This window comes from Agarivorans sp. Toyoura001 (assembly GCF_005405585.1).
Lineage (GTDB): Bacteria > Pseudomonadota > Gammaproteobacteria > Enterobacterales > Celerinatantimonadaceae > Agarivorans.
In genome coordinates, this window is sequence record NZ_BJEQ01000011.1 from 115,344 (window position 1) to 155,987 (window position 40,644).

The window sequence follows — 40,644 nt, forward strand, 5'->3', positions numbered from 1 at the left end:
TTCTCAGCAGCAACTTAACGATTTTATGAGCAAACTGGCTGAGCAGCGAGATGATGCGGATCGTCAACAAAGCCATTACGACTACCGCGTTGAGCACTTATCTAAAAGCGTTGATCGTTGGTTAGGTAGTGTAAGCTCCCAGCAAGAACAAGTTATTCAGCACGTGGCTAAGCAGTTGATTGATACCCGACCAGACTGGCATACGGTGCAAAGTAAATGGCAGCAGTACCTAGCCTTTTCTTTGGGGCAACAGCGTACAAGTGATAATTTTGAACAGCAGTTTTATGTATTAATGGTTAACTCTGAGCAGCTGTGGCCACCAGGATTAACGGAAAGACTCAAGCAAAATCAAGTATTGTGGGCGGGTAGTATGAGCGAGGTTCTTGCGTTGGCTAATAAAAAACAAAAGCGTCATATCTTGGCTAAGATAGACGCTTATATTGACGACGTGCAATCACTGCTTGAAGACAAGTCGGAGCCAGTTAAACCTGCCGTGGTAGCAGGTTTAATTGAACAGTTTGCTGTTAAGCAGCCACTTTTAGTGGCGAGCTGTTGTCTTGGCGAAACTGCACTGGGCGACCAACAGGTAAAATAGTACGGCCGTATTCTGCGTTAAGCACTTGAGCCATTGCAAAGTAGATAGCTGATAAACCACAGAAGATACCTTCGAAGCCAGCAATAGTGCCAATCAGTTCACTGCCAGTAAAATCACGTAGTGCAAGCAATGCAAACAAAATGGTTAAGCTACCAAATACAACTTGTTTAGCGGTTGGGTAACGCAATGAACCAACAAACATAAACGCAGTGAATAAGCCCCATAGTGCTAAATACCAACCCATAAATGCATGTGGGCTGGGCTCTGCTAGGCCCATCTTAGGCATGATTAACAAGCCAACTAGGGTTAGCCAAAATAAACCGTAAGAAGTAAATGCGGTAGTACCAAAAGTATCACCACGTTTGAAACACATAATGCCAACAATTACTTGTGACAAACCACCATAGAAAATGCCCATGGCCAAAATCATTGCATCAATCGGGAAAAAGCCAGCATTGTGAATGTTCAGTAAAACGGTGGTCATACCGAAACCCATTAATCCAAGTGGTGCTGGGTTAGCGGTAGTAGTATTGCTCATAGTATGTGATTCCAATAAAAAGGTGAAAAAGCGCTCGGCTTAAACGGGTGTGCATTATCTGAGCGAGCTTAATCTATCGATGTGATCTAGATCAATCTTTTCTTGGGTTTTTTGTTAAATTGTATGACTAATTAATTCCACCTTTTGTAAACCCTAAAATACAGACAAGGACTTAGCCTAAAATATGCCACATTGCATCGTTGAGTATTCCAAAGATCTTCCCACTACATTCGATATAGAGCAGGTACTTTTGAGCTTGTTCGAGGTATTAAAAGACAGTGCCGAGTTTGAAGAAGCATCAATAAAACTGCGTGCTATCGCTTACCCGGATTTACTCAGCGGTTTAGATGAACATAGTTTTGTACATGTTCGCCTGCATATTTTATCGGGGCGAAGTACTGCACAAAAGCGGGCGTTAACCGAGGCAATGGTTGAACATTTGTCACCTCAGCTAAACATGGTGAAAAGCTTAAGCGCTGAAGTGGTGGATATTCAGCGCGAAAGTTACAGTAAGCGAGTTATTTAGTTGGTTTTGTCTAATGTAAATTTGTCGAGCAAGGTGAGGCGAGTTAAGGCCAGTTGGGTAGGGCCTTGCTGTTGCTTGATAAAACGCAAACAGCCAATTTCACAAAACGCCAGGTCACTAGCCACTGGATAGAGGTTAAAGCTAAGTTCGTTGTCTTGTAAATCTTTGCATAACAAACGGAGGCCTTGTGCTTCGCAGTTTGCGATGGTGACGTAGTCTTGCTGATTGCCATAGTCTCCAGCGAGTGCGCTAAGGTCTAGTTGTTGGTTGGTGGGTAAGTGGTAATCGCTATTGTGCTGCTCAAACATCCAAGTCCAAAAACTAGGGCTGTTATAGAGGTCTTGCCAAATGTTATGTGGGTGCTGCGGATACCAAGTGGTTTGCAGCATGGCTTGGCGTGGCATGTGGGCGAGTTTTTCGGCTAATTCCAATGAAAACTCAGCCGGAATCACTTCATCTTTTAGCCCATGCGCTAACCAAATAGGTAAGTGGCTAAGGCGTTGGTAGAGCTCTTCGCATACTGGTCGCGGTGGCGTTTTTAGCGACCACGGTGCTAAATGGTTTGGATCTCCTGCGGCCAACACACTTAGCGCGGCAAAGCGCCTTGGTTGAGCCAGGGCTAGATTCATTGCGCCAAATCCCCCCATACTTAAACCACTTAAATAGATGCGGCTTTTGTCGATGTTAAATTGTTGCTCAATTTCATCGAGCAAGCTAATGAGCTCGGCAATCGCCCAGCCTTCTCGACCCTCGGGTACATGTGGGGTGATGCAAATGGCGTTTAGGTGGTGCTGCTGTAGATAGGCATTTGGCCCAAATTCTAATAAGTGCTGTATGTCTTGGCCTATTTCACCGCGACCATGCAAAAACAACACTAAAGGATAAGCGGTATTAGAGTCTAACTGGCTAGGTTGGCTTACAAGGTATTGGTAGGAAGGACGCTGCTGATGAGTATGCTGCTGAACCGAGAGAGTATGAGAATGCGCTGAGTTCACGTTAAGCTCCTTTTTGCTTAATACCTAACGTGAACCATCATAGCGAGATAAAGGGATTAAAAATAGAGACGAACCACTGATTCCACAACACAAGCTGGGCGACGACAACCCTCAATTTCAACGGTAATCTCTTTTACCAACTCTAAACCACGTTTAATTGGCGATACACGGGTTAAACGGGTGCGGGCACGAATGCGGTTGTTCACCTTTACTGGGTAAGGGAAGCGAACTTGGTTAATTCCGTAATTCACCATCATTTTAGCTGAAGGGTAAAGCGGCTTGTCTGGATCTACGCTCTCAGTTAAGGCCGGCAATAAAGACAGAGTGAGAAAGCCGTGGGCAATGGTTGATTTAAAGGGGGATTCTTCAGCCGCGCGTTGAGGATCGGTATGTAACCACTGATGATCTTTCGTCACATCGGCAAACTGATTGATTCGGTCTTGAGTGACACTTAGCCACTCACCAATATGAATCTCTTCGCCTAACTGCATCGATAACTCTTCAAGCAGTGCTTCAGCTTTTGGGTGTAACTCAATCGTTTCTTTAAAGCTAGCTTGTTGCTCGCCATTGGAGCTTAGCTGGTGCTCTTTTACCCAGTTAACTAATTGATGGTGATGGGCTTTATTAAGAAACTCTATCCAATAATCACGAATGGCTGGAGACAACCAATCTTTAAGTTCAAATGGGTTTTGAGCCAACATTTCACGTTTTTTCTTAATAAAATCAACTACTTTCATCTTTAATTCCTAATACATCTAGGCTCAACTGTGGGCATATTCTAAGATAATCGACTAATCAGTCAAATAAATCTGTCGGCTATCTGTCAGTAACTGTATTCAAATATAGGCACAGTCGATCTAGTCGGCAAGGCTGTAACTAAGCAAATTAGTCACAATAGACAATAGTTTAGCTGATTATCTCAGCCAAACTTGCAGGTCGCGAACAATTCTATTACCACTAAAAATGGGATGTGGATCTTCGATTGGGTCTAGCGCAAAGTAATCGCGTTGTTCTTCTGGCAAGGCGTGATAACTGCCCCACACTTGATAGAGCCAGGCTTCGGCATCCCAAGATAATTGCTGCTGCTGATAATACTCTAATGCAGTTTGCCCTGCAGCGCTTTCTATAACGCCGAGTAAGTAATCCTCAACGTCTTGCTTAATCCTTTGCTCCTGCAAAGAGAATTCATCAACACTGGCGAGAGAGACGGCATGCTCAGGCTCACCATCAAGTTTATGGGGTTGTCGCTGTAAGTGAATTTGACTTACTGCATACAGTAAGTCTTGCTCGTGTTCAGGGTTGTGAATATCAACGCTGGCGCTGTTAAGTAAGGCTGGTGCTTGGTTGAATAAGCTCGCAACATCTACCTGATTGGTGGGGTCTTGCGGGCTAAAATCTGGATGCTGAGCATGAAACAGCTGCAAGCCTTTTAGTAAACGAGATTTACCGCGTAGCTCACGAAAACGTCCTAATAAGGTCAGCAGTCGCGTCTGTACCACCGCCAGTTCTTGCGTACAGTCAAATACTGCTTGGCTTAAGTTAATTGCTAATACTCGGCGCAGTTCCCGAATATCACCAGCAATTTGGCTCAAGGTATCAAAGTTTAGTAGCGATAAACTGTCGAGCAATTCACCCACTTGCTGTTGAGCCAGTTCGTTCTCGCGAATCTTTGCGCTTAAGCTTGGTACATAACCAAACTCATTGTTAATACGGCTCCAAAGTACCCTTGAGCTGTGTCGCAAGCTTTCGGTAAGGCTATAGCTATGTTCGTTCAAATCACTGAGATAAACGTCTGCAGCGGCTAAATCACCAATGTGCAGGGCTTCTTTATAATGCGCAGCGAGGGTTTTAATTGTTTCTAGGCGTGAACCAACGTTGGCGTCAATTTGGCGATTTCGGGTATCGCTTAGTGCTTCTTCGAGCAATGAACGCAGGTTTGAGCTTAAAATCAAACCTTCGTCGGCAGAAGGACGCCAAATAACCCCGGCTTTAAGCAGTGACTCAACTTGTTTGCTATCGAGTTTGGCTTCATCCAACTTGCCGTTCACATAAGCATGCATCAAGCTCTCGCCATGGCGGGCCAGTAGCTTAAATAGTTTTAACCCGGCTTGTTGCAGGTGTTGGTTCACAGTAGTGGCTCCTGCTGACCAATCGCATCCATGGCTTGCTGTTCTAAACCTAAACCTTCGGCTTCATCAATAAAGCTGATCACTTCAAAAATGTAATCCACTTTTGCTGTGGCAATGTAAATTTGCTTTTCTTGGTTAGGGCGCACCAAATAGCCCTGCTCACATAGCCGTTTAAAAATCTGTTTTAACTGGCCATCAACTTGCGTGCTAGTAGAGCCAAACAACCTATATTGGGAGATTTTAGCTAACTGTTCTCGCAGTGCTGGCGTATCTTCTACTACGGTTTGCAGCTCACTTAAACGTAAAGCGACGCCTGCGCTAATGGGGGCGTCATGGCCCTGGGCTTCTTGGCTCAGTATTAGCCACTCGGTGAGCGGCAATAAGCTACCGGCAATATCACTAAATTGTTGGCTAATCACTTTGTGTTCGCTATCGCCTAACTCGCGATAGGCGCAAAAATACAATTCGCCTTCGCAAGCGCTAGCTAAACGGCGGTTAAGTACATGCAAGTGGCTATCGATACGTTCGCGGTTGGCTTCTTGTGCCAAAAAGGCATAACCAGCTTCATCGCTAATTTGGCAAATAAACTGCCCGCTTAACAAGGCTTCTAATACTCGGCCGGTTTCGCTCATGCCGGTGGCGCTTAGTTTGCTCATAGTTCGGCCTCGCTAGCAGCTTGTTGGGTGGCTTTAGCGGCTTGCGCAGCTTTAATTTTTTCTTTTAGTAAGTTGACCCGTGGCTGCACCACCTGAAGCTGACGCTTCTCGCGGTTAATAATGTAGCGGTGGGTAAATAAATCTAATACTTCAGATTCTGGGTTAGGGAAGGCACCTAGAATGCGAATTTGGTTATGATCACAAGCATCGAAGATCTTCTTCACATTGCTTTGGTGCAAGGTGCCTAGTTCATCTATCGGCCAGTGAATATAGGTATCAGCGTTGCCACGTAATAAGCGAGTAAAGGCCAATAAAAACTTACACAAAATAAGGTAGGCCATACCATGACTACTGGATTCGTTGAGTTGGCGGTCGGTTCTAATCACCAAATCGCTGTTGCCTTCACGCAAGGTGAGTTCAATCAGCAATAAGCGAGAAACGCCCTCTTTAAGCGCGCTACGGCCAATAATGTCTAAGGCAACACGCATGCTGTTGGCGTAGTCTTCGTTTGGTAATTGGTTAAAGCCTTGTTGCTGCCAGCGCTGGAAGTTATCTACAAAAGCTTTTAGCTCGTCCCAAAACTCTAGTTCGCTAATTTTAGAGCGAATAATTACTGCAGAATCAGACACTCCATCAAGGCTTAAATCTTCCCCAATTTCGCGTGTAATTCGGCGGCTTTGGCTAAGAATGCGTTGGTCGATGTCGCTCAAGTTCTGGTAGAAACTGCTAATGCTCATGCCTAGGTTGCGGCCATGGTCGATCAGCCCTTGTACTTTTTGTGGTACTAAACCATTCAGCAGTTCTGATAAATGCGGCACCAGCTCACGATAAGCGAGAGTAGGTTCTCCGTCTTCGCTGTGCCTGCGGCAAGCGGCGCGCGAGCGCTCCCAGGTTTCACTAAGGTCTGAGCCCGCTTGCTGGGCTAATAGGCTATCGAAGTGACGTACCGACTCATTTACTTGTTCTAGTTGTTGGTTACGTTGCTGAATTTGCTGCTCAGCTTGGCGAGTTCGTTCTGCGGCAGACCCACCGTTGCCCTCAGCTTTATGCTGCGGATGAGCAACTAAGGCCAACTGCTTTATTTTGCGTAATAGGTTCTGAGTGTGTGCATGTTGCTGCTGTACTTGCTCAAGCTGTTGTTTGAGCTGGCTTAGGCTAACTTGCTGAGTATCTCGCTGTTGCTTGTAGGTGGCGAGCTGCTCATTAAGGGCTTGTTTAGCGGTGCTTTGTTCTTGGCGAGCTTTTGCCAGTGCATCATTTAGCTGAGGTTTTTGATTTAGCCAGACTTGCTGGTGCCAAATCTTGTATTCGCTCACTTCATCACGATATTGCTCAGCATCTTGAATTTGCTGATTAAGCTGGCGTTTTTGTTTGGCTAAATCAACGATTAATTGGTCGTCTAAACCTTGCGCTTGTAGTTCGCCACGATACCATTGTTCAGATTGCTTTAAGGCTTGTTTAGCCTGAGCTTGGCGCTGGCTTACGGCATCTTGTGCTTGGCTTAATTGCGCGGCAATGGCGTCTATTTTTTCTTCCCACCAAGCCATTTTCTCTAACTTGGCTTCTTGATGTTGTTCGCGGATCTCTTCAAGATAATCTTGATGCTGAGACTGCGCGTTTTGCAGGTAGCTTTTAAGTTTGGTCTGCTGCTCGCGGGCTTCACTTTGGCGCTGTTTAAGGGCGCTTGAAAAGCTCTCTTTGAGTAGCAGCTTTTCTTCTTGTAAGCGTTTTAGTTTATCTTCGCTGTTGTGATGAGTGGCAGTGGCTTCGGCTACGCTTAAATCTTGCTGTTGCACCGCTTTGTTGGCTTCACTGAGCTCGGCTTCAGCTTGCTTCAGTTGCTTTTGAGCCTCTTGAAAAGCGTGTTGAACTTGCTCTAGCTGCTGTTTTATTTGCTCTTCGGTGGCGGCACACTCTGGCGCTTCAATGGCTTTTAAATCAAGCGCAAGGCCAAATACGCTATTGCTTTTGTCATCACTGTGAGGTTTTAAATCACGGCGGTTTAGCAGCTCTGGATTGATCAACTTACCAATGCTTTGTTCCCACAGAGGGTGTTCGCTGCGTAAGTGAGCCAATAAGCTGCCATCGGCCGGCTGTAAGCTATCTTTTAAGGCGCTAAGTTTACCCTCTAGTTGGCGACTATTTTGGCTAGCGCTAGCAAGTTGCTGGTCGGCTTGTTGGCGTTGCTGCTTAAGGGTTTGCAGCTGATCTGAGTGCTGGCGTAATTGGCTAGATAATAGTTGCTGTTGCTGGCTGGCTTCATCAAGGCGATTATCCATGATGTTAAGCTGGCGGCTTTCATCTTCGGTATAACCCATTTGCAAGGTGCCAGCTTCTAGCTGGGCCAGTTCCAACTGGTGTTGATGTTGCTGTTGCTGAAATTTGGTTTCTAGCTGGCTTAACTGCGCTTGCTGCTGTTGTTGCTCGCTACTCAATTCTGCTTGCTGTTGTTGTTTCTCTTGGTTTAACTGTTGCTGTAACTGGTCTTTGTTTTTGTGCAGCTTGTTTAACGCGGTGTTTAATTGCTCGTTAATCTCACTTTTACGCTGATTAAAGTGGGCTTCAATATCGCTATGCTGCTCGGTGAGTAGCTGGTGGCGCTCGCTTACTTCGCGAACCTGTTCACGCCATTGGGGCAGTTGCTCAACGGCTTTAAGAGCTTCTTCAATCTGTTTGTCTTGCCAAGCTTGGTAGTCATCTTCGATGTGATTAAGTTGCTTGTCGAAACTGCTCACATCGGCATTGGCGCTAGAGACGGCTTGGTTTAAATGCTCACGCTGGTTTTGCCATTGTTGCTCTAATTCACTGAGTTCATGCTTCAGCTGATTGAGCTGACGTTGCGCTTGCTCATTTTGGGCAAATAGCTCGCTTTCGTCATTTTGTAGGCTGGTATCTAGTTGTAGGAGTTGGGCTTCGCTAGCGAGTAACTGCTGGTGAATTTGCTCAAGCTTTACAAATTTAGGGCGAATAACTTCGAATTGCTGAATCAGACGGGTTTCTTGGATCCAGGCTTGGGCTTTGTTGGCGTCAACCCAAGTGGGTTTTAGTGTCACGCCTTCTTCCTCTAAGATGGCGGCAATCATCGATTTGATGGTTTCCATCTTGCCTTCTTTAGAGTGCACTGCTTTGGCTAATTTTTCGATATGACGTAAGCCGTGTTTAGGGTCACACATGGCAAACTGGCGGGCGTAGGCTTTTAGGTCACTATCGCCAGCATTTTGTAGGCTGCGGTCATTTTGAATAATGGCGCGATATTCACGAGTATTTAAAAAGCGAGTAGTGGCGAGTTGAGCACCATTAAATTCAAGCTTTTTAAGATGTTGGCCAAGCTTCGCGGGGGCTAAAAACCAGGTGCCTTGCTCGTCTTGTTTCTCAACAAAGTCTTCGAGAACAAAAGGTTTGCCAATAAAGCGGTACTTTACCCCTTGGTCTTCACGACCGGAGGATAATACCACTTGGGCTTGTTGGCCGTTATATTGCTCATACTCGTAAATGATGTAGCTGGCTTCTCGTGGCAAGTACCATCGCTCAAAACTATCACGGGTGCTAGGTACAACTCGGCTAGGGTATTCACCATAGAACACGGGAATAAGACGCTGCAGGGTGGTTTTACCCGAGGCATTGGTTCCACAAATGTTACTGTGTTGGTCGAGTTTTAGTTCTACTACACCGTTAAGGTGAGTATCGATCAAGATGATCCGCAATAAGCCAGACAAAATGCATCCTTTTAATAAGCTAGATAAGCCTACTGTTTAATAAGTGAGTAGGCGCTGCCGCTAGGCAGGGCAATAGCGCAGTTTAACTAAGAAAGGGCATGGAGCGAAGTCTTGTTAAGAGTGTTTGCTCAAAAACTGTTAGTTATCATCAAAAAAACAATGTTGTGCTGTTTTCTTGACTAGTTGTTTAACTATTGCAGATTGTTAGCGCTTGTGGAATACTCCTGCGCCCTTGGGTTCTCTTACCCCAATCATCAAAAAGATAGGTCGTAACAATATGTGGTTTTTACAATTAACTGAGGCCGAGCGCCGCAGTGTTCTTATTTTGGCTTTGTTTCACATTGTGGCCATTGCTGCCAGCAATTATTTAGTGCAATTACCCTTCACCATATTTGGTTTTCATACCACTTGGGGAGCGTTTACTTTCCCGTTTATTTTCCTAGCAACAGATCTTACGGTGCGTTTGTTTGGCGCGAGCCGAGCACGTAAAATTATCTTCACTGCCATGTTCCCCGCCTTGTTGGTGAGCTACTTGGTCTCGGTATTGTTTTATCAGGGCGAATATCAAGGTTTAGCGGGATTATTAGCTTGGAATGGGTTTGTGGCACGTATCGCTTTAGCAAGCTTTCTGGCTTATTCGGTGGGTCAGCTACTCGATGTGAAGGTGTTTGATCGCTTACGCCAATTAAAATACTGGTGGGCAGCCCCTGCTGGCTCGAGTGTATTTGGTAACTTGGTCGATACCATTTTGTTCTTTGCTGTGGCCTTTTATGCCAGCAGCGATGCTTTTATGGCGGAACATTGGTTAGAAATTGCTTGGGTAGATTACGGCTTTAAACTCGCGGTGAATATCGCCTTGTTTGTACCTTTATACGGCATGCTACTGCACTTCTTACAAAACCGCCTACAAAGAACAAAAGTGGCGGCGTAAAAAAAAGAATAAAGCAACCAACAAGCGCGGTTGGTTGCTTGCCAATTAGTTCGCAGCTTCTTGTTGCTGTTTCACTTGAGCGGCGGCTTGTTGCAACATCTCTTCTAGTTTTTTGTGATGACCTTTAGCGACCATTGCGCTGGCTAAGGCGGTTTCACGAATCAAGGTTGCATTAAGCGCTTGGCTCTTTTGCCCCACAGGGGTTTTGTAAAAAGCCACCAATTGCTCCAACTCTTCATCAGTAAAGTGCTTTAAGTATACCTCTGCAATTTTTGGTTTCATTTCATCCCAAGTGAGGTAAGTCTCGGCCCATTGATTAAGTACCGGTTCAAATTTACTCAGCGGTGGGTTTTGACGAATCAATGCTTTATTGAGATTGGTGCGAATAATCTGCATTTGCTGTTCGCTGTTATTGAGCTCTAGCAAATCATTGATAGGGGCAGCTTGTAGTGAACAACTGGCAAGTACTAAGCTGGCAGCAAATAGCTTTTTCATAGGTTCTTCCTTGAAGGCACGTGTTGATAATGGCTTATCAATAGTTCAAATCTTAGGTGTTTAGCCTACACCTTCTGTCATTGTGGGGAAAGGATTGTAATAGCAGAACACGCTGCGCTTGCGTTAAAATAGTGGGCTTGTTAAGGGATAAACCGAGTTATTGTTATATGGCGAAAGCAAAGCACCAAGTAAAGCTGCACAGCTTTGGAATTTATAATAAGTGGGACAGCGATAGCAAAGCGCTGCCTCAGATTACTGAGTTTACTACTCAGGTTGAAGCGCAAATAGATGTAGAATTTGGCCTTATTGTGAACATTAAAAAAGCCAAAGGTCAAAAGGTGCGTTACTGCATTTACCACCCTGATATTCCTGATTCCGATGGTCAAATCATGGCTCCCTTTGATGGGGAAGAATATGTGCGCAGCAATGATTGGGACTTTTACCTAGGTGACACTATTTGGCCACCGATTAGTAATAAGTTAGGTACCTGGCGAATGACTTTGGAGTTAGCTGGCGAGCTGATTGCGGATAAGTCTTTCGAGCTATTTCAAGATAGCCCTGGAGACCCAGCGCAGTTTTACCGTAAACGCGGTATGTAAAGTACTTAGGCTAATGGGCAGTTAAGCATCCAGTTAATAGCAAATTGGTCGCACACTCGGCCAAATCGCGCTTGCCAGAAAGTATCTTGTAGCCCCATGATGATGTCGCCATTTTCCGAGAGCTTGTTAAACACCGCTTGCTGGTGGGCTAAATCGCTAAAATTTAGGTTTAGCTCTATATTTCCGGCACTTTTTAGTTGCTCACCGGGCATGCCATCAGAACCCATAAACTCCAGCTCTCCGGCTTTAAAATGACAATGCATTATGTTGTTAAGTAACTCGCTGGGAATAGGCATATCGGTTTGTGTATCGCCAAAGCGCATTAAGGCTATTACCTCACCATCGAAACACTGCTGGTAAAAATCCAAAGCTTGCTCGGCTTTGCCGGCAAAATTAAGGTAGGGAATGATGGTTTGCATAGGCATTTCTCCAATGCGCAGTAAAAAGAAAGGGAGTAAATACTCCCTTTGGTATTAGTTGAGACTAGTTATAGTCTTCATCAATGTATCGTTCTAACTGCTTTCGTTCGTTGTATTCATCAATGCGCCGACGGGCACGGGCCTTGTCGCGTTGGTTTTTGTGACTTTTTGCGTTATGGCTCAGGTCTTCTTCTTCCCATTCGTCCATATCGTCATAGCGTGATCGTTTCATAAGCTTGCTCCAAGCCTTATTTCATCGGGACTGATCAGCCCAACTTCTTGATTTTCTCGCGGTTGCGAGACACGCAAAATGTGCAGTAAAAAGTATAGTAGGTAAAATGAATATTTTGTTACTGCAGTGTTACCGCTAAAGTGACCCACAATCTCTCTTAAGCGCTTGTCAGTTAGCTCTTGATTAGAAGACAAAAATCCCACTGGCTGCTAGCTTTAGAAATCGATAAAACTGAAAACAAGTAGAGCTTATCTTCACTTATTGTTGGTTTTTTGCTGTAAAAGTAAATTTTAAAGCGATTTTCTTTCTAATTGTTCGAAAGCTTTTTCACATAAAATTCAATTTTTTTCGACACTTTTTTAAGCGATGCTATAAAAAGAAGAGATTGTTGAACAATGTACAAGGAGAGCTGGTGAGTATTCGCAATACTGAACAAGGCTATGGTTGGGTAGCTATTGGCTTACATTGGCTGGTAGCGTTGAGTGTATTTGGGCTTTTTGGCCTAGGCTTGTTTATGGTTGACCTTAATTACTATTCTAGCTGGTATCAAACTGCGCCAATGATCCATAAAAGCGTGGGTATATTGTTATTTATGGTGATGTTGTTTCGTTTGCTGTGGCGTGGGCTTAATCCGCACCCAGTAAGCCCAGAGAATCATCAGCAGTGGGAAAAAACCGGCGCTAAAGTAGGCCATTTCCTACTTTATTTAATACTGTTTTGTTTAATGATTTCGGGCTACTTGATTTCAACAGCCGATGGGCGCGCCATTTCAGTATTTGAATGGTTTGAGATCCCTGCAACCGTGACTGGAATCAATCAACAAGAAGAACTGGCTGGAGATGTTCATGAAATTCTAGCGTGGACATTAATCGCCTTAGTTGCTGGCCATGGGTTAGCAGCACTTAAACACCATTTTATAGACAAAGACAGCACCTTAGTTCGGATGTTAAAACCCACTAAGTAAATCGACTAAAAGGGACAAAAAATGAAAACACAGTTAAAAGCCGCTTTGCTACTTGCTAGCACAATGGGATTGGCTTTACCGGCCAGCGCTGCCGATTACACCATTGATACTCGTGGCGCGCATGCTTCAATCAATTTTAAAGTGAATCACTTAGGCTACAGTTTTGTCGTGGGGCGTTTTGATACCTTTAGCGGTGATTTTAGCTATGACCAAACAGCGCCAGAAGCGACTAAGGTTAATGTGAAAATTGATGCCACTTCAGTCAACTCAAATCACGCAGAGCGTGATAAGCACATTCGTAGCGACGACTTTTTAGCGGTAGATCAATTCCCTGAAGCTAGCTTTAGTAGCACTAAGTACCAAGCCAACGGTGACGATGGCGGCAAGCTATACGGCCAACTTACCCTTCGTGGTGTGACTAAAGAGATAGTGATTGACGTCACTAAAGTTGGAGAAGGTAAAGACCCATGGGGTGGCTACCGCGCTGGATTTGTAGGTTCTACAGAGTTGGTAATGAAGGACTTTGGCATTCCTACAAACTTAGGTCCAAGTTCAACCACGGTTGCGATGGACTTGGTGATTGAAGGTATCAAAAAATAAGCAATGTGTGAGGCTGTCCATCTGGGCAGCTTTTTATGCTTTACAGTTATCTCCCTCCTAACGCTTTCTGCAGCCCGTAAATATGATTATATTAGCTTTTGTTTAGTTTTCTCTGAAACTGTTTTCAGGGCTAGATGTTTCATAATTATGTTGATCAAGTTATCAGATTGAATATAAATGGTTGATTGATATCTTGAATTTGAGCTTAGCCCTAGTTATTTGATACTACAAAGTTTACCCTTGTTGAGTTTATTCATTTCAATATCTGTTGAGGTATTGAGTAATGGTGCCTACTAACTGAACACAGGGAGTGTTTTTTTGACTATCAGCATAATCATCGGCTTGGTTGCATTAGCAGTATTGGTTTTTCGTCTAAGACATATTCAGTATACCTTTGTATGTGAATTACGCTCGGGCAAGGTCAATGTAATTAAAGGGCACGTTCCAAGTTCATTTATTCATGATTGTCGTCAAATGATGCGCGGCCGCAAGGTGGTTGGTTTAGTGAAAGGTCTTAATTCTGATGGCAAGATGCACTTACGCTTCTCTCGCTCTATTGCCCAATCAGACCAAGTACATTTAGAGAAACAGTTTCCACATAAGCTATATAGCAGCAAACATTCAGATATAAACGGTAGTGTCTCGTTAGACTAGATAACAGCTAAAATAAAAAAGCCCGGTTCAACCGGGCTTTTTTATTTGGCTTTCGAAAACATACTGAGCGGAGCTGGTGAGGCTTTTTCCTCTACACCTTTAATGGGGTCCCACACCGGTTTAATAAATGAACGCAACTTAGTGGCAATACGTACCGCCATATTCGCGCCATTGACCGGAATGTATATCCAACGCGAAAATAAAAATACCTTGCGACGAAAAACCCACAAGTACATAGCTTGCTCTGAGTAAAAGCGGTAACCCCAACGTTGTTCAAATAAGCGCGAAGAGGCTTCCGTATATTTAGGGTGCCAACGGAAAAAGAAAAACTTCATGTCGTACCACGCCATGCGAGTTCCTAAGTTGTCAAAAATAACCACGGAGTCTGGTTGAGTGACAATTTTGTAGCCTTTTTGTCTAAGCTGAATACCAATATCGATATGTTCACGGATTACCATATCAGGCAGTTCTATATCCAATAATGCTTTAGTACTGAATAGTACGCCATGTAACTCAAACATCTCGCTGTCTTGAATACCTTGTGGCAACTCTTCTGGCAGGGAGCGGCGGAAGGACTTATGTTCAATTAAGTAATCTTCACCTTGGTAGTCAATGGTATGCACTGCGTTAGTGAATAAGTGGTTGCGCAACTCCGCACCCTTATCTACCCCTTCTTTTTCCAAGGTAACCGGATTGATAACCGCAATACTTGAGTCTGAGTTGGCGATCTCTAATAGTGGGGGCAGCCAATTAGGGGTAACGTTAGAGTCGTTATCAAGAAACATCACGTAAGGCGTATCGATAAGCGGACGTACATTTTGCATGGCTTGAATTGGCGAGATTAATCCATAACTTAATAGCTCAGCGTTGTCGCGCTGGTCCAATTCTTTCACTATTTGTTTTCTTAGCGAGGCTGGATAGTCCAGATCAATCACTTTCAATACAAAAGGATGCTCAGTACAAAGGTATAAGTTACGAATGCAACTGATGATGCCCGAATATCTATCTCGCGGGGTAATGACAACGGTAATCGCGGAATTATCCATATCGCTCTCGCTTATTCTTCCATGATGAGTTGATGAAAAGTATTTAGGTATTTGTCGATCATATGTTGCTTATTAAACTTCGACTCAATGCGTTGTTTGGCCGCCGCGCCAAACTGGTCACGTAGCTGGCTTGACTCAATGAGCTTAACTAAAGCCTGTTCTAGAGCCTCAGGGTTAGCGGCAGGCACTAAATAACCCGTTTCCCCGTTCACTATAATGTCAGGGATTCCGCCAACGTTGGTTGCTACTACCGGAGTATGATGCAAACCCGCCTCGATGAATACTAGACCAAAGGCTTCTTCAAGAGACGGCTGTACAAATATATCAGCAGCTTCCATCCACAAAGAAGAGTTACTAATTTGTCCTAGAAAATGCACCTGCTCTTGCAGACCCATTTTATCTCTATAGCGCTGAATTACCTGGGTGTCTTTGGCTGAACCGCTACCGGCAATATAAAGCTGGCAGTTGTATTTATCACTGATCTGTTTAAAGGCTTTGAGGGTATCTTGGTGGCCTTTAATTCGTCCGAGGTGGCCAGCACTAAATAGCACTATTTGGTCGCTAGGCAGATCGAGTTGCTGGCGAGCACGAGCAAAGCCAACATGTTCAATCTGGGTATCAATACCCCCATGGTTAGCCAAGCAACGTTGCTCACTTAAGCCTAAATTACTGATGAGTAACTGGCGGCGCTGCTCAGACACGGCAATAAAGCGGCTGGTTAAACGCATGAGCAAACGGTTTACTTTGTTGCGTTGGTAATAACGCAATATAGAGCGATGAAAGGTAAGAACCGTAGGCACGCCACATATTTTAGCGGCAAAGCCAGCCCAAATCATACTGCGGTCGCAATGACAGTGAATCAGATTAATGCGGTGTTTGCGAATGAGTTTTATCAAATTGTACATTATACAGGGGCCATCGAATGCTTTGGTGTTAAGCACCACTAAACCCTCTGGTTGGCAAGACTCCAGCTTTGCAGCTTTAAAACTGACAGGCAGCACAAAAACCCCGTTTTCTTGCAAGCCTTCAACGGTTGTTATGAATCTTACTGTACGACCACCTCGTTCGAGGCTTTGTACAACCTCCAACACTCGCAGCGATTCATTCATTTATTCAATCCTTCGACAAAAAATTAACAATTTCTTTGAGTTAGTGAGTGTTCCTTCACTCGTAACTGACTTATCATACAGGCACTAAGGATAGTCAAGTAAGTAATAGTATTGTGAATAAATCGTTAAGTAAAAAGATATCTCATGTGGTGAGCAGTTTACAGGTGGGTGGCGCAGAGCGATTTGTTATCGATTTATGTATCGAACAGCGTGAACAAGGTTTAGAGCCAGACATTATTTCTTTAGGCCATCACGATGACCCTTTGATTGCAGTGGCGGAAGGTTTAGGTATCAAAGTCACTGTCGTTAAAGGAATGAAGGGCCTTGTGCAATGGCGCTTATGGAAGGCCTACCGCAACCAGCCGATTATTCATATTCACTCTCCTGCTGTATTAATGGTATCGCTACCTATTTTGCCTTTGTGTCTAGAGCGCAAAATTGTGTATACCCGACATGGTGCCGCTAAGCTCTCGACTAAACGCTGGCGTAGGGTGCATCAATTTGCCCGCCGTTATATCGACAGTATTTGCTTTGTGTCTGAAGAAGGACAGCAGATTTTTCACGATGTGAATGGCTGGGAGCATGTTGATTCTTCGGTGATTGATAACGGAATAGCAATGCCGCGAGAGCAAGAAGTCGTTCCCCATCCACAAGATGGCCGTTTGCGCATTGGATCAGTAGGGCGAATGGTGAGTTTAAAGCATCAAATTAGCCTGTTGCAGGCAGTTGCTCTATTACCTGAAGATATTCAGCAGAAGGTGGAAGTGCACTTTTTTGGCACTGGCGACCAAATGCCTAAGCTGCAAACCTTTAGTCAACAGCATTTAGCACAGTCTACCGTGGTATTTCATGGTTTAGAGAGTGATAGAAGCAAGATCTATAACCGCTTTGAGCTACTGGCTGTTACCTCAGAAACTGAAGGCATGTCGTTAGCGATTATGGAAGCGATGGCCTACAAACGCGCAGTAGTGGCCAGTAAAGTGGGTGGCAATGGTGTATTAGTGAAAGAGCAGTTAAACGGTTGGTTATTTGATTTTGATGATAGCGACAGCTTGGCTCAAATTATTCAACAAGCCTTAGCGCATGCTGAGACCTTAATCGACTATGGCAAAGCAGGGCGAGAACGGGTGCTTGAAGAATTTTCATTACAGCGCACGCAAAACCAATATCAAAAAGTCTATCAAGACGTAGGCACTAGTATTTAGCGTTACACGGCTCTAAGAGACGGCTTAGTGATTTTAGCTGCAGACGATTTATTGCTAAAGGTATTTGGCAAGGGCGTGTTTAAGGCTCGTTTAATCTTTCGAAGGGACCACAAACAAAATGCCGCGGTGGCAAAAATCGATAAGGCCACTGCGATATGTTCGAGTTCACTTAGTGCATTGCTGGTATTTGCAGCTTGTACTTGGCTAACAAGGGCCAAGTTTGCCGCTGCAATAAGCATCATTGATAAACGCATAATAAGCCTTAAGTTAAATGATAATTATTATCATTTAACTTAAGGTGTTCGGTAATATAAAGCAAGTCTTTTATGTCACGTCTGCGCTTACATATGTAGTTGTTGTACTTTAAACATTCGTTTTGCTTCCGTTATCACCAAGTCACGCAATGGGTTCTCCGAAGTATCGTTACGCCATACAAACGATAGCGCCCTTTCAATATTCAGCTCTGGTACGTTTAAGCGCACCAACTCTCCTAACTCTAGGGCTTTAATCACATCTAAATAAGGTAAGCAGCTAAGGTAGTTGTTGTTTGCTACTAGCGAGCGTAATACCGGAACGTGTTCATATTCGCGGTGTACTTTTAAAGACTCAATGGTGCCTTGAATGGCGCTATCAAATACTCGGCGTGTGCCTGCGCCTTGTTCTCGCAATACCCAACTGGCTTGTTCTAGCTGAGAAACACTTACCCGTTCTAGTTTGGCGTAAGGGTGGTGAGCAGCTGCCACAATCACCAAGTGGTCGTTACACCATACCTGATGGGCTATTCTATCGTCGTCACAGCGGCCTTCAATTACACCTAACTGATAGTCATAGTTTAATAAACCATTAATTACTTCAGCGGTGTTTTCTACGGAGAAGCTAATTCTAAGTTGCGGGAAGTTACTATCAACTATGCTGATAAGATCTGGAATTAAGTGCTCAGCAGCTGTTTGGCTGGCACATAATTGCAGTTCACCACTCACTAAATGCTGATCGGCAAACCCTTCCTCAATCTGCAAGGCATCTAACAATAATTGTTTCGCTTTTGGTCGTAACCATAAACCCCACTGGCTAAGCACCATGCGCTTTCCGCGGCGATCGAATAACGGTTTACCTAATAGCTTTTCTAGCTGAGCTAAAGACATGCTTGCCGCCGATTGGGTAAGGGCTAGGTGGTCTGCGGCTGCACTTACACTCCCATGGGTGGCCACTGCTTCAAAAACGGTGAGCTGTTTTAAAGAATAACGCATTAGTCGCTCCAAAGAGAAAAGTTAAGGGCTTAGTTTGCCTGCTGACCATAGTAAGCATAGGCGCTATCAAAAGTATTGATAGTGGTCATAAAAATTATCCGCTTACCAGCGAAAGTTATTCTCGCTAAGGTAATAACACGTTTAGCCACTAGCGACTTTAGTTGCTTGTTATTACAGGTTTTAGTGTAAATGAATCATCTTCAAGTTGAGCGCTTACCCGCTCCTAAAATGGTCACTGGCGGTGGCGCCGCTAGCTCACCATTAGCGGCTTTAAGTCCCGACCAAATGACTCAGTATGCTGAGCAGTATGCATATAAGAAAGCCACCAATAGCAGTGCTAAAACACTGAGCTTGGCCTTAAGTGCCGGCGTATTCATTGGCTTAGCTTTCGTATTCTATATCACGGTAACTACCGGCTCATCGGGTGTTGGCTGGGGTATTAGCCGCTTGTTAGGCGGCTTGGCGTTCAGCATGGGCTTAGTGATGTTAGTGGTATGTGGAGGAGAGCTATTCACAAGTAGTGTGCTGTCTATTATCCCTAGAGCCAGTGGCAAGCTAGATACCCGCGCCATGGTTGCCAACTGGGGCAAAGTGTACCTCGGTAATTTTGTTGGCGCGCTATTGTTAGTGCTAGTGGTAAGCGGCGCCAAGTTGTACCAGCTAGACCACGGCCAATGGGGCTTAAACGCTTTATCTATCGCTAATCACAAGTTGGAACATGGCTTCATGCAAGCCTTATTACTAGGCATGCTGTGTAACTTGTTGGTGTGTTTAGCGGTTTGGATGACCTTTAGCGCTACTACCAGCGCAGCTAAAGCCGCATTGGTTATTCTACCTGTCGCCATGTTTGTGAGTACCGGCTTCGAGCACGTAGTGGCTAACATGTTTATGGTGCCTTTAGGTATTGCCATTAAGAGCTGGGCAGAACCTGAATTTTGGGCGCAAATCGGTACGCAAGCTAGCGCTTATGAACACTTAAACTGGGCAACCTTTGCCTGGAAAAACTTACTGCCGGTCACTATCGGCAACATCATTGGCGGCGCAATTATTGTTGGTCTTGGTTACTGGTCGGTTTATAGCCGTAGTAACCCAAACAAACCAACGTCAACTGCCGCAACATTTACTATTTTACCAAATCAAACTTCTGGTCCTGTTGGAGAACCTACTATGCAAAATCTTAAAACTATGACTGTCGCTGACATTATGTCGCCTGCCGATAATGCTCTTAGCCCTGACATGACCATTGCAAGTGCCTGTGATGCTTTATTAGCGCAAGAAGCGCCTGGTGCAGTGGTTGTAAACGAGAGTAACGAACTACAAGGTTTTATTTCTGAGTTAGAAATCTTACGCAAACTATGGCTAGAAGATTACCGCAAACCAAGCACAACAACTGTAGCAAGCATTATGCAAAAGGATATTATGACCGTGGCACCTAATCACAACTTATTGAAACTAGCTGAGTACATGAGTGTTGATGTAGCCCAGGTATACCCAGTGTCTGATTCTGGCGTTTTGTTAAGCTCTACTCACCAACCGCTTGAAGAGCGCTTACGTAACAGCAGTGTTTACCGCCCTAAAGTATTCCCAGTGGTAGAAAATGGTAAGTTAGTCGGTGTGGTTACGCGTCACCAAGTGCTTAAAGCATTACGCCCTGCGCTGGGTGCTCCAGTAAAGCTAAATGCTACTGAAGAACACATTGCTGAGTCAGTAGCTTAATGTAGTTGGCGCTGCTCAATGTAGCGTAAAGCATGTTGGCTCGAAGAGGCGGTATCTGAAAAGGTAGCCGCCTTTTTTAGTACTTGCTTGGCAACCTCTAACTGATTTAACTCAATATACAACAAACCTTGGGCCAAATAGTTTTGTGCTTGGCTCGCATCATGGTATTGGTTAGCGTGTTGATAACTGCTGATACTCGCCGCCAATTGCCCAAGCTGGGCTTGGCTAAAAGCCAGTAGTTGGTAGTTTGTGCCAGACGCTTGCCGCTGGTTAAGCTGGTTTAAACAGGGTTCGGCTAAGGAGTATTCCTTTGCTTGTAACCAAAGTGTGCACAAGCGGGACTGCTGTTGAAGGGTATTTGCTAGCTGTTTTTGTTGCAGAGCAGTGTTTAACAAGCGCGCTGCTTGGTAGGGGGCGCCTTGCTGAGTGAGCAATTGAATTAACATGGTAAACTGCGAAGGCTGAACAAATAGTCCTTTATTGTAGGCTTGCTGTAAATAGGCGAGAGCGGAGTTGGCTTGTTGATTATGCAGGTACAAAGACGCGAGTTGGGTCCAGGCATCTATATTTTTTTGATCTAGCTTCAATACTTGTAACTGGCCTTCAATGGCCTTTGGCCAATGTTGTTGCTGGCTATGCAATGCTACGCTAAGTTCCCACCAACTTAAGAGCGGGCTTGATTGCCGTTGTAGTGCTTGCTCAATACTGTGGCTTGCTTCTGGCCAAAGGCTTAAATTAGCTTGGGCGCTCGCCAGCCAATAGTACGACTCTGCAGTAACTTCGCTAGCGGCTTGCTGGTTTTGCCAAGAACTTATTGAATCAATGGCCTTTGCCCATTGCTGTAGCTGCAATTGCAGTTGCGCAATGCTGTACAAGCCCTGTTGTTGCTGAGGTTCAGGCAGTTTCTTGAGTTGATAGGATTCAAGTAAATAGTTAAGCGAGGCCGAATATTGCTGTTGCTCTATGGCTGCTTGCGCTTGGTATTGCAAAGAAACCGCCAAGGCATACTGGCGCTGCTGTTGCTGGTATTGCTGACTAAGTTGCTGCAGGTGAGACGCTGCTTGTGGTAACTCTCCCTGTTGGATTAAAGCTTGCCCTGCTTTAAGCTGCCTTGCCTCACTTTCACTTAAACCTTGGGCTGCAAGGTTAAATGCTATCAATAAAGCTAATAGTGCCCATAAGGTATTAATCATTGCTTAAGCTTAAACTCGATTACCTGCCGACTAACAAAGCCTGGGTTATTGCCTTGTGCTCTCACTGGAAAGCGCCACTGGGCAATGGTGCGTATTGCGGCCTGTTCAAAAAAGCCTTGAGGCTCTGCATGAATCACTTTAATGCTGTTAGCGACAACGTTGCCGTGGTGATCAACCGTGAATTCTAGCTCAACCTCTCCTTCTATCCCGCGCCGTTGAGCCGACATTGGATATTCAGGACGATGTCGATAACTGGCTTGAATAGACAGATCTAGCTGAGGACCTTGGCCTAAACCTGCTGAACTAACACTAGTTTGGCTGCTAGAGGTATCAGTAATTATATGCGGTAAGCTTAAACTGAGTGGAGTTAGCGACGGCTGTAAAAGCTTAGATATTGAAGGTGTTGAGCTTGTATCAATAATATTGTTATCGCTTTGGCTTGCTCCAGCATCAAGCGGGGTTTGCAAGTCTTGGGGCGCTAATAAAGGCGGTGGTTCTGGCAATAAACGCTGTCTATGTTGTGGTTCACTAGTCTGTCGCAGGCTAAACAGTTGTAAATTACTAATATTGGGGGCTGAGGGAGGAGAGGCTTGGTTAAACCCTGATACTTCCGCCAGTAGAATAAACAAACTAGCAGCTAATACTGTGCCAGTAGGAAGCGCGAGCAGAATTCGCCACATTAAGGCTGGCTCGCTTGAGCGGCTAGGCTATAAGGCACTTTAGCTAAGCGGAGTTGATCGAGAACGGCCACCAGCTGGCCAGTACTTGACTGCTGATCGGCTTGAACCAACACCGCTAGTTGTGGTTGTTGTTGCTTAAGTTGTATTAGCTTGGCTTTAATTAAGCGTACATCGCTAGCTTGACCGTTTAACAGCACACTGCCATCGGCGGAAAGGCTAAGTAGAACCGCGTTATTACTCGTTTGCTCGGCACTTTGTGCCACCGGTGTTGTTACGTCAATACTGCTGGGGCTAACAAAGCTGCTGGTAACAATAAAGAAAATCAGCATGATAAAAACGATATCTAACATCGGCGTTAGATTTATCTCCGCCTCTTCTTCTGGGCGATTAAGCAAATCACGTCGCTTCATATTAGCTGTTTCCTTTCGCTAAATGCTGCGGACGTTGTTGCAGAAAAAGTTTGCTGCGGCTACTCCAACGTTTCAAATAAGTAAAATTGATAACAGCAATTAAGGCAATGCTCATCCCCGCCATCGTAGGCAGTGTAGCTCGAGCAATGCCTGCTGACATTAACTTGGGATCACTGCTGCCGGCTAAAGCCATGGTATCAAACACGTGAATCATCCCGGTTACAGTGCCTAGCAAACCAATCAGTGGACATAGGCCAACTAAGCTTTCAATTAAGCTAAGGTGTTGGTTTAACTTCAATTCCATATCGCAACGTAGGCTTAGCCAGTAGGCTGCTTGGAGATGTTTAGCTGACTGCTGTTGCGTAAGCCGGCGCTGGTAGTTAATCAATAACTGGGGATAGGAAACAAAACGAAACCAATAGCGCTCTAGTAGTAAGCTGCTTAACAAAGCGGTAATCACCAGCAGCAGCACTAATACCCAGCCACCTGAATACAGTAGTTGACCCAAAGTGAGCCAAGCCTGCTGCCAGCTTTGGCTTAGGGCATTCACGCTTTGGCCTCTGGTTTACTGGCGGATTGGTATTGTTGGTCGGCCAGCATTGCTAAGCTTTTTTGTTGCAGCAGTTGCAGTAAAACTCTACTGCGAGAGCTCATTAAGCTTGAGCAAAATAGCAGTGGTATTGCAGCGACCAAGCCAAGTACAGTGGTAACTAAGGCTTGAGAAATGCCCGAAGCCAGCAATTTAGGGTCGCCATTGCCAAATAAGCTGATGCTTTGAAAAGTCGCTATCATACCGATAACTGTGCCAAGCAACCCTAGCAGAGGCGCAATACCAGCAAACAACTTCACTAAGCTTTGGCCGCGCTCCAACTGGGGGAGTTCATTCAAAATAGCTTCATCAACCCGCAGTTCTAGCTCTTCTAGTGATTGATGAGCATGTTGAGCTGATAACAATACTCTCCCCAATGGATTGGAGTCAGACGGTGTTGAAGCCTTAAGTTGCTGGCGCACGGCGCGCTCTATATGCAGCAAGCGAGCGATGCGATATAAGGCCACCACTAAACCAAGTACTGCCACAAAGATGATAACAATAGCGACAGCACCACCTTGCTGAACACGTTGTTTCAGCGAGGGCTCAAGATCAAGTAGGCTTAAAAGCTGGCCTCGAGAAGGGTCTATGAGTAAACGTGTTTGTTGGCCCTTAAAAAAAGCCTCTGCAGCGCTGGTTTGATTTGGTTGAGTGGCATATAGCTGAAGTAGCTGGTTAGCGGGTAACCATTCTACATACTCGCCTTGTTCGCTAATAATATTGAAGCTACCTATTCGCATTAACGGCAAGGTTTGGCGGTCACCTTGCTTATCTATTACTTTCGCATCAAAAAAACTGATAGTTGAAGATTGCTGTAAATTATTGAGCAAGGCGGCGGCTAAATTTTGAATGTTAGTGGCGCTAGGCAGAGCCGCTTGTTCGGCAAAGGCTAATTGAGTTGCCGATTCTGGGTACTGAGCGCTGAGAATAGAGCTAGCAATGGTTTGCTGGCTTTCTTGTGCTTTCAGTTTTACTACCTCTAGCACTTGCCCTAACTGTCCACTGCGCTGTTGTAGTTGCTGGTATTGTTTAGCTAGCGCTTGTTCGTTGTCGCTAAACTGTTGCTTGAGTTCTTGTTGCTGATTTTGGGCATTAGTTAGAGCTTGTTGTTGCTGCTTCAAAGCATCTTGCTGCAGTTGCAGTGCATCAATAAAGCCTTGCTCGCGCTGCTGATTGCTTGGCTGTGCTTGATCAATTGTGTTTAATTCACTTGCCCAGCTCAGGTTGCTGACAAGGCAAGCGCTAAAACACAAATACTTAAGGATTTGCATTGGTCGCTCCTTGCTTAAGCTGATTTAACGGCAAGCTTAATAAGCGTGGGGCTTGCTGTTGCCAAGCGATGGCCAAGGCGTCACCCAATGCTAAATTGTCGGCTTGGTTAAGGGCTTGCCATTGTTTCTGCTTAGGGTCCCAAAGTGCTGAGGTGTGGCCGTTCAAGGTTTGGTAATACCAAGCGGTGCGGCCTAAGCGAAAGTAATTAACCTGTTGTTCGGCTAAAGGCCCTTGGTAAGCGGCAATGCTTTCACCGTATTCCATTTCAATTTGATAGGCTTCGAGCACTTGGCGATACTTCTCTGCCAAACTGACATCGGCGCGATCTAACAGTAATTCGAGGCGGGCAATGCTTTGCAGGCGTTGCTGTTGTAAAAAAGGTAAGTCTTGAGTAATGAAAAGCTTAAGTTCTTGCAACATGGAGTGAACCAGCGGCAGTGCTTGTTGCTCGGTGTCATCTAAAGAGGCTATATCTTGCTGTAGCTGGCTGAGCTCTTGCTGCTGTTGCGCCACCATAGCACCAAGATGTTGATTGTATTGCTCAACTAAGGCGAGTTGCTGCTTAACCCCTCGGGTTTGTTGGCTAGCTTGTTGGCGCTTAGCATCAAGATCATCAATACGCTGCTGAGATTGCTGGTTAAGCGCTTGACGTTGAAGTTGTTGTTCGATGCTTTGATTGGCATTGGTGCTAAGGCTAATTAGCGCCAATATTGTCAAAAGTAAGTAACGCCGCATTATGTAGAAGCTTCCTGATGCTGATGAAACACTAAGCTAAGCGGCATACTTATTACATTAAGAGTAGCCGTTTATCACTGGGTGGTGCTGCCTAGCTTATTTTAACTAAGGCTTATTATAAGGCAAAAGCAAAATAGCAAAGTGAATTCGTTGCATGATTAAGTACTTAAGTTTTAAGTGTGTTTAAGCGCTTAAAGATTGTTAGGTGATTTATTACTGTTTTTACAAAATTAAGCTCATAAGCCAGTGAATATGATGTAAAATCGCCGCTTGTTTTTTTAAAGTTCTGGCTCAAGGATGAATAGGCGGATCTCTTTACGTTACATATTGTTTGTTATTTGCATGTCTGCTGCACTGCTGCCTGCTCTAATGGTTAGCTCGTGGCTGAAGCATCAAGTACAACAAAACGAAACCGCCTTGGTGCAAGATAAACATCTTTTGATTGCCCGAAACTTAAGCACCGCGTTATCGCGTTATGCGGCTGATACCTCGGCCATTTTTAACAGCGTAAACCAACAAATTTCGCATCACGGCTTCCACTCCGAACTTAGACCTTTATTAAAAAGCATCAATATTTATGCCCTATTTGAATGGCAGATAGGCCGTGGTCAGCGCTTTTACTTCTCTGAGCAAGATATCACGCCGTTTGAAACTATTCCTGCGCAAATCCAGGTGGCCATGGAGTTGGCTAGAGTATACAAAGACCAAGCATTTTACAGCGGTGTTGTTATAGAAGGGGTAACCAAGCCCACTCTATTTCTAACCACTTATCAGGGGCAAGACCGCTATTTGTTGGCGGCGCTAACAACCGATTACCTGCTAGAAAGCCAGTCTGAAGTGCGCTTTGGTGACCAAGGACATGTTGCTTTATTTGATCAGTTTGGCCGAGTGCTGGCTCATCCTAATCAACAATGGGCAACCCGGGCTAAAGATTTATCTGGGCTGGACCCTATTGTGCAAATGCGTGACCAACCTTTTGGGGTCAGTCAGTTTTATTCACCGGCTTTGCAGGCCGATATGATCGCCGGTTACTCAAGAGTAGAGGGACCAGGTTGGGGCGTGATTGTTCCACAGCCCATTGCTGAGTTGCAATCTCAATCAATGCGCTTACAAGAGTACGCCTTTTTGGTGAGCATATTGTGTGTGATGGTAGTAGGGGTGATTACTTGGTATTTGTCTTGCGTTATCGTGCGACCAATCAGCCAAGTAGTAGAGGCTGCTCAAGGGATCTCTCATGGTGAAATGGGCAAGTTTATCACACCGAAACGGCGCTTTGTTTCTATTGAAATGGACAGCTTGGTTGGGCAGTTCAATGCCATGGCTGGCGAGGTTTATACTAGTAGAACCCTACTCGAACAGCGCGTTAAGCAGCGCACCGCTGCGCTAAGCAAAGAAGTAGCTGTGCGTAAAAAAGCGGAAGAACAAGTATGGCAACAAGCCAACTTTGACCCACTCACCGGTTTACCTAATCGGAGAATGTTAAACCGCTTGCTTAGTGACGCCTTGGCGACTCGCCTTGCTGAAGAGCGCGTGTGTTTAATGCTATTGGATTTAGACCAATTTAAAGGCATTAACGACACGCTTGGCCATGACATGGGTGATATGTTGTTACAAATTGCCGCCCAGCGTATTCAGCATTGTATTTTGCAAGGCGAACATGTTGCCCGTTTGGGAGGCGATGAGTTTATTATCTTGCTGAGTGAAAACGAAGAAGGCTCGCGGGTCGCCGAGTTAGGCGACGCAGTGCTTAAAACCTTAAGTACACCATTTCAACTGGGCATAGAGCGGGTTTACATTTCTACTAGTATTGGGGTGGCGTTTGCCCCGCAAGACGGCGACAAAATAGATGATCTACTAAAACATGCAGACCAAGCTATGTATGTTGCCAAGCAGCAGGGGAGAAATCGACTCAGTTACTTTACTGCGTCCTTGCAAGAACAAGCTCAGGTGCGTCGTTTGTTGGCGAACGATTTACGTCAAGCCGTCGCCAAAAAACAGCTATGTGTGCATTACCAACCGATTGTGGATTTAGCCTCTGGCGAAATGATTAAAGCAGAAGTGCTGGTGCGTTGGAATCACCCTACTCAAGGCTGGATTAGCCCGCATGACTTTATTCATGTTGCCGAAGAAACAGGTGTGATTGTAGAAATTGGTAACTGGGTATTCAGCAGCGCTGTAGCGCAACTTAAACACTGGAAAGAACAAGGCCTACGACCTATTCAGCTCAGTATTAATACCTCTCCAAAACAATATTATGAAGCCGAGTGTGATGTGAATCATTGGTTGAGCCAGTTGGCTGAGGCGGGCTTATCAAGCGCAGATGTGGTGATGGAGATCACCGAAGGACTGCTGATGGAAAACAGCCCTGTGGTAAACGCAAAACTTTTAGCGTTTAGTGAAGCCGGGGTAGAAGTGGCGCTTGATGATTTTGGTACTGGTTATTCATCGCTAGCTTATTTGCAGAAATTTGACATTGAATACCTAAAAATTGACCGTATGTTTATTCACAATCTGGCTGAAGATGGTGATGATTTGATTGTGTGTAAGGCGATTATTGTGATGGCTCATAAGTTGGGTATTCAGGTAATTGCTGAAGGCATTGAGTCTGAACATCAAGCCCGTTTGCTGCGCGAAGCAGGCTGTGATTTTGCTCAGGGCTATTGGTTTGCCAAGCCTTTAGCTAAAGATGACTTTGAAGCATTGCTGAACGGCGAGGCGATGTTGTTACCTCATAATGCCTGAGCCAGTTAATAAGCTGGCTTGAGTTTGTTACACTAAATCTTCATTCATTTTGGTAATCTGCAGTTATGCTCGAAATCTCTAATAGTGTTAGCCTTGCCGACTGGGAAATCGAACTCACTGCTATTCGTGCTCAGGGCGCGGGTGGCCAAAATGTTAATAAAGTGTCCAGTGCGGTGCACTTACGCTTTGATATTAAGCGTTCCAGCCTTCCTGCTTTTTATAAAGAACGCTTACTTAAACTCAACGACCAACGCATCAGTAAAGACGGCGTTTTAGTGCTTAAAGCGCAAAGCCACCGTACTCAAGAACGTAATAAAGAAGACGCATTGCAGCGGCTAAAAGAGCTAATTGTTAGTGCTGCGGTGGTACAAAAAAGCCGCCGAGCGACTAAAGCTACATATGGCTCTCAGCGTAGACGTATGGATAAGAAAACCCAACGCGGCCAAACCAAACAATTACGCAACAAAATTAGCTATTAGTGACCTTGCTCGGAAAACACTAGGAAACACATTATCTAAGGCTATTTAGGGCTGACTAAGCGGTTTCTTATGTGTAACGTTGAAGGCACTTATTAGCCGAAAACTAAGGAAGTAGTTATGTCGCGACTGTTGGCCTTTGGTGAAGTATTGGTAGATTGGATCCCTTTGGAATTTCAGCGCCAAGGCAAAATCGACATTCCTATCTATGGGCAATATCCAGGTGGAGCTCCCGCCAATGTAGCGGTTGCTGTAGCAGGACTTGGGCAACCTGCATACATGTTAGGCCAGCTAGGCGAAGATGCTGCTGGTGTTTACCTTCGAGATTGTTTGCAACAACAACAGGTAAACTGTGACTATTTACTCTGTACATCCGAACACCCTACGCCAATGGCCTTTGTTAGTTTAGATGCCAGTGGCGAGCGCAGCTTTAGTTTTCATCGTAACAATTCAGCCGATCTAAAACTGTCGTTTAGTGATTTTCCTCAGCAACTGTTTTCTGGGGCAGGGCTGTTTCATATATGCTCCAATACCCTCACCGAAGCGGCGATTGCTGACACCACTTTACAGGCTATTACTGCGGCCAAACAAGGTGGCATGTTAGTCAGTTTTGATGTGAACTTACGTTTAGCGTTGTGGCCAAGCACAGAGCAGCTTATCCCTCGGGTTATGCAGGCTGCGGCTCTATCAGACATGCTTAAGTTAAGCTTGGAAGAATGGAATTATTTAGCTAAAGGTGTGCAAGTTGACGATCTGGCTAGTCATTTGTTTGCACTTGGCGTAAAACTCATTTTACTTACTGATGGGGCTGAGCCCGTGCAACTGTTTAGCGCAAAAGAAACCCTGCAGTTGGCTACACCTAAGGTGGATGTGGTGGATACTACTGGCGCCGGCGATGCCTTTACTGGAGCCTGGCTAGCGTCACTTATTGAGCAGAGCATTACCGATTCTGCCGCCCTTGAGCACGCCATTTCTTTAGTTTCTCCCTTAGCGGATGCGCTTAACCATGCGGTGGTTGCTGGCGCGTTAGCGGTAACTAAACGTGGCGCTTGGAGCGCTTTGCCCTCACATCAAGATATCCAACAGTTTATTCAACACAAGGAGTAACTATGCTTCCCGTTTTTCGTAGTTCGCAGTTTTTGCAGCAGCATGTTTTAGCGCTTAGCGAATTTTACCAAGAGCATGCTATAGACCCGAGTGGTGGCTATTTTCAAGCCTTATTGCCTAGCGGCGAAGCTCAGCATGACAGTGTAAAGCAATTAGTCAGCTCGACTCGCTTAGCTTACATTTTTGCCCATGTGGGTTTACGTGAACAAAATAAGGCGTTTTTAGACTTAGCTGAACATGGTTTTAGTTATGTAGAAAATCACCATTTTGACCCTCAACGGCAAGCGTATAACTGGTTGATTGATGGTGATTGCCCAATAGAACAAACTAACTATTGTTATGGCTTAGCGTTTGTCATGCTGATGTATTCTGCAGCAGTAAAAGTGGGACGATCAAGCGCTAAGCAACAACTAGCGGCTACTTTTGAACTAATGGAACAGCGTTTTTGGCAGCAGGAGTGGGGATTGTATGCCGACGAAGCCAGTGCCGATTGGCAAACGGTAAGTGATTATCGCGGTCAAAATGCCAACATGCATGCATGCGAGGCAATGATTGCTGCGTACGAGGCTACCCAAGAATCTCGTTATTTACACCGTGCGATTACCATTGCTCAAAATATTTGTTTACGCCAATGCTATTCCACAGATGGCTTAGTTTGGGAGCATTACAACCCGCAATGGCAAGTGGATTGGGAGTTCAACCGCAACGACCCTAAAAACCTGTATCGTCCATGGGGTTTTCAACCTGGTCACCAAACTGAGTGGACTAAATTGCTGGTGATGTTGTCACGTCACCATAGTGCCGATTGGCTATTGCCTTGCGCAGAAAAACTGTTCACGTATGCCATGGAAAAAGCCTGGGATCATCAATATGGTGGGCTATATTACGGCTTAGCACCCGATGGTTCGGTATGTGATGACGAAAAATATTTTTGGGTACAGGCGGAGTCTTTCGCAGCTGCGGCATTACTGGCCACCGCTACCGGCAAGCAGGCGTATTGGACAGCGTACGACAGTTTATGGAAGTACAGCTGGCAACAGTTTTGTGAGGCTAAACATCAGCCTTGGTGGCGAGTATTAAGCCGAGAGGGTGAAGTGATGGATCCTCTGATTGCCAGCCCCGGCGCGAAGATTGACTATCATACTATTGGTGCCTGCTTAGAAGTTCTAAGGGCCATGCAAGCGTAACGTAGATTGATAAGGTCTAGCATTGAGAGATAAAGAGACGGGTTAAAAAAGACAGTAAAGCACCTGTTTTATTGGTATGTGCAGGTTTAAACAGGCTATTTTGTTAGCTTGTTTAAGCCACTGTCTATACTTGAGTTTACAGCTAATGACTAAGCAATGATTTGCTTGAATACTGGACTCATCTTTGGATACTTATTACAGCCTTTGTTACCTTGCCGCCTTAGCCATGTTAATTGCTTATGTGAATAGCCGCATAGGCTCAGTTCAATCCACCATTACAATTACCGCCGCGTCTATAGTGTTGTCGCTGTTACTCATATTATTGGGCGAAACCAAGTTGTTTCAGGCCTTCCCCCGGTTGATTGAATCGATCAGTGCGATCAATTTTCAAAACTTACTGTTACACGGCATGCTCGGTTTTTTATTGTTTGCTGGTGGTCTTGGCATCAACTTGAAACACTTGGCTGCTCAGCGCACAGAAATTGCGGTACTAGCGCTTTTTTCTACTTTAATCTCTAGTTTTTTGGTAGCCAGCTTATTGTGGTGGATTTTGCCTTGGGTAGGCTTACCGCTAGACTTTATTTATTGCCTGTTGTTTGGTGCTTTAATTTCTCCTACCGATCCCATCGCTGTCTTGGCTATTGTGAAAAAAATGCAGGCTCCACAGCAAATCTCTATCCAAGTTGAAGGAGAGTCATTGTTTAACGACGGTTTTGGATTGGTGATGTTTGTCTCGGTATTTGGCATTGCATTTACTCATCAAGAGCTCAGCGGTTCAGCCATAGCGTGGCTGTTTTTACATGAAGCTGGCGGTGGCATCGTTTATGGGCTGTTGCTAGGCTTAGCAGCCAACTACTTAATTAAACATACCGATGATGATTCTTTAGAGCTGCTCGTGAGCTTGTCTATTCCCACTGCAGGTTTTGTATTTGCCGAATACCTTGGTGTGTCTGGCGCTTTAGCCATGGTGGTGGCGGGTATCTATATTGGCAACATTACGCGAGAAAAGTACTTCACTCAGGCGAGCAAACAAAGCTTTGATCATCTGTGGCATGTACTAGAGGAGTTTCTCAATAATTTGCTGTTTTTACTGATTGGTTTGGTGTTGGTTGGCTTTGTTTTTCATATCGAAGATATGTGGTTAATGTTGCTAGCCATTCCTTTGGTATTGTTAAGTCGTTTGATAAGCGTAGGACTTCCTTTTTTGGGATTCAGTCTGGTTAAGTCTTACAACCCTATGTCGGTCGCTATTCTAACTTGGGGTGGTTTACGTGGCGGCTTGGCTTTAGCGATGGCGATGTCGGTACCCACGGGAGTGATGATTTTACCGGAGAAGAATATTGATGTGCGAGAGATTATTTTAGTGATGACTTATGCGGTGGTTGTGTTCTCGATTTTAGTGCAGGGATCCAGCATAGTGCCATTGATCAACCGGGCTAAAAACTTAGAGTTATCGAGAGCGCCAAGTAACAAGGAAAGCTAATGTTAAGGTTTCGCGTGTGCTCCTAAATAGTGCTGCTCAGTGCGTTTAACAAATCCTTCGTCGTGTAGTTGCTGAATAGTGAGTGCCAGTTGTTGAACCAGTATAGGATCAACGTTCTTAGAAGCAGCTAAAAATAGTTGATTAGATTCAACCGGGTCACCTACTATCAAAGGCTGCTTTGGGTATTGTTGATTCCAATACCAAACCGATTCCGGTGTTCCATTAAACCACGCATCTATTCGGCCACGCTGTAGCATTTCTGCGGCGGCCTTGCCGATTTTAATTTCAACAACTTGGTCTTTTTTATAGTTCTTATTTTGTAAGATTGTCGCTTGCGCAGAGCCTTGGCCAACCCCTATTTTGTGTACCTGCTCCCTAGCTTGTTGATAGCTATTTATGGGTATTTGGGTACTCGCAAAACTACGCTCTAAAGTCATAATGTACGCTACCCAAGTAAAATGTTGCTCTCGGCTAGGTAACAAGGCTAAAGGCATGATGAACTGGTTATCCCCCTGACTAGCTAACCGTTGAGCGCGCTTCCAAGGAAGGGTTTCAACCTTAACCGTATGCCCTAAGCGGTGAAACGCTTCTAGCACAATATCACCCACTATCCCGGCTTGCTGGCTATTAAGCATGGTTAATGGTGGCGCTTCTATACTGTAAATGGTGTAGCTCTCGCTATACGTTTTGGTGTTGAGCATTAGACATAATGCAATGCAAAAGGCCCATCTATTAAACATGTAATGAAACCTCCTATAGAGTGATCTATTACTTGTTTAAAAGTAGACTATGCTAGTAAAAACAGCGAGTTAATAAGCAGGTTTAGAAAGGCAACAGTACTTTTATCTACGCGCTCATTTAGAGGTTTTTTAATGGCTTAACATCGCTGTTTATCTGCGTGGGTGGCTATCTTTAATACTTGCTACTCGGTAAAGTAAGTGGTTATTTTTTGCTAATCTTAGTCATAAAACAGGATGTTATTGATGATTAAATATGGACGTTTGATACTGCTGGCAGCCTTGCTGCAAGCTTGTTCTGCGCAGAGAGTGGTTCCCGACAATGCCATTGATGACTCATGGACCACCAAGCAGTTAGAAGATCGACGTTGGCGAGCAGCCGATGAGCTGGATCAAGATTACCTAAAACTAGCATCAGAATCTAAATTACCTCATCAACTGGCGTCGGTAAAAGTTGTTGGCTCAAGCACTGATGAAGCTATTCAAAGTTTGGCTGTAAAAATCCACTTAATTGAACAGGCAGAGCACAGCCTAGATTTAGCTTATTACATTTATACACCTGACCTATCTGGTGATGCGATACTTGGTGCACTTTGTGAAGCGGTTAAGCGTGGCGTAGATGTACGTATTATGGTTGATAGTTTAGGCTCGCTAAGCATGGAGCACGGTGACCTCAAAGGTTTGATTGAATGTGCTAAAAAGGCGGGCTTTGTTAAAGCGCGAAATGGCGAAGTTACCAATAACAGAGCACGAGTGCAGGCGGTAGTGTTTAACGCGCTTACGCAGTCTGGTTCAAATGCTAACCGCCGTTCACACGATAAGCTGCTGGTGGTCGACGGCGCTTATCCAGAAAAAGCGTGGATAATGACGGGAGGCCGCAATATCTCTTTGCATTACTACGGATTGGATCACCACGGTGAGCCAGACCCTAACGCATTTAAGGATCTAGAGGTGTTAATAAGGCCAGAACCTGATGCAGATAGAAAAAGCTCACCTGCCCAGCTGACTGAATACTACTATTCGGTATTGTTCTCAAAACCCGGTAATAAAAAGCTATCCACTGTTTTCCCCTATACCGAACGCATGCAAATATCCTTAGACAGCCTAGCTGAGTTAAAGGCTTCTGCTGCGTTTGCCAATGCGTATCTATCAGTAGCGTCTTATTTGCAACAAGGTTTCTCGCCCTCAACGACCCGTTTTGCTCATGAATTGGATAATCTTAATGCTACTGATTTAGTGAAGCACTACAGCACCAACAAAAAAGCCAACGCTAACTCTATTAGTGGCATTTTGGCGCGAACCGCTTATGGCGACAATGATCTAAAATCCATCCGCGTTGTATCGCCGTATTTGTTTTTGCAATCAGACTTGTTCAAAGACGAAGGTGTATTGGAAAAAGACCTTAATACCACGCTGGCGTGGTTAGAAAAAGATCCGGAAAGAAAGATTGAGATTATTACCAATTCTGTATTGACCAGCGACAATTTCTTCACCCAAGCGGTGATTGATATGCATACGGTTCCGTCGATGTTAATGAGTAAGGAAATGGTAGAGCTGTGGCTGGAGTCAGATTTAGCAAAGCATGAACAAAACCCTGACTTTATCGCTTCTAAAGAGTGGCAGGCATTGGTTAATCATCCCCGTATTTTCTTCTATCAGCTGGGTAGGGCAGATGCTGCCGCGCTAGGGGGAGAAACCTACTACGGTAAACTTCATGCAAAATTTATTGTGGTCGATAATTTTGCTTTTGTAGGCACCACCAACTTAGATTTTCGCTCATTGTTATATAACAACGAAGTGGGCTTTTTCTTCGAAGGTTCTGGTATCGTAAATAGACTTAATCAAGAGTTTGATTTACTTAAATCACAATCGTCTCGTTGGGGCAGTGACGAGTGGTTAGAGATGCGCAATAAGGTAAGAGAGCAGGGCGGAATGAAAGGATACACGTCAGACAGCCAACGGGGGATATACAAAACCTTGGATAAAACCGGTTTGAAATACCAGTTTTAACACCCGTTTTAATCATTTAAAAAACGGCTCTAGGGCCGTTTTAAATTATGTAATATGGGATTGCTGTTAAGGCTGCTTGGTGAGAATAAAGCCACCATCACTGCTTACAACAAAACCATGGCGTAAAAAGTTCTTGCCTAAAATCATGCTGTAACTGAAGTTCTCGCGGTTTTGTAAGTTAACGCGAACGGTTTCATTCACTTCACCCAATTGCACATTCATTAAGACTACTGGACGAGAGTTAGCTTGCTCGCCCACGCGCGCCTTAATCACCATTTTGTCCACTACTTCGCGGGTGAACTCTTGACGTAATCCATCGGAATTTTTATAGGTAAAGGTGACCATGGCTTTGCCGTCTTGTTCAAAGCGCTTGATGTTTTCTGCGTGCATAGAGCTTACATCGGCACCGGTATCTAGTTTTACCGGAATGCTTAAACCTTCTACTGTTGCTTGCTCTACATATCCCGCACGAATGGCGCTACGCTTATTCAAAATATTAGTGGTGCGGGTATTTACTAATAATGGCCCTTCGACAAACTTCTCACCAATGGATAGCATTTCTGGGTCGTCTGCAGATGAAAGCTCTAGCGCTATGTCTGTCTGGCGGCGAGAATTGGCAAAACTTAAGGTAGGTTTAATAACCGGGCGTGTTACTTCTCCCACGCTTATGTTGCGGTCAATGGCTTGCTCAAATACGTATACTTTACCTTGAACATCGGTAGCCGAAAATGCTGCGATGGGACGTTTCTGGTCACTGCGTTCCAAGGTTTTTAAGCTTTTCACACGCAGTAGCGAAGTGCTTACCGCAAAAGAAGGTTCAGCCGCTAGCCACACGCCATCTATGTTTATTTGCTCTTCGGGAGTAATCATAAGTGGGGCTTGCTTTGCCAGCTCTATGGCAGACTGCAACGGTTTATCTGCTAAATGTTCGGCACTTAAGTCGATAAGAAAATACTGATTGAGCGCTTCTTTGCCCAAGCGCAGCTCGGTGCTTCGCATAGAGCGGTCGCGCAACACTAACTCGACGTGTTTAGCTTCTTCGCCAAAACTTATCGGCATATTGACCATGGGGTGATACTTGTCACCAATTTTGAGTATTTTTAATAGAGGGAGGGTGTAAACCTTGGTTTTTTTATTGCTTGCTACCACCTCAAAACTTACTTGTTTTTTCTTCGCGTCTATCTCGATATTAGTAGCATTTAAGCTGCTGCGACGATTATTTAAAGACATACTTACTGCAAGTGGTAGCGTATCTAAATAGGCGGTTTCTTTAGTGCCGAGTATTTTGGCTAACGGCTCTTGTTGTAAGTAATCGTAACTTGAATCTACCCAGGCTTGCTCCCGTAAGAAGGTTTTGCCAATTAAAATGGAGTAAGAAAACGCACTGCGGTCAGTTAGGTTTACCGCGGTGTTTACCGTGATGTCGCCAGAAGATAGCGCTAGATCTACTACTGGGCGGTAAAGAATACCGTGGTCTCCACGCCCTTGTATGCCGCTTAGGCGAGCCAATGGCCGTTCTAAACTCAATAGTTCGCCAGTTTGCGGATGAACTAAATCAAATTTTACAGTGGCGTTTATGTTGCGCTCTGGTGTGTCAAAGCTCTCCAGCCACCATTCTGTATCGGGGTCGCCAAAACGCTCGGCAATCGCTTTTAACAGCGCTTCACCTTCTAGTTCAGCTAGTGCTGGGTGCTGGCTATGAATACTGATGTTAATAGCATGAATTGAAGTGGTATCTGCTCCCGTATCTATCTTTGCGGGAACACCGATTCCCTTGAGTTGTTCTACGTCTGAATAATAGATATTTTCGATACGGCCCATCACCAGTTTGCCATCTAAATGGTAATAAGCGCCGTTAGGGTAAAAGGGGCTTTGCTCTAGGGGAGTAGCATAAGCGGGCGCTTGCGTAAGCGCGACTGACAGTAGCGTTACTATTGCGCGAAAAATAAAATTCATCATTAACCTTTAATTCAATCAAGCTACCCTTTGTTATAGCACTAAATGGCTAAGCGCATCGAGCCAACTTGTTAATAAATTTAACTTATTTTGGAATTCGGCTATATAGAGTGGCTTAAACAGATTGAGTTCAAGGGGCTTTATCATCGTGCCATGTCTTTTTCCTAGCTATCTAGGTCAATGTACATATCATCATGCTGCTTAGACTGAGGGGCTTGTGTTTCGCTGGCTTTCTTGGGAGAGCCTTGTTGTTTGGCTTTCTCTAAGCGAGTGTCGAAAAAGCGAGACTCGGTCGCTAATTCACTAGCCTCACAAAATGGGCTGTTAGCCATTGCATGTTTAGCGTGGTTTATTAACTGCTTGCTATTGCTAGCATCAACACCTAATACCGAGACACCCATTTGGCTTTGAATGGACTCCGCTGGAGAACTGGGCTTTAAAAGCTGGGTGACTGCTGAGCTTAAACGGTGTTGGATATGGGCCAGTTTTTTAGGTGTTGCTAAAAAGCCAGATAAGGTATGAGCATTTATAAAGCCAACACTTATTTTTTGGTTTAAGCGTCTTAAGTTATCCAGAATCATTCGTTTCATCTTTTCAGAAGAGTTATCACCTTCTGCTCTTAATTTTAAGGCAAACACAACGAGGGTTTCTTGCTTCTCTAGAAACTGTTGGGCTTCAGCTAATTGCTGAGCAAATTTTTGCTCGTTATCCCAGCGCAGGTTAGCGGTGTGTTGAGTGGCGCTATCGTGTTTTACTTCGAGTTGGTACAAAAAGAAACGCTGTTTAGGCGCATTGGTATGGATGTCTTTAGCTTGAGCGTCAAAATTAATAGACAGGCCATTTAAGCTTTTGCATTGCAGGCTGTTAGTTGCTGAGTCTTGTTCTGGCGGTGTTCCATTTTGATTGTTTAGTTTGCAGGCGAGTAGTTGGTAGCTAGGTTGGCTTAACTCCTCGCAAGCGGATTGATTAAGCCAAATAATTTGATGATGGTTGTTGCATATTAATGCTGGGGAGTAGGGGTTGGTAAGGTGCTCGCCTATTAATTCCGTTTCAGAGTGTTTGTTTAATAGCGGTAAAAGAAATTCTAAGGAACCATTCACTTGATTGATGCGCTCTTTCCAGAGTAATACCTGGCCAGCATAACGGGCTTGGTCGATGTTAAAAATTAGATTTAACTCTAAGGTATGTTCACTTTCTGGATCTTGTTGTTTCTGAGAGTCGAGAATCGCTTTTTGAAGATACTGCACTTGGCCTGAATCTAAGCGTGCAGCAAACTGCTTAAGGCTGATCAGTTTTTGCCCAGAAAAGCCTAGCGCATCAATTAAAGCTTGGTCACAGCTGAAGACATTGTTTTTACGTTGCCACTGCCACGCCAAGGGAAAGCCCTGTAATTGTTTAATAAAGTCTTTTGACCCCATAAAACACCTCTAATAACTAAAAACCTACGCTACTGCTTGTTTTATCTTTAGTTAATTAACTCATTATGAATTATTGCTTAAATATTAGATGATAGAATTGTAAATACAACTTTGAGAGGGGGCGTTTACTATTTAGGTGAGGTTGTTGGTTTTATCTAGCGGTCAATAACAGCGCATAACAATAATTATATGATTGCCTTAACTGTTTTAGCTGCTGCTGATTGATCCCTTGATTGCGGGGTTGGTATAGTGCGCCTAATCAATAGCTTCGGGTGGTTTTGATTGCCGCCAAACCAATTGCAGTATTAGGTCCAATGGTATTGAGCCTGATAGGGAAAAGTCATGGATGCTGAACAGTTAGATTTACTTGTACGTCAAATGCTTAAAAGTGAAGGTTCGCTCAACGAATCGTCGATAGCAGAATACCTCAAACAACAAAATGGTGAATCACCCAGTGATGAGCTAATTGCAGAGGTTGCCGCTTGCGGGCAAAAGCATCTTCTCAGAACCTATAGTCAGCAGCATGCCATTGCTAGCTTACCTAATGGCTTTGCCGAATCCTTAAACGATTGGTTTATGCAGCTGGAGCAGTCAACTGAAGCCAAAGTTGAACGTATTACCCACGAGAAACAGCAAACTTGGGAAGAAGGGCGCTTAGCGTTAATTAGCCAACATAATCAACAGTTGTCTGCCGCCAATAGTGCAACTGAAGTGGCTGAATCGGAACTTATTGAACTGCGCGAAAAGCTAGAGCAGGCAGCGGCAAAAACCAGTGAGTTGTTCGCTGAATTAGATAAAAGTAAGCAGCTCACCAAAGAGCAGCAACAGCTGTTAGAGCAAGCGAAAGCGGATGCAGAGCAACATCATACTGCTGAACAAAACAAGCAACAAGCTTACCAGCAACTTAATACCGAAAAACTGGAGCTGGAAGAGCAGTTGCAAACTGCTGAAAACCAATTGGCGAGTTTTCAGCAAAGCGGAGAAGCTGCGGCCAAAGAACAGAGTGAGATGGAGCTTGCACTACGTAAACAATTAGGTGAAATGAGCGAAGCATTGGATAAAGAGCTAGCGCTAACCAAGCAGCTTACCGAAGAGCACTGTGAGGTGAGTGAGCGCATGACGGAGCTAGTGAAAAGCAAGCAAAGTATTGAGCTGAAAAACCAACAGCTAGAAGATACCCAGCAGCAGCAAGTACAAAGAATTGCAGAGTTAACTGAGCAAGGCGACCAGTTAGGTGAACAAACGCAGCAAAATGTAAGCGATAACCAGTTATTAGCTGAACAGATAGAACAGTTGAACCAACAACTGGAGCAAGCCTTAGCCGAGCAAAAATCAGATACCAGTGATTCGGCTGCCTCGGCTGAGCGCGAAGAAGAGCTCTCGCAAAAACTGATTGCTTTGGAGCAACGTTGTTTAGAGGATGCACAAAAAATTGAGAGCATGCATCAGCAAACTAGTGAATTGAACGAAGAATTAAATGAAGTACGCGGGGACAAACAAGCGCTCGATACCGTTAATCGCAGTAACGAGATACAGTTAGAGCAAGTTTTACCAGAGTTAGAACAAGCTCAGCAAAATGAACGTGCACTTAAGCAGCGCATTGAAGAGCTTGAGGCGGAGCAGGAAAATGCTCTGCAACATGCAGAAAAAACCCGTAAACAACTGGCAGATACTAGCTCGCAATTGCAGCTTAGCAATAGCATGGTGGATACTGATAACCGAGTATTAGAAAAAGATCATCAAATAAAAGAAGTTAAGCAAAAGCTGCAATTGCTTGAAGCCAACTTGCGAAAAGAACAGGAAGGCCACAGGCTGACCAAACAGGCGTTAACTACCCTCGATGAGCAAATCCTCGATGCACAAATTGATAGCGGTAAATTACAAAGCCAGATAACGGAATTTGACGAAAAATTAAAAGCCAGTGATTTAGTGAATCGACAATTACAGCGAGAAGTTAACGAAGCCCATCAAGACATCACGAATTTAAGCCAAACCAACTCCAGCTTAAGCGAAAAGTTAGAGTTAGCGGTAAAAGCCAAACGAAAAGATACTGCTTAATCAGTTTCTTGCAGACAATAAAAAGCTAGCAAGGTTGCTAGCGTTTTTGTTTTGACTGTCCCGTCCGGAAATAGGTTGACATAAAGAGGACTTCTTTATGACAACACCCATTAACTCAAGCCGTAAGCGCACACAACGAGATTACACCTTAGCCTTTAAATTAGGTGTCGTAGCGCGCATCGAAAAAGGCGAAATGACGTACAAACAAGCACAAGCCCG

At 44.7% G+C, this 40,644-nt stretch carries 38 protein-coding genes and 1 pseudogene (1 of these 39 cut by a window edge); 17 read left to right on the forward strand and 22 right to left on the reverse strand.

Features of this window, described 5'->3' with window-relative positions; all coding sequences use genetic code 11:
- Window positions 1–595, forward strand: partial view of a DUF6279 family lipoprotein gene (locus tag FFR00_RS13895; RefSeq protein WP_137674009.1) — the 3' portion only. It extends 359 nt beyond the left edge of the window; only the last 595 of its 954 coding nucleotides appear in the window; its start codon lies beyond the left edge, outside the window; the stop codon is at window positions 593–595.
- Here FFR00_RS13895 and FFR00_RS13900 read toward each other — a convergent pair.
- Entirely contained in the window at window positions 525–1,133 is a 609-nt protein-coding gene (locus FFR00_RS13900; protein ID WP_137674010.1) for a GPR1/FUN34/YaaH family transporter, read from the reverse strand. The two genes, FFR00_RS13895 and FFR00_RS13900, sit on opposite strands and share 71 nt — an antisense overlap.
- A 184-nt stretch (window positions 1,134–1,317) precedes the next feature.
- Between FFR00_RS13900 and FFR00_RS13905 the strand changes: the two genes are divergently transcribed.
- Window positions 1,318–1,659, forward strand: coding sequence for a 5-carboxymethyl-2-hydroxymuconate Delta-isomerase (locus tag FFR00_RS13905; protein WP_137674011.1), 342 nt, complete (start codon window positions 1,318–1,320; stop codon window positions 1,657–1,659).
- On the opposite strand, the gene FFR00_RS13910 is transcribed toward FFR00_RS13905, so the two are convergent.
- The 5 genes from FFR00_RS13910 to FFR00_RS13930 form a co-directional block, all read right to left on the reverse strand.
- On the reverse strand, window positions 1,656–2,654 hold the full coding sequence (locus tag FFR00_RS13910) for an alpha/beta hydrolase-fold protein (protein WP_137674012.1): 999 nt from the start codon (window positions 2,652–2,654) through the stop codon (window positions 1,656–1,658). The genes FFR00_RS13905 and FFR00_RS13910 overlap by 4 nt on opposite strands.
- 56 nt (window positions 2,655–2,710) lie before the next feature.
- Window positions 2,711–3,391, reverse strand: a complete 681-nt coding sequence (locus FFR00_RS13915) for a MaoC family dehydratase (RefSeq protein ID WP_137674013.1) — start codon at window positions 3,389–3,391, stop codon at window positions 2,711–2,713.
- Between the two features lie 177 nt (window positions 3,392–3,568).
- Complete coding sequence (locus tag FFR00_RS13920) at window positions 3,569–4,783, reverse strand: phosphoenolpyruvate carboxylase (RefSeq protein ID WP_137674014.1); 1,215 nt, start codon at window positions 4,781–4,783, stop codon at window positions 3,569–3,571.
- Entirely contained in the window at window positions 4,780–5,439 is a 660-nt protein-coding gene (locus tag FFR00_RS13925; protein WP_137674015.1) for a hypothetical protein, read from the reverse strand. Before FFR00_RS13925 ends, FFR00_RS13920 begins: the two co-directional genes overlap by 4 nt.
- Complete coding sequence (locus tag FFR00_RS13930) at window positions 5,436–9,155, reverse strand: ATP-binding protein (protein WP_161985172.1); 3,720 nt, start codon at window positions 9,153–9,155, stop codon at window positions 5,436–5,438. Before FFR00_RS13930 ends, FFR00_RS13925 begins: the two co-directional genes overlap by 4 nt.
- A gap of 277 nt (window positions 9,156–9,432) precedes the next feature.
- Here FFR00_RS13930 and FFR00_RS13935 point away from each other — a divergent pair, with 277 nt between their 5' ends.
- Window positions 9,433–10,086 (forward strand): 7-cyano-7-deazaguanine/7-aminomethyl-7-deazaguanine transporter, encoded by a 654-nt coding sequence (locus tag FFR00_RS13935; protein ID WP_137674017.1) that lies wholly within the window; start codon window positions 9,433–9,435, stop codon window positions 10,084–10,086.
- A gap of 45 nt (window positions 10,087–10,131) precedes the next feature.
- Here the strand turns inward: FFR00_RS13935 and FFR00_RS13940 are convergent, their stop codons facing one another.
- Entirely contained in the window at window positions 10,132–10,581 is a 450-nt protein-coding gene (locus tag FFR00_RS13940; RefSeq protein ID WP_137674018.1) for a DUF2059 domain-containing protein, read from the reverse strand.
- Between the two features lie 167 nt (window positions 10,582–10,748).
- Between FFR00_RS13940 and FFR00_RS13945 the strand changes: the two genes are divergently transcribed.
- Window positions 10,749–11,180, forward strand: coding sequence for a DUF3859 domain-containing protein (locus FFR00_RS13945; RefSeq protein ID WP_137674019.1), 432 nt, complete (start codon window positions 10,749–10,751; stop codon window positions 11,178–11,180).
- Window positions 11,181–11,185: 5 nt separating this feature from the next.
- On the opposite strand, the gene FFR00_RS13950 is transcribed toward FFR00_RS13945, so the two are convergent.
- Window positions 11,186–11,599, reverse strand: a complete 414-nt coding sequence (locus FFR00_RS13950) for a VOC family protein (RefSeq protein ID WP_137674020.1) — start codon at window positions 11,597–11,599, stop codon at window positions 11,186–11,188.
- A 64-nt stretch (window positions 11,600–11,663) separates the two neighbouring features.
- Entirely contained in the window at window positions 11,664–11,831 is a 168-nt protein-coding gene (locus FFR00_RS21775) for a PA3496 family putative envelope integrity protein (protein WP_174235959.1), read from the reverse strand.
- A gap of 412 nt (window positions 11,832–12,243) precedes the next feature.
- Here FFR00_RS21775 and FFR00_RS13955 point away from each other — a divergent pair, with 412 nt between their 5' ends.
- The 3 genes from FFR00_RS13955 to FFR00_RS13965 all read left to right on the forward strand — a co-directional run bounded on the left by FFR00_RS13955 (window position 12,244) and on the right by FFR00_RS13965 (window position 14,049).
- Window positions 12,244–12,795, forward strand: coding sequence for a cytochrome b (locus FFR00_RS13955; protein ID WP_137674052.1), 552 nt, complete (start codon window positions 12,244–12,246; stop codon window positions 12,793–12,795).
- A gap of 21 nt (window positions 12,796–12,816) precedes the next feature.
- Window positions 12,817–13,395, forward strand: coding sequence for a YceI family protein (locus FFR00_RS13960; protein ID WP_137674021.1), 579 nt, complete (start codon window positions 12,817–12,819; stop codon window positions 13,393–13,395).
- A 318-nt stretch (window positions 13,396–13,713) separates the two neighbouring features.
- Window positions 13,714–14,049: a DUF3634 family protein gene (locus FFR00_RS13965; protein ID WP_161985173.1), complete on the forward strand. Its 336-nt coding sequence runs from the start codon at window positions 13,714–13,716 to the stop codon at window positions 14,047–14,049.
- A 41-nt stretch (window positions 14,050–14,090) separates the two neighbouring features.
- Here FFR00_RS13965 and FFR00_RS13970 read toward each other — a convergent pair whose 3' ends face one another.
- Window positions 14,091–15,095, reverse strand: coding sequence for a glycosyltransferase family 2 protein (locus FFR00_RS13970; RefSeq protein WP_137674023.1), 1,005 nt, complete (start codon window positions 15,093–15,095; stop codon window positions 14,091–14,093).
- Window positions 15,096–15,106: 11 nt separating this feature from the next.
- On the reverse strand, window positions 15,107–16,204 hold the full coding sequence (locus FFR00_RS13975; RefSeq protein WP_137674024.1) for a glycosyltransferase family 4 protein: 1,098 nt from the start codon (window positions 16,202–16,204) through the stop codon (window positions 15,107–15,109).
- Window positions 16,205–16,317: 113 nt separating this feature from the next.
- Between FFR00_RS13975 and FFR00_RS13980 the strand changes: the two genes are divergently transcribed.
- Window positions 16,318–17,409 (forward strand): glycosyltransferase family 4 protein, encoded by a 1,092-nt coding sequence (locus FFR00_RS13980; protein ID WP_137674025.1) that lies wholly within the window; start codon window positions 16,318–16,320, stop codon window positions 17,407–17,409.
- Window positions 17,410–17,411: 2 nt separating this feature from the next.
- Here the strand turns inward: FFR00_RS13980 and FFR00_RS13985 are convergent, their stop codons facing one another.
- Both FFR00_RS13985 and FFR00_RS13990 read right to left on the reverse strand, forming a co-directional pair.
- The gene (locus FFR00_RS13985; protein WP_137674026.1) at window positions 17,412–17,663 is read right to left on the reverse strand and encodes a hypothetical protein; all 252 of its coding nucleotides are present in this window, start codon (window positions 17,661–17,663) and stop codon (window positions 17,412–17,414) included.
- 87 nt (window positions 17,664–17,750) lie between these two features.
- The gene (locus FFR00_RS13990) at window positions 17,751–18,656 is read right to left on the reverse strand and encodes a LysR substrate-binding domain-containing protein (protein WP_137674027.1); all 906 of its coding nucleotides are present in this window, start codon (window positions 18,654–18,656) and stop codon (window positions 17,751–17,753) included.
- A 189-nt stretch (window positions 18,657–18,845) separates the two neighbouring features.
- Here FFR00_RS13990 and focA point away from each other — a divergent pair, with 189 nt between their 5' ends.
- A complete protein-coding gene (gene focA, locus FFR00_RS13995; protein ID WP_137674028.1) occupies window positions 18,846–20,372 on the forward strand; it encodes a formate transporter FocA in 1,527 nt (508 codons plus the stop codon).
- Here the strand turns inward: focA and FFR00_RS14000 are convergent.
- Genes FFR00_RS14000 through FFR00_RS14025 form a run of 6 tightly spaced genes read right to left on the reverse strand, consistent with a single transcriptional unit; the run spans window position 20,369 to window position 25,251 of the window.
- Entirely contained in the window at window positions 20,369–21,565 is a 1,197-nt protein-coding gene (locus FFR00_RS14000) for a hypothetical protein (RefSeq protein WP_137674029.1), read from the reverse strand. The genes focA and FFR00_RS14000 overlap by 4 nt on opposite strands.
- Window positions 21,562–22,245, reverse strand: coding sequence for an energy transducer TonB (locus tag FFR00_RS14005; RefSeq protein WP_137674030.1), 684 nt, complete (start codon window positions 22,243–22,245; stop codon window positions 21,562–21,564). Before FFR00_RS14005 ends, FFR00_RS14000 begins: the two co-directional genes overlap by 4 nt.
- On the reverse strand, window positions 22,245–22,655 hold the full coding sequence (locus FFR00_RS14010) for a biopolymer transporter ExbD (RefSeq protein WP_137674031.1): 411 nt from the start codon (window positions 22,653–22,655) through the stop codon (window positions 22,245–22,247). Before FFR00_RS14010 ends, FFR00_RS14005 begins: the two co-directional genes overlap by 1 nt.
- A gap of 1 nt (window position 22,656) precedes the next feature.
- The gene (locus FFR00_RS21725; protein ID WP_161985174.1) at window positions 22,657–23,205 is read right to left on the reverse strand and encodes a MotA/TolQ/ExbB proton channel family protein; all 549 of its coding nucleotides are present in this window, start codon (window positions 23,203–23,205) and stop codon (window positions 22,657–22,659) included.
- Window positions 23,202–24,515: a MotA/TolQ/ExbB proton channel family protein gene (locus FFR00_RS14020; RefSeq protein WP_137674032.1), complete on the reverse strand. Its 1,314-nt coding sequence runs from the start codon at window positions 24,513–24,515 to the stop codon at window positions 23,202–23,204. The genes FFR00_RS21725 and FFR00_RS14020 overlap by 4 nt, the downstream gene beginning before the upstream one ends.
- A complete protein-coding gene (locus tag FFR00_RS14025) occupies window positions 24,502–25,251 on the reverse strand; it encodes a DUF3450 domain-containing protein (RefSeq protein WP_137674033.1) in 750 nt (249 codons plus the stop codon). Before FFR00_RS14025 ends, FFR00_RS14020 begins: the two co-directional genes overlap by 14 nt.
- 297 nt (window positions 25,252–25,548) lie before the next feature.
- Here FFR00_RS14025 and FFR00_RS14030 point away from each other — a divergent pair, with 297 nt between their 5' ends.
- From FFR00_RS14030 to FFR00_RS14050, 5 genes are all read left to right on the forward strand, one after another.
- Window positions 25,549–27,993 carry an EAL domain-containing protein gene (locus tag FFR00_RS14030; protein WP_137674034.1) on the forward strand — a complete coding sequence of 815 codons (2,445 nt, stop codon included), beginning with the start codon at window positions 25,549–25,551 and terminating at the stop codon, window positions 27,991–27,993.
- Between the two features lie 65 nt (window positions 27,994–28,058).
- Entirely contained in the window at window positions 28,059–28,472 is a 414-nt protein-coding gene (gene arfB, locus FFR00_RS14035; protein WP_137674035.1) for an alternative ribosome rescue aminoacyl-tRNA hydrolase ArfB, read from the forward strand.
- A gap of 117 nt (window positions 28,473–28,589) precedes the next feature.
- Window positions 28,590–29,576 (forward strand): carbohydrate kinase, encoded by a 987-nt coding sequence (locus tag FFR00_RS14040; RefSeq protein WP_137674036.1) that lies wholly within the window; start codon window positions 28,590–28,592, stop codon window positions 29,574–29,576.
- A 2-nt stretch (window positions 29,577–29,578) separates the two neighbouring features.
- Window positions 29,579–30,763, forward strand: coding sequence for an AGE family epimerase/isomerase (locus tag FFR00_RS14045; RefSeq protein WP_137674037.1), 1,185 nt, complete (start codon window positions 29,579–29,581; stop codon window positions 30,761–30,763).
- Between the two features lie 184 nt (window positions 30,764–30,947).
- Window positions 30,948–32,246, forward strand: coding sequence for a sodium:proton antiporter (locus FFR00_RS14050; RefSeq protein WP_137674038.1), 1,299 nt, complete (start codon window positions 30,948–30,950; stop codon window positions 32,244–32,246).
- 2 nt (window positions 32,247–32,248) lie between these two features.
- On the opposite strand, the gene FFR00_RS14055 is transcribed toward FFR00_RS14050, so the two are convergent.
- Entirely contained in the window at window positions 32,249–32,986 is a 738-nt protein-coding gene (locus tag FFR00_RS14055; protein WP_137674039.1) for an ABC transporter substrate-binding protein, read from the reverse strand.
- A 243-nt stretch (window positions 32,987–33,229) separates the two neighbouring features.
- On the opposite strand from FFR00_RS14055, the gene FFR00_RS14060 reads away from it, so the two are divergent.
- Window positions 33,230–34,993, forward strand: a complete 1,764-nt coding sequence (locus FFR00_RS14060; RefSeq protein ID WP_137674040.1) for a phosphatidylserine/phosphatidylglycerophosphate/cardiolipin synthase family protein — start codon at window positions 33,230–33,232, stop codon at window positions 34,991–34,993.
- Window positions 34,994–35,059: 66 nt separating this feature from the next.
- Here the strand turns inward: FFR00_RS14060 and FFR00_RS14065 are convergent, their stop codons facing one another.
- The gene (locus FFR00_RS14065; RefSeq protein ID WP_137674041.1) at window positions 35,060–36,952 is read right to left on the reverse strand and encodes a RimK/LysX family protein; all 1,893 of its coding nucleotides are present in this window, start codon (window positions 36,950–36,952) and stop codon (window positions 35,060–35,062) included.
- Window positions 36,953–37,113: 161 nt separating this feature from the next.
- On the reverse strand, window positions 37,114–38,367 hold the full coding sequence (locus tag FFR00_RS14070; RefSeq protein WP_137674042.1) for a hypothetical protein: 1,254 nt from the start codon (window positions 38,365–38,367) through the stop codon (window positions 37,114–37,116).
- Between the two features lie 342 nt (window positions 38,368–38,709).
- On the opposite strand from FFR00_RS14070, the gene FFR00_RS14075 reads away from it, so the two are divergent.
- Together FFR00_RS14075 and FFR00_RS14080 are read left to right on the forward strand one after the other, a co-directional pair.
- Complete coding sequence (locus FFR00_RS14075) at window positions 38,710–40,425, forward strand: hypothetical protein (protein WP_137674043.1); 1,716 nt, start codon at window positions 38,710–38,712, stop codon at window positions 40,423–40,425.
- 97 nt (window positions 40,426–40,522) lie between these two features.
- Window positions 40,523–40,644, forward strand: a pseudogene (locus FFR00_RS14080) (IS3 family transposase); the annotation flags it as partial.

Bases quoted from the DNA above. Each gene is read 5' to 3' on its own strand.
- FFR00_RS13900 (WP_137674010.1), bottom strand. From the start codon at position 1,133: ATGAGCAATACTACTACCGCTAACCCAGCACCACTTGGATTAATGGGT.
- FFR00_RS13905 (WP_137674011.1), top strand. From the start codon at position 1,318: ATGCCACATTGCATCGTTGAGTATTCCAAAGATCTTCCCACTACATTC.
- FFR00_RS13915 (WP_137674013.1), bottom strand. From the start codon at position 3,391: ATGAAAGTAGTTGATTTTATTAAGAAAAAACGTGAAATGTTGGCTCAA.
- FFR00_RS13925 (WP_137674015.1), bottom strand. From the start codon at position 5,439: ATGAGCAAACTAAGCGCCACCGGCATGAGCGAAACCGGCCGAGTATTA.
- FFR00_RS13935 (WP_137674017.1), top strand. From the start codon at position 9,433: ATGTGGTTTTTACAATTAACTGAGGCCGAGCGCCGCAGTGTTCTTATT.
- FFR00_RS13940 (WP_137674018.1), bottom strand. From the start codon at position 10,581: ATGAAAAAGCTATTTGCTGCCAGCTTAGTACTTGCCAGTTGTTCACTA.
- FFR00_RS13945 (WP_137674019.1), top strand. From the start codon at position 10,749: ATGGCGAAAGCAAAGCACCAAGTAAAGCTGCACAGCTTTGGAATTTAT.
- FFR00_RS13950 (WP_137674020.1), bottom strand. From the start codon at position 11,599: ATGCAAACCATCATTCCCTACCTTAATTTTGCCGGCAAAGCCGAGCAA.
- FFR00_RS21775 (WP_174235959.1), bottom strand. From the start codon at position 11,831: ATGAAACGATCACGCTATGACGATATGGACGAATGGGAAGAAGAAGAC.
- FFR00_RS13960 (WP_137674021.1), top strand. From the start codon at position 12,817: ATGAAAACACAGTTAAAAGCCGCTTTGCTACTTGCTAGCACAATGGGA.
- FFR00_RS13970 (WP_137674023.1), bottom strand. From the start codon at position 15,095: ATGGATAATTCCGCGATTACCGTTGTCATTACCCCGCGAGATAGATAT.
- FFR00_RS13975 (WP_137674024.1), bottom strand. From the start codon at position 16,204: ATGAATGAATCGCTGCGAGTGTTGGAGGTTGTACAAAGCCTCGAACGA.
- FFR00_RS13985 (WP_137674026.1), bottom strand. From the start codon at position 17,663: ATGCGTTTATCAATGATGCTTATTGCAGCGGCAAACTTGGCCCTTGTT.
- FFR00_RS13990 (WP_137674027.1), bottom strand. From the start codon at position 18,656: ATGCGTTATTCTTTAAAACAGCTCACCGTTTTTGAAGCAGTGGCCACC.
- focA (WP_137674028.1), top strand. From the start codon at position 18,846: ATGAATCATCTTCAAGTTGAGCGCTTACCCGCTCCTAAAATGGTCACT.
- FFR00_RS14000 (WP_137674029.1), bottom strand. From the start codon at position 21,565: ATGATTAATACCTTATGGGCACTATTAGCTTTATTGATAGCATTTAAC.
- FFR00_RS14005 (WP_137674030.1), bottom strand. From the start codon at position 22,245: ATGTGGCGAATTCTGCTCGCGCTTCCTACTGGCACAGTATTAGCTGCT.
- FFR00_RS14010 (WP_137674031.1), bottom strand. From the start codon at position 22,655: ATGAAGCGACGTGATTTGCTTAATCGCCCAGAAGAAGAGGCGGAGATA.
- FFR00_RS14020 (WP_137674032.1), bottom strand. From the start codon at position 24,515: ATGCAAATCCTTAAGTATTTGTGTTTTAGCGCTTGCCTTGTCAGCAAC.
- FFR00_RS14025 (WP_137674033.1), bottom strand. From the start codon at position 25,251: ATGCGGCGTTACTTACTTTTGACAATATTGGCGCTAATTAGCCTTAGC.
- FFR00_RS14030 (WP_137674034.1), top strand. From the start codon at position 25,549: ATGAATAGGCGGATCTCTTTACGTTACATATTGTTTGTTATTTGCATG.
- arfB (WP_137674035.1), top strand. From the start codon at position 28,059: ATGCTCGAAATCTCTAATAGTGTTAGCCTTGCCGACTGGGAAATCGAA.
- FFR00_RS14040 (WP_137674036.1), top strand. From the start codon at position 28,590: ATGTCGCGACTGTTGGCCTTTGGTGAAGTATTGGTAGATTGGATCCCT.
- FFR00_RS14045 (WP_137674037.1), top strand. From the start codon at position 29,579: ATGCTTCCCGTTTTTCGTAGTTCGCAGTTTTTGCAGCAGCATGTTTTA.
- FFR00_RS14055 (WP_137674039.1), bottom strand. From the start codon at position 32,986: ATGTTTAATAGATGGGCCTTTTGCATTGCATTATGTCTAATGCTCAAC.
- FFR00_RS14060 (WP_137674040.1), top strand. From the start codon at position 33,230: ATGATTAAATATGGACGTTTGATACTGCTGGCAGCCTTGCTGCAAGCT.
- FFR00_RS14065 (WP_137674041.1), bottom strand. From the start codon at position 36,952: ATGATGAATTTTATTTTTCGCGCAATAGTAACGCTACTGTCAGTCGCG.
- FFR00_RS14070 (WP_137674042.1), bottom strand. From the start codon at position 38,367: ATGGGGTCAAAAGACTTTATTAAACAATTACAGGGCTTTCCCTTGGCG.
- FFR00_RS14075 (WP_137674043.1), top strand. From the start codon at position 38,710: ATGGATGCTGAACAGTTAGATTTACTTGTACGTCAAATGCTTAAAAGT.